The sequence below is a fragment of the Tunturiibacter gelidiferens genome (genome assembly GCF_014201335.1).
Lineage (GTDB): Bacteria > Acidobacteriota > Terriglobia > Terriglobales > Acidobacteriaceae > Edaphobacter > Edaphobacter lichenicola_E.
On the sequence record NZ_JACHEB010000006.1, the window covers coordinates 230,686 to 288,356 of the forward strand.

The following is a 57,671-nucleotide window of genomic DNA, read 5'->3' on the forward strand; positions in this document are numbered from 1 at the left end:
ATTCCTGCTGTCGTTTACTGAAAGTAACTCCGCAATCTGAAGCATCTTGCGTGCGTAGACTTGCGCCTGTTTCGACTGGCTGAGATTCAGGAAGCTTCTTCCCGAAAGCGTGAGCACCATGCGCTGGTAAGCGAGTAATAGCTCACGGCGTGTCTGAATGGAAGAAGGAAATCTCTGTATTAGCGCCTCGGTGAGATGGATCGCCTCTTCCACTTGACGTAAGGTCTCCTGTTGATCTCCGAGTTCATTCAGTGCCGCGGCCCTTCGCAGGTGGAGGTCTGCAACAAACCTGTCATGCGCTTCGTCACCACTCGGTTGATCTCCAAAAATCCCGGTAGCCTCGAGGTAGTTAGCCAATGCCTCATCGGGACGAAGCTTATTGAGCGCTACATCTCCCATTCCCGCGTAGATCATCGTCAACACCTCTGTGCGCATCGGATCGTGCGGGCTCTTCTGCCAGAATGGGCGAGCCAAGGCGAGCCCACTCTGGTACTCCTCGGTCGCTGACCGCGCATCTCCGAGGAAGGTATAAATGTCTCCGAGACGCTGGTGTGCCTTGATCACAGCCGCCGTACTCTCGGGGATATTTAGATGGGCCTTCGCCTCTATCGCGGTCCGCAGAGCGTTTTGATAGCTGGTCACCGCCGTCCCGGAGTTGCCAAGGTTTGCGACAAAGGGAGATCCCTCCAGATCGCCCACCCGGATATATGCCTTCGAGATCTCCAGCAGCAGCCGGGGATTATCTCCAGTCTTAGCGTTTAGTTGGTTTAGATAAAGCAGAGCTCGGTGAAACAAGGCGGCCTGTGCTTCGGTAGAGGTCGACGACTGCTGCAGCTTGTCAGTCATCTCCGAGATGGCGGAGTCGGCAAGGCCACGCACCTCGCTGACCCTTCGGTCTGCTACTCTAATCTGCCACGCATAACCGAAAAGGAAGACTGCGAGCATTACGACGCTCGCGCAGATCACCAACATCGCTATCCTATGGCGCCTCAGAAATTTGTCGAGCATGTAAAGAACAGAAGGTCTTCGGGCCGCTATCGGCCGTCCTCGCAGGAACCGATGCAGATCTTCCTCTAGATGCTGAACTGAAAGATATCGTCTGGATGGCTCTTGCTGCAGAGCCTTGAGGATTATTGTGTCCAGGTCACCCGACAATTCCTTGCGAATCTGAGCCGGAAGATCCTTAACTGAGCTCGGATTGGCGCGTTCCTCCTCCAGCACAACTCGCTCTGCTTCTCTGGGACTCAACCCGGCCAGCCTGTATGGTCGCGAGCCAGTGAGAAGCTCAAAGAGTAGAACTCCGAGGGAATAGACGTCAGTCGCCGTCGAGAGCTGTCTTCCAAGCAGTTGTTCAGGACTTGCATAGTCCGGGGTCATCAACCGTTGCCAGCTCTCTGTCGGAGACCGTTCATTGAGGAACGACTCCTTCACCAATGGTTTCGCGATTCCGAAGTCGATCAGCTTGACCACTCCCTCGGGAGTCACCAACACGTTGTCCGGCTTAATATCTCTATGGATAATCAGCTTTTGATGAGCGTGGTGAACAGCAGAACACACCGAGCGAAATAGATCGATCTTTTGTCTTACGCCGAGCTCTCTGGCCGCACTGGCTGCTGTGATGGGCTGCCCTTCGACGTACTCCATTACGATGAAGGGACGCCCATCTTCCGTCTCTCCTCCATCAAGGATCACTCCGATATTTGGGTGCGTCAGGGTCGCGAGCATCTGACGTTCATCACGAAATCGCTGAATGACCTCTGACGACGCGACGCCCCTACGAATCATTTTGATCGCGACGATCTGAAAGTATTGATTGTCCGATCGCACAGCCAGGTAGATGACACCCATTCCGCCGCTGTCAAGCTCCCGCACCAGCTGGTACGGCCCTACCTGGCCTCCGATCTCCGAAGCGCTCTCGATCGACTCTAGAGCGCTCAACTCACCAGCCAGCATGTTCTGAAGCTCTACTTCAGCTTCATGCTCGTAGTTGAGGAGCGAGTTGACCTCAGAAGCCAGCTCTTCGTCACCTCCACAAAGAGCCTGGACATCTTCACTCCGACGCTCTGGCGGACTTTCCAACACCCGTTGGAAGATCATCTCGATGAGCTCCCAGCGATCGATTTTCATGGCGCCCTCAACGCAGAGTTGTATGACATCTCTCGTCTGAGCCAAGCTTGTCCCAGACGAAGCTCGCGACCTACCGTGGCCACTGAGATGCCAACGCACAAGCCGATCTCTTCCGAGGTCATGCCGCCAAAAAATTTCAATTCAATCACCCGACACTTCCTCTTGTCGAACGTGGCCAGCTTAGTCAGAGCGTCGTCGAGCGAAAGTACATCGAGTCCTCTCTCATGACCAGGTACATTGAGGTCCGGATGAAACGTAGCCCTTATCCCCCCATTTCGCTTATGCGCCAGACGTCTTCGCGCATGCTCGATCAGAAGGCGCCTCATCGTGTTCGCGGCGATCGCGAAGAAGTGAATTCGGTTCTCCACCTGCATATGTGTCTGATTTGCCAACCGTAGATACACTTCGTGAACGAGAGCCGTAGGCTGTAAGGTTGGCGCCTTCGACTCGCCCCTCAATCGGATCTTGGCGACACGTACAAGATCGTCATACACCATCGCGGTGAGGCGATTGAGAGCCGATTCATCACCTTCTCGCCATCTGACTAGAAGCTGGGTGATATCACCCTGGTCAGGACTTGTTTTGTTCTCCTGGGTCAGTTCAAGCATTGTTCCCTTCCTATTCGATGTCCAAAGAGAGCAAATTGGTTCCATATCATCCAATTTGTCTCTGATTGGACCTAGAACGGGTCTAGGAAGTTACACTTCTCCCTCTGTTGCCCGCTCTATTTGTTAACGCGCAGTCAACGGCCGAAATCGATCATCGGGTAAATTGATACGCGAAGACTGAGCCGCACATGCGCCCACGTTCGATCGTGGGCACAGTCCTCTCGCCGATGCAGCCCGGGACAGACTGGAGAACCGGCATTTGAATTATGGCAGGAGAGACTAAAATCCCTCGACTACCGTACTGCGTGTATTCAGGGTATCCGAGAGATTTCCTGCATCGCCTCATCGACTACCGACGGAGGGAGTTTCACGTAGTGAAGCGCATTGACCGAGGTTTGTCCATCTTTGAGCATCCATTTCAGGAAATCGGCCATTGCCTTCGTCTTGGCTGGGTCCTTCATTTTCAGAGGAACTATCTGGGCAAAATCAGGATGTGGAGTGATCCTGAGATTGCTGATGCGAATCCGAACGTATCGCTCCCTGATGAAAAAATCATCGTTGTGCATCGCTCCGACGACTGCGACACGACTTATCTTTGGACGGAATTCCTCAGCCGAGTCAGCCCGGAGTGGAAGGCCGGTCCTGGGACGGGCCTGAGAGTGAGGTGGCCGGTGGGTTTTGGGGCCAAGGGCGACGACGGTGTGGAAGATCTCGTGATTGGCCCCACAGGTGATTACGGCACCAATGATTTAGTCAGCTGTATTTCTAAGTCAATTGGTTATGTGCAGCTTCACTATGCGGTCGAGAATCGTCTGCCGTACGGCGATGTTCAGAGCGACACTGGTGGGTTCGTGCGAGCTGCCGAGTCGAGCGTTATGGCTGCGGCTGCGAGTGCGATTCCGGATAACTATGAACCAGGTGAAAGAAGATATGGGATAGACCCCCTGTCCCGGTTCGCTCTCAATCGAGCCGCGGAAGATTCCCGCTAACGCTGCTGCGGTAAACTTCAACTCGGTATTGACGCCATTTACGTGATAAACCGGAACGACAGCTTCCAGAACAGCCGGAATCTGAAGCACATCGGGGCCAAGCTTCGTTTGCTGCTCCTGCGGCATTGGTGTGTCGGAGCCAGCAAAGTCCACTTTACCGGCTATTAGCTCTTCGACACCCATACCGGAGCCGGTTGGCCGATAGTGAATCCTAACTTCGGGATGAAGTTTCCTATAACTCTCAAACCACTTTGAATAGAGTGGATACGGTAGAGTGCTCCCTGCCCCTTGCAGGGTCTGGGTAAAGCCTGACGAGACAAAGAGAATCAGGAGTAAAAAGACCCGCGTAAAGACTGCACAGATTTTCATCGCATCCCTCGCTCTCGTTCCACAACTCCAAGCATCCCTCTTAGTAGTTGAACTGCAACTGCAACCGCAGCAGGCTACCCTTTTGACGGTTGCTTGGTTTTCCGCCGCCTTCGAAGGTGCGATCGCCGTACTGGTATTGAATGGTCGGTTCAAAGTATTTGCCAAGTTCGAATTCGATTCCGAGGTCTCCCTCGCGCACAAGGTACTTTCGCGCATCGAGTTCCTGCTTCTTTCCGCCGCTATAGTACTGGAAACGAGGATACGGATAGATGGCTACGTTGTGGGGAAACGTCTGCCTGTAGTTCAACAAAGCGTATCCTCCGTTGAGTCCTTTCTGATCGATATACTTCGTCGCGGGTTGTATTCTGGCCCCGTGCCCCAGTTGTACTTCACCTGAAGCCCCATAGGCTGCGGATAGATGATCAGACTTGTGGCGATGCGCCGGTCGTCATAGTTGAAGTCGGCGTGGCTCGGGATTGCGAGTGTACTGGAGCTCAGGTTGGAGACCTTGTACTTCCCTGTGTAGCCCTGAATGCTGGTCTCAATAAACTGTCCATTTCGCAGCTGAAACGGATAGGTATAGCGTGCCACATAGTGAAAATCGTTGTTGCCCTCAAGGGTGTTGACGATCTGACCATTGAAGAAGCCAGTGCCAAACTCTCCGAAGTCTCCCGATCCTTTCAACCCGGCTTACCAACTCGTTGAATCGGGCACGTATCGCAGGTCGAGCCCAGTAATAAAAGATACCGAGGTCGCGCTCATTTGCGAACGCGCTGTTGAGGGCGTCGGTACGGTCGAGATTCAAACGGTTTGAACTGGACGGCAGTTCCTCGAAGCCATAGGGAATCTTCGATTGGCCGACGCGGAATCTGTTCTGCTTCTCGCGGTCGATCGAGAGATCGAAGTAGGCGTCACGCAACTGGGCGAAGTTTAGACTGGTGCCGCTGGAGGCGGCAAAGTCGGGCTGAATGTAGACCGCAACGTGATCGCTGACATTGCCGGAGAGGACGAGGCGCAAGCGGCGAATAAAAAAAGTGTTGCCGGGTCCGATGGATTTGTCGCACTGCTCGCACTTGTAGTTGGGGTTGGCGAGATTATTCTCACGCACCTGCATGTATCCACGCAGCGAATACTTGTTGGACCAAAGCTTTGTGTCCTTAACGTACGGCTCTTGCTTCTGCTCCTGCCGCAAAGAAGGAGACGCTATGGCCTCCACGGGAGCCGCTACCGCCACGGTGGGTGGTGGAATAGGCGTCACGGCCACTTCGGGCGGCGCAGGGGTAACACCCGCTGCGGGAGCCGCGGGAGATGGGGGGGTGCATTGGGGTTCAGGAGTTTCATCAGAAGAGCTGTTTGCTCAGCGAAGCAGGACTGAAGCGCATTAGTCTGAACCTGTTGCGCAGCCAGCTGATCCGCCTGATCAGAAACCGTCTTCCTAAGACGGCGTACCTCATCGCTCTCCGATGTCTCTGAAGTTGGCGTCGTCTGAGTTTGCCCGGATATGGTCTGAACCGAAAAGGCGAAAAGCACAATCGCGGCTACAAAAGACTGTCTCATGGAGGAAACCTCCGGTTAAATACAACTAATCTCGAATTCCTCCTCAAAAAAATGAATGTTCGGGTAACTTCGTCACCCCGTTGAACAGATGGCAGCGAAAGTTTTGATCGTGAACGTTGAAAACGAACTAGTTGATTCAATCTTCAGATCGATTGTTATCGAATGCTTCTTGCGCTAGTTGAAATGCGATCAACATGTTGTTGACGTCAAGTTAGGAGATTTTGCCAGCTTTTCATAAAGAAGCATCGTGGTTGCGCGGTCAGATCGCGCGACCACACCGCCAAGAGGAAAACCGACTCAAACCACTGATCACCAATTTTCTTTAATAGCTGTTGGGGAGCGTTGTAAAGTCAAGCTGACAAACGAGAAGACTATTTATGGTCAATGCCTTTATAAGATTTGGCGACGGCAACACAATAATCTCCTCCGATGCGGGGAAGCTTTCTAGCGCATTTCTAGACCCCTCCGCACAGTTCTGGGTAGACTTCTGCGCTCCCACTGACCCTGAGCACGCACTCCTCAGAGACCTCTTTGGTTTTCATCCGCTTGCCGTAGAAGACGTCATCCATGAAGTTCAAAGGCCGAAACTCGAGAGTTACGCCATGGTCGGGGGCCGTCTAAAGACGGACTATTTCATCCTCGTCATTCATGGTCCCCATATCGATCCGGACCCGAACGCCTGTTCCAGACGACCGAACTCGATATCTTCTTTTCGCAGAGGTATCTGGTCACTTTTTACGAGCAGCCAATGTCGTCTGTCCAGGAGATGTTCAAGCGAGTTGAAGTTAATCCAGAAGTCAAGCAATGGGAGATAGATATATTGCTCTATGAGTTGCTTGATCGTTTGATGGACCAATACGCGCCCATCCTCGATGATTTTCAGGAATCACTCGACAAACTCGAGGAACTTGCTATCGATAACCCGCCACCGGAATTCCTTGTGACGATCTCTGATCGCAAAACGGAGCTGCTCAACCTTCGCCGTATTATGACGCAGCAGCGGGAAATTTCTAGGGAAACTGACGCGGGGAGAGGTGCAGTTCATGGGCCAGTTGTCACGGATTTATTTCCGGGACGTTCTTGATCATTTGAACCGCGACGTTGAGTCAATCGACATCTATCGGGATCTGTTGATGGGATGTCGCGACATCTATATGTCGAATATCAACAATCGCCTGAACAGGATCATGAAGACGCTGGCAATCATTAGCGTGGTCACTCTGCCCTTGACTGTGATTACAAGCTTTTGGGAATGAACTTCGCAGACACGATCTCGGGATTACGAAGCCATTCACATTCGCCGCCGCGATGCTGCTGATGATATGCCTTGGTTTATTTTTCTTTTCTTTTTCCGCAAGAACGGTTGGCTCTAGCGTTAAGACCTCAACGTTAAATTTGGGGCCAACCAAGCGCATGAGGCTTCATGACTAATTTGCGCATCTAAGCCTCTGAATACTGTGCGGCTGCGTCAATGAGATCCAGCGGCGCTTCGCCGCCTCTTCCGAGTATTCAATTGCATCGAGTGGCATCAGTCGCGTGAATTCACCATTTGGATACTCCAGCACAACGCCCTCTAACTCGTCGAAAATCTTGCAAATTTTGAATGGGTACCTGATGCGGTAAGCGGTGACGATATCGCCGACTTGCGGCCTTCGATGTGTGCGCATAGTTGAACCTCATCCGTCGAAACGACTGTAACGACATTATGAATATTCACCGGACCCGGTTGTAACACGTATTAGCGAGGAGCTGCGCACACGAACTGTGAAAGATTCACCAGAAGATCACTGCTTCCCTGCCCGCAAAGCGCCCCGACAATTCACATTGTCGAGACTTCAATCAGCGTCCATGGCCTCAGACAGACTTCTGAAATACCCCTATACTAAAGTCGTGATGCGCGGGGCAGACGTGACAGCATTGGTGAACGTCATACGAATTCCGTGCTTTGGCCGCAGAATCACCATTGGGCGAGCTTCGATCGTTTGACCGGGAGTCAGCTGGAAGTCGTATTTTCTGAGCAGATCGCTCAAGATCATGAGGATTTGCAGCATCGCATAATTTCCGCCGATACAACCTCTCGGACCGCCGCCGAAGGGAAGGTAGGTAAAAGGCGTTCGCAGCTTATCGTTCGCTTTAACGAAACGCTCGGTGTCGAAAACCTCAGGATCTTTCCAGTTGCGCGGAGCATGGTGCGCGCCGTACACATACACAATGACCATCGATCCGCGGGGTATCGCGACGTCACCTACGCGGTCGTCTGCAACAGCCATGCGGTCAATCATCCAGAACGGTGGATAGAGGCGGAGCGCTTCCTGAATGACCTGAGTCGCAAACTCGAACTTTGGGACGTGGCCATGGCTCAGAGGTTCATCGCCGAGAACGGAATCAAACTCCTGTCGCATCTTTTCGAGACAATCCGGACGCGAGCTCAAGAGATAAAGAAGCCACGATAACGCATTCGACGATGTTTCATGGCCAGCGACCAGAAGTTGCATGCTCTCGCTCAGGATGAGCTCGTCGGGCATACCTTCGCCATCGGTGTAACGCGCATCCATCAAAGTCTGCAGCAGATCGGGACGAGGCGGTTCCTTGCGGCGTCGCTTGATGTATTCCATCAGGACGGCGTCTGCGCGGGTACGCATCTCTTCGTGCCGGCGCAGTTCGCCCGAGGCGGCGAACCAGGGATTCAGATAGGGCTGAAGGGTCTGCCGAACGATGAATTCCTGAACAGTGCAGATGGTGTAGCTGACTAGATCGATGTCTTCGTGCTTCAAGGACGCGCCAAACAGTGATCTGGCGACCATCGCGAAGGTAATCTTCATTAGCTGGGGGTAGATGTCGACAGGGCCGTCGTGGATCTGTCTGTCGAAATCAAGGAGTGATTCAGCAAGGGAGTCCTGCATGATCGAGGACAGCGCATCGAGTTGCTTTCGATCGAAGCCCTTCTGGATGAGACGCCGCTGGGTGCGCCAGGCCTCTCCGTGGGTCGTGAGAAGACCTTTCCCAAGGAAGTGGCCCATCCGTTTTACTTGAATCTCAGATTTTTGATAGTTCTCCGCATTGGTCTTCAACACGTGCTGAATGATGGCGGGATCGATAGTAACGATCGCCTCCTTGAGACCACCCAAGTAAAACCGAAAGGTGTCGCCGAAAGTTTCGTTATATCTGGCCAAAACCGGCACAGGATTCCGAGCCATTGCTACAGAGTCAGCAAAGCTGCGAAATCGGGAAACGGCGGGGATAGGCGTAGATGTGGTCATACCGTGCCTTCCTGGTACCTGCATTGAATCGCGGGAAACTTCACGTCACTTGGAGGAAGGAATAGCGAGGCCATAGGTAAAAGATAAAACAGAATCAGTTTTCGTTCCCCAATTGCTTCAAAAGTATTAGATGGTGCCGGATTGCCTGGGTCATGGTCGTGTGCTGCCGATAGGGGACCCCGAACTCCTCGGCGGTCTCCTTGACGATTCTGGTCAGCGGAGCGTAGTGAGTATGGCACACGAAAGGACACAGGTGGTGGGCGATATGATGGTTCAGTCCGCCCGTGAGCCAAGCCACTAGCGGGTTTTCTGTCGCATAATCCGCAGTTGTCGCAAAGATGTGATACACGCCATTGTCAAACTCGCTACGGTCTGCGGGAAAGTAGGTGCTGTCGATGGTATGCGTCGTCTGGAATACGAGCGTTACGGATAATCCCACGATCAAATGGACTAGAAGGAACGCCCCGGCAACCAGTAGAGGCGATTTTCCCAGCACCATCACCGGCAAGACAAGCATATAAGTGAGGTAAAAGGCCTTGCCTGCAAAGAGAGTAGCGTATTCACGCAGCGGGTGCTTAGTACGTTTTAGATATCCGTGTGTCGGGAGGAAAAAGTGCTGGAAGTCTCTAACGAACACGTAGTCTAGAGAAAACATCGCGTACAGGAACAACGCGTAGATGTGCTGGAACCGGTGCCATGGCGCACGGGACTCGTAGGGTGTAAAGCGAAAGATGCCGCGCCCGGAGAGCGCATCATCTTCGCCATGCAGATTGATGCAGGAGTGATGGCCCCGATGATGGAGGATTCGCCACATATACGAGCTGATTCCGCACAGATCGAACACATAATTTAGGGTTTTGTTGACGAGTGGCCGGGACGAGATCGCGTTGTGATTGCTGTCGTGGGCTATGTTCAGCAAAAGAAAAGTCTGTGCGAGGCCCCCCAAAAGGTAGATAGCAACAAACCTCAAGGAGTTGGGCCTAAACGTATACAGAACAACCCACGTGCCCACGAGCACTGCCAGCCCCACGGCGATCTTGACCCACATTGCACGGTCCGCTTTGGGAGAAATCCTCGGATCAGCAAAAAAACTGTCCAGACGACGGCGTAAGACTTTCGGGAAGGATGACCCGCCAACTGGTTCGAAAATCGGCACTACTGGGGCTTCGGGTGGTACAAGATCCGCCGTTTCCGGCTCTTGAGCGATCATCGCTTCGGTTTCGAACGTCACCCGGCTCCTCCGCGATCATCGTAAATGGCCGGACGCCTACGTCGCGTCTGTGGCCTGACCCGCAGCGAAATCGTTGTCGCGCCGCCGACTGCCTCGCAGAATGATTCTAGTTTGAGCCCATAAGGACAATCAAGTGAATTCGGAACGGACAACGCGCCCGGGTGCCGTGCCACATACGTGGCAGCGATGACACATCGCATTGCCGCAATACTTTGCTAACATATATTCACCAATGATCTGTAACGAATGGGGCTCCTGCATGAGCCATAGAAGCTCGGCGGAGTTCCGCAAGTCCCCTTCGCGTCGTGTGCGGCCAAAAAGGAGAACATCCGCGCCCCAGCGAGCCGAGCGACGCTTATGCCGAGAAGAAATTACGCGTATATGCTCACAGTCGGCTCACAATGGAGCTCTGCATTTCAGACTCAATTGTGTTTCATCGCGCTCCCTGGGGAGGGATGTTTCGTTTACTGACTTGCGTTCTATTCAACCTTGGAGGATCGCTGATTGATGAAGGCGTCGATTTTAAGCCACCTGGACAGGCTGGCAGATGAGCACCCGGACAAACTCCTTTATTCGTATCTCGACGTAAACGGTGATCCGATCGAAAGCTACACCTACGCGTCATTTCTTCGCCGGGCTCAGGCGATTGCCGGGCATTTGCGGAAAGGAGGTCGTTTCGCGTCAGGCGACCGACTTCTGCTTGCCTACCCGCCCGGACTCGAAATGATCTGCGCATTCTTTGGCTGCGTGCGCGCTGGATTGATACCTGTTCCGGTTTATCCACCCAGTTCGCGTGGCTTCCAGAGCGCCCTATACAAGATGGTCCACATCGCGAAGGATTGCCAGGCAGCTGGGATCCTGACGAGCAGAGACTATCACGCATCCCTCAAGACGAATCTAGCCAGAAGCGGGGTTTCCGCGTCTGGCGTTGACGTAGACTACATCTCCGGTCTCCCATGGATCCCCACGGAAGATTTCGTAGAGACGATCGCTTTTGATCTAGTCATAGATTCTTCGAAGATCTTATTTCTCCAGTACACGTCGGGCTCCACGATGGAACCTAAAGGCGTGATCGTCACTCACGAAAACATCCTGAATACCTATTCGCTTGTGATCAACCATCCCTCCCCGGTCGTCGTTTCCTGGCTTCCGCAGTATCACGATATGGGGCTGATCGGGTGCTACCTCTATCCGGCGCTGAAAGGCGGCACGACGTACGGGTTCGCTCCCATGGATTTCATTCAGCGGCCGATCCTGTGGTTCGATGCGATCACCACCTACCGTGCCACCGCGACCGCTGCACCCAACTTCGCTTACGACTATTGCCTGCGCGCCGGGAGGCTTTCCAAAGATAGCCTCGAAGCGTGTGATCTCAGCTCGCTTCGCGTCTTAATGTGCGCTGCCGAACCTGTAAAGGCGGATACCTACACCCGGTTTCTGGAAGCGTTTCAGTCTTATGGACTCAAGTCCGAGAGTTTCTACGTCGCCTACGGGTTGGCTGAGAATACTCTGGCGGTCACCCTCGGCGGTCGCAACATCGTCTCGGTCAACAAGCGTGCCCTTGCTCTGGGGAAGGCCCGCATGACGACTGAGGTCTCTGAAATTGACGGGGCCACGCAAATTGTCAGCTGCGGAACTCCACTTCCCGGTCTCGACGTGAAGATCGTGGATCCGGAGGGACATTTCGTCCTTAAGCCGGACCGCATCGGCGAAATTTGGGTCGCCGGCAGCGGTAAGTGCCTGGGTTATTGGAATAATCCGGAATTGACTTTGAAGCAGTTTCGGGCGCGGCTTGTTGACGATACCCCCTACGACGACGGATACCTCCGTACTGGAGACATAGGATTCTTCCACGATGGCGAGCTCTACGTCTGCAGCCGCATCAAGGACATGATCATTCTCCGCGGGCAGAACTATTACCCGCATGACATTGAGAACGTCGTCGAGAAATCGTCCGGTCTGATCAGGCACAACTGCGTCGCCGCATTCCAGATTCAGGAAGACAGCGAGCCTGCGCTGGCAATCGTCGCCGAAGTTAAAAATCCCAGGTCCATTCCTGAAGCACGAAAGATTGCTGCCGCAGTCCGAAACTATCTCAACGTAGAAGTGGCCGTCATCTCCCTCATCGCGCCACGCGCGATCCCGAGAACGAGTTCGGGGAAGATCATGCGCCATAAGACCAAGCAGATGTGGCTGCAAGGTGAGTTCACCGTTCTCTCCGACTTTTCGCGGGAAAAGGACGCCGGCAACTGCGCCTCCGAAGCCCACGCCAATTCCTCTTTCGCCGAATTGAAGGCCCGCTACAACCTGACAGGTCAGGAGTCGTACAACCTCGTCGAAGCCGGCCTGGATTCTCTGGATCTTGTCGTCTTCATGCATGAGCTCAAGGAACTCCTGAAAGACAAAGGCGCCGAGGTGCTGGCGCGGCAAGTAGATATAGGTGTCATTCAGCGTGTCAGCGTAGCAGAGCTCTTCGGACTGGCAGAGATGCTGGAGAACGCTCCCGAAGAGGCAATCGTTCATTTACGTCATTCCCTTGCGGCCTTCCGCGAAGAGCAGAGCGCCGCCGAGAAGGAGATGATGACCAACGACCGTAAGCTCGTCTTCGAGCCTCCGGTGCCTGCGCCCGTGCCCGACACACCAATGCCGAGTCACGTGTTGCTCACGGGCGGGACCGGCTTCATTGGGCCATTCCTTATGAAGAGCCTGCTGGAACAGACACGGGCTAAGATCCATGTTCTTGTCAGGTCTTCCGACGAAAATCAGGGCCGGCAAAGACTGAGAGCCGCGATGGAGTCAATGGGCCCATGCGAGGCAGAGCTGATGGAGATGTTCGAGGACCGCGTGATCCCCGTCTGCGGCGATCTGGGGCAGCCAAATTTGGGCCTCACCCAGGACGTGTGGGATCTCCTCGCAAGTGAGATTGACACGGTGTTCCATAACGGTGCAACCGTGAACTACCTGTTCAACTACGACTTGATGCGCGACGCAAACGTGCTGGGAACCAATGAGGTCGTGAGATTGGCCTTCGAGGGACGACCCAAAGAGTTCAATTACGTCTCGACGACCTTCGTATTCGGCTGGGCGGTCAAATCCGTCCTGTATGAAACCGACCATAACGAAGACATGGAGCTGCTCGATTTCGGCTACAGCCAATCGAAATGGGTAGCGGAACAGGTGGTCTTCGACGCCCGCAGACGGGGACTTTCTGCGCGTGTCTTCCGGCCGGCTCTCGTCAGCCCCTCGGTGGCCGGAGGAGGCAACAACTTCGATATCGCTGTTCGGTTAGTCGCTTTTATGGTCAACCACGGCATTGGCGTCGATACGCTCAATCAGGTCAGCTTTGTTCCGGCCGACATCGTGGCAAACAACATCGTTGCAATCTCCACCACGCCGGGCACGGCCAACAAGACGTACCACATCGTGCGCGACGACTATTCCAACATGATGGATATCACTGGGCTGATTACCCAGGCGACAGGCCGGCAATTCGAAGCATACAGCCTTCCCGATTTCGTTCCCGAACTAATCCGGAGATGCCGCAAAGAAGATCTTCTCTTCCCGCTTCTGGATTTTCTGGTCGGTTCTGTCGACAACATCTCATCGATGGAGTTCAAACGCTATGACAACTCTTCTTATCAGATGGCCCGTGATGCCTCCGTGTGGGGCAAAGCGGACCCGTCACTGGAAGATACGGTCAATGGCATTCTGAAATTCATGTATCGCAAGGGGATTATTTCGATCACTCCTCGTGAAGCCGATGAGGTTCCAGCGGGCAATCCGATTCTGGACTGCTCCGAAGCGTTACCAGATGCATTATCCGCTACTGCTTCTTAAACAAGAGCTTCTCTGTTAGCCGCTGGCCCGTTTCCAACGAGCCAGCGGTGGATAATGTCATCTGTTGCCCGTCCGCGGAGATCACCCACCTGTCCTTTTGAGTGACTTGATTGTCCCGCCGATAGATCGCATCCACCGTGTGAGGATCGACAAGTTCAAGGGTCACTGTATCGTTGCGCGAGTTCTTCAGATCATATTGCTTTCCGTCAAAACGTGCGGTATAGCCGAAATCGCCCAGAAAACGGATCCCACCGCTTCCGTCCGGCTCGATTTTCAGCACCGAACCTTGCCGCAAACGGGTCTTGCTGAGATCTTGTGTCCACTCGCCTGCGAACAGGTTGTTGGCGACCTTCGCCCCTCCGATTCGCGTCCACACGGTGATCTGAACGGCTTTGCCCGCAGCCGTAGTCGTGGTCGTCAGCTCATTTCCATCATTCGAAAGTTTTTCCCGAATCGTCGCGACAGTAGTCCCATCTTTTATTTCTTTCACCTCCGCCTGCCTTTTATCAATCCTGCGCAGCCCGATTTGATTGAACCCGAGATTACCGGGTGCGGACGACTCGTGTCCGCTCCAATTCGCGGTGAAATCAAGGCGGCTTTCTCCTGACATGACTACATGCACACCGTCATGCAGAGGTGTGATGGAGAGCCGGTTCGGAGGATCCAGACTCGACTGCGCGGAAATGAGCGTCCAGGAGCCAACGCGAGGGTCCGCCACTCCAGGTTGGAAACCGGCAAGCAGTATAAGCAACATTAAGGTACGAATTGATCCTCCTAAGCTGGCGGGGAGAGTTTAGCAACCTAAGAAAGCTATCTTAGGTTAGTCCCTCGCAAGTGTATACAAACGATACCGGGAGCTTCAGTTACGACGATCTTGTATGACATGATCAATGCTATGCATGTGCGCCGTTTTTGGGTGTCGGGGACCGTGTTGGCAGCAGCCATTGCACTTCTTCCCTTCTCTTTTCACGCAGAGCGCCACCTGGAGACCGCAACCCGTGTCGAAGGGAGCCAGGCTGAAACGGTCCGGCAGGAGCTGGCCGATCGTTTTCGATCGCCGTTTGTGGACCGTGTAGTCCTGGTCGTCCAGGGACTTCCACCAGCGAACACTGAGCCAGGCGGCCAAGCCCTGGAAGCTATCGCGGCAGGACTGAAAGATCAACCCGGCGTTTCAGGAATAGTGTCCTACCTCGACCTGCGAGATCCGATCTTTCTGGGCCGGGGAGGGGGAACGTTTGTTCTGGTGGGCCTCACCTCGTCCGACGGCCCGGTGGAGTCGCTTGTCCCGAAACTTCACCAGCTGGCGAGCTCTCTAGAAAATCAACTGCGCGGCCGTTATCCGGCGGTGAAGCTCGAGCTTACAGGCGAAATTCCGCTGAATTTTGACATCCGCAAAGCCAGCGCCGCCGACGTGCAACGGGGCGAAAGGCTGGTGATCCCCGCGACGCTCGCACTTCTTCTATTGGCTTTTGGAAGCCTGATGGCCGCCTTCATTCCATTGGCGGTCGGCCAGCTTGCGATTGCGACCACACTGGCGATTACGGGTTTGCTGGCCCAGCGTTGGCACTTGTCCATTCTGGTTCAGAATTTAGCCACCATGCTTGGCCTGGGCCTGGGAATCGACTACGCGCTCCTCATGGTCAGCCGCTTTCGCGAAGCGATCTCCGCCGGGCACAGCGGACCCGAGGCATCGGTCATCGCGGCACGTCAGGCAGGTCACACGCTATTGATTTCAGCATCAACGGTAGCCATTGGATTTCTAGCCCTCCTGACGGTTCCGATCAGCGAAATCCGTTCCATCGGTATCGCGGGATTCCTGGTGGCAGGAATGAGTGTGTTGCTTACGAATACCCTCGTTCCGGCGGTCTTGGCCTTACTCGGTACCCGGATCAACCTTGGCCGATTACCCTTTACTCCAAAGCTGGATGCGGATCGGGCCGCGCGTACGGGAGACCGCTGGCGCCGCTGGGGGAAAGTGATCGTCGCGCATCCTTGGATTGCCCTCCTGGTGGCAGGAACTCCTTTGCTTTTGCTCGCCTGGCAGGCCAGACACCTGGATACCAGTCTCCCCAGAGGGGATTGGCTTCCGAAGACAGCGGAATCAGTCCATGCGCTCCACACCCTCGAACAGATGGATCGAGACGGCGTTGTTGAATCGCTGCGCGTCATCCTCGAACTTCCAACGGATTCCATCGCTCAAACCGACGCGGGGTGGAATGTGCTCGATCGTCTCACAAAGCGGCTCGCAAGCGACCCTCGCTGTGACCGGGTGATTTCTATCACTACGCTTGCGGAGGGCAACCAGTCTTCCCTTAATGGCCTCTCACGAGAGACGCGTCGAACGTTTCTGAGTAGTGACGGACGGGCGGCGCTGCTTGAGCTGATACCCAAGGGTTCGGTCTCCCTACGTGACCAGGTGACTTGGGTGCGGGAGCTTCGGAAGACCGGCGCGCCAGCTCTCACAGGCGTGCCTGGAGCGACCCTTCTCGTCGGGGGCATCCCGGCACTCAACGCCGATTATGAAACGATCATCAAAGACCGCTTTCCGTCGGTAACGGCGCTGGTAGTAGGGGGAACGCTCCTTGCATTGCTCTGTGGCTTTCGATCAATCTTCGCAGCCCTAAAGGCCATTGCACTCAACCTGCTGTCGGTCGCGGCCTCCTTCGGAGCATTAGTTTTCGTCTTCCAAGACGGACACGGAAGCAGGTTCCTGGGAGTTCCTGGGGGAACCGGTAGCGTGTTTCCACTTGTTCCGATCGTCGCCTTTGCCATCGTCTTCGGATTAAGCATGGACTATGAGGTATTTCTGGTCGCACGCGTTCTCGAAGCCAGAAGGAGCGGGCTCAGTGAAATGGATGCGATTCCAGAGGGCATGGCTAGAACCGCAGGCCTAATTACGAGCGCCGCCGCAATCATGATCGTGGTCTTTGCGGCCTTCACCATTGGAGATTTCCTGGTGGTCAAGATGATCGGATTTACGTTGGCGATTGCCGTGTTCATCGACGCGACACTTGTACGTATCGTGATAGGTCCCGCGCTCCTTCGTATCGCAGGCGATTGGAACTGGTGGCCAGGCGGCCTCGCCACGGCACGGAGAGAGCCCGTAACGACGAGTCGCGAATGATAGTTTCTAGGAAGCGGAGTGTCGTAGTTTCATTGCTAACCACGATGGAGGCGGCCCTAGCGGCCCGAAATCTCGAAGTCGCTCGTAGTCGTCCTTATTATCGATGTCGAGGAGAATCCCTACGTCGTTTACTTCTTCTTTGACTATCCTGTCCAAGTGATTCCCAAAGATCGCTCGGCAGCCGATATCTCCTCGAAGCGCCATAACCTCAAGGAAGACAGAACGATCCAAAAGAACAGGATTGCCGCGAAAACCCTGAAACATCGGGATCACGATCTGTGCATCGGATCGTCGATATTGATCGATAATTCGATCGAACGTTTTCGTCCGAACGAATGGCTGATCCGCCAGCACGATCAGCGCGGCTTTTATGTTCTTATCCAAGACGGCCAACCCAGCCCGTAGTGACGTTGCCATTCCCTGACCGTAGTCGGGATTCACGAGTATTCTCAGTTGTCTCGTGGACGACTCTGCAAGCCGTTCGCGGATCGTCTCCGCCGAGGAGCCGAGTACGAGAACAATCTCATCGACGTTGGAGCCAATAAGATTTCCAAGCGTTCGCTCAAGCACGGTACTGTCGGCCAATGGGAGAAGTTGCTTTGCTTCTCCCATGCGGCTGGAACTGCCGGCAGCCAGAACAATAGCACCCACGCGCGATTCAATTCTTGTCTTCGTCGACATGCCTATACCTGAATGCCCCATCCTTTCACGGGCATCCTTATATTGGAAAGTGCAACTATGTTTAGGGAATCGCGCTAACCAATTCACGGCCAGCATACCAACGGTGACTGGCAACAAGCGTTAGGGTTCATATCTCTAGGCTGGCAAGAGTGGACACTCGCGAAAACTAGTCTCCTGCCACTGCCATCTCGTAGGAATTCCCTGCCTGGGTTCGAAGTGATTGTTCTAAGGCCGCAAGTTGAGCTTCGATACCCACTTCAGCTGTGCGTCGCTTAACGATGTCCTCGCGATAGCGACGTAGGAAGTAGTCGATTGTCTCCACACGGATGCGGATAGAACCGGAGGGTTTGTTTTCATCCAAATCCTTGAACGAGAAGTAGGGCGTGCCCGATTGTTCGATGATTCCTTCTATGACCCCGTAGATTGGAGCATCGTGGCCGCACTTGAAGCTCGAGACCTCGAGAGCAACAAGATTCGGGTGGCGTGCTGTGAACTTCGCCGCCCATACTTTGTGATTGGTGCTGGTCGAATAACGATTCTTCCATACATCGCTGATGTCAAGTGGATGTGTGATTAGACCAGCTCGAACTTCGTCACCGAAGAGACGGTCCAACAAATCTTCGTCGAGAGGCAACGTGCTCTGTGAGAATACGGGGTAACCCAGTTTTTGAAACTCCTCCATGATCTCGTGATTCAGGCCGGGGTCGTGATGGTAGACACGGCCAAGCATGACAATACCGATGCGGTCTTCGCGTTCGAGTTGATCGAGGGTCTCTCGCGCCTGTCGGCGAATTTCGGCTTCGCACTCCTGCAAAGATTTGAAGCCGACGGCGATGGCCCTCTCATTTTCCTCGCGGGCGAGGCCCAGAATGGGGCCCCAGGTCTTGAACATCTGATCGGCACAGAGCCTTTCATCCTGGAGGTTCAGGATCGGATCGATGTAGAGTACGTTGTTCTCGGCAAAGATATCGCTCTCTTTCATAAATGCAGCCTTGACCGTCTCAGGCGTTGCAGTCACAGTCGGACAAGCGTTTGAACCAGTGAGGTTTACAAGGTGCGAATGCAGGACGTCGTACATTGGGAACCAGATCGCATTAAGAGGTTTCTTCGCATGCTTGACCGCAAGCAGGTTGTAGACGTGTGCAATACCGATCTTTGACGGATAGCAGGGATCAATGGCACCCCGGCTAGCGCCCGCGCGATATAGCTCCGGTGTCGTGTAGTCAGAGTAAATAATGTTTTCTGACTTCAGTCCGAGGCTGGCAAAGTATGCGTTGAAGAACGGAGCGTAGGTGTATGTGTTCAAGAGACGCGGAATCCCCACACGAAAGTCCTTGCGCTGCTCCATTCGTGATGCCCGTTCCTTCGTTGTCTTCGAGATGAAGAGTCCCTTGGTACTTGGCATGGCATCCGCGACGAGCTCGACATCACGCTGACGGAAGACATCATGAGCCGCAATATCGACGTAGTTGGGATTGACGGCTTTGATCTCGTCGATATCCGCTTTGATGTCCTTCATCTCATCGAGGTCTTCGACAGTTCCCTTTTCACAGGTCGCGATGATGAGGCGCTGTTCGCCTTTTCGAAGAGGAACCTTGGTCTTGCGGGGCTGGAATTCGATTGGCTTTGGCAGTTCGACAATCTTGTTTGATCCGGGCGTGAGTTGGATCTGAACGAGCGGCTCTATCTTTGCCTTGAACACAGATGCAGAGCTCTGACTTCCACTCGTGCTGCAAGATCCATGAGATTCGACGGGAGGAAGATTGGCTTGGATGTGTTCAAGTGGCGGCAACGTGTTGAGTACTTCTGCAACCTCTGCGGGAGTCGCGGCGCGATCCTCGGCAACTGCGTGAACGTGGTTGTGTTCAGAGTTTTGTTGCCCCGTCACATCGACATCGATGAAGGTGCGGAGACAATTGTTTTTGCAGAAGTAGCAGCGTGTGTCTTCGTTTCGTGTAGTGCGATAGCGAATATTAGCGACTGCTTCGAGACCAACAAATGTGGTCTGCCGACCATTGCGCCATAGACGCAAAGCTTCCTGGGCCGCGCCGATCGCGCCGGACTCACCGCAGTGTTCGTGAACGATAATCTCCGGCTCTTTGCCATTGGCGCGGAAGCTCGATTTGATGAAATCTACCTCGGCCTTGACCACAGCGAGATTATTCTGTGTGCCCCCCTGAAGCACAAAACGCGATCCGAGCGCCGCAAGATTGGGGATACTGGCGACATAGAGGAAGACATTCTTGGGTAGCACATCTGCGAGACCCGCCAGGATCTCCTCCGATCGCCAACCCTGACGCTGGAAGTTGACGATGTCGGACTGCATGAAGACCGCGCATCCGTATCCGAAGGATGGCATGGATTTAGCAGAGAAGGCGAGATCGGCGAACTCCTCCACCTTCAGGCCAAATCCTTCTACAGTCGACTGCAGGAAGTACCCATTTCCTGCCGAGCACTGTGTGTTCAATTTGAAGTCTTTTACACGGCCATCTTTCAGGACGATGAGTTTGATGTCTTGCCCACCAACATCGACGATGACGTGAGGGTCATCATAGAACTTCAGAGCGGACTCAGTGTGGGCCACGGTTTCGACGAGCGCCACGTCCGCATTCAGCACATCTTTGATGATGTCCTTTGCATAGCCCGTCGAGCCAACGCCTAGCACCTCGAGAGTTGCACCTTTACTCTCGATTTGCTCTCGCAGCTTCTCAAACATCTCGATCGTATCTTGAATCGGATTTCCGTTGGAGAGCTGGTAGGTTTTGCAAAGAATCTCTCCGTCTTTGCCCAAGACTACTGCCTTAGTTGAGGTGGACCCACCGTCGATGCCAACGAATCCGGAGACGACCTGGCCGGGAAAAAACTCAGCCGGAATAAACTTCTTCTTTTTGTACGCAGATTTGAAGGCAACAAGTTCTGCATCTTCCGCAACGAGTCCCTTGCCGCCAGAGATAGCCTTCTCCTCGGCTCGGCCGTAATCAATGTAGTAGAGAAGTTTTTCGACACCAAGATAGCGCCCCACTGCCGGCTCTTCCTCTTTGCCGAATTCCACCGATCCAAGCGCCGCAAAGTATTGAGCGTTATCAGGAACTTTAATCAGGTCTTCTGGGGCCATGCCCTCGGGGATCTCGACCTTGCGCTCTTTCCACATGCGTGGGATGTTGGTCTGCCACGCCTCGCGCATTCCACGAATAAAACCATTCGGGCCGCCGAGCAGTAAAACATGAGGACGTAGCGTGTGCCCGCGAGTGAGTACACTGAGATTTTGCAACACGATAGCTTCGAAGAGAGAGGCCATCAATTCGTCGGGCGGCGTGCCGGTTTTCTGCAGACCATTGATGTCGGTCTCGGCAAAAACCCCACACTTCCCTGCTACTTTGTGGAGCTTGATATCGTGATATCCCTGGTTCGCGAGTTCTACAGCAGGAATTTTTAGCTTGGCGTTGATCTTGTCGATGACCGCTCCGGTTCCGCCCGCACACTTGTCGTTCATCGATGGAATCTTCTTCTTGCGCCCAGTCTCTTCGTCGTCTTTGAAGACAATGATCTTCGCGTCCTGACCGCCTAATTCAATGACAGAGTACACCTCGGGGTGCAGCTTCTCTACGGCGAGCGAGACGGCGTGAACCTCCTGGACGAACTTTGCACCGATCATCTCAGCGATTGTTCCACCACCTGATCCCGTGATAAAGATGCGTGTATTTGCGGGAGAGATTCCTGTGTCGGCCTCCATGCGACGCAAGAACTCGAGAACCTTTTCTGGTTGGCGGGTCTCGTGACGTTGATAGTCCTGCCAGATGGTCTTGTCGGACGCGGCATCGACCACAATCGCCTTAACAGTTGTAGAACCTACATCCAGGCCAACCCAAAATTCCTGCATCCCGTTTCCTCCGCGACTTCTACGTGGTGGACAAAAGTTGCAGCCGCCGACTACGCGACTCGCTGTAACCGTGCGGAAACCCGAGTCGACCGACGATAAGCACCATCTTTGTCGATCAAATCGCTCACATGCCACGCGAACTGCGCAGCGGTTCCGGCAAGACCTTTCCGATGGGGCACCTTGTAAAGCGCTTGTTTGAGAGCCGGATGCTGATCGACGTAGTTTCGTAACTCTTCGAGAGACTTTCCGGTCTCCTGCAATACACCGTCGAACTCTGCACGCGCCTTAGCCTTAGCCTCTGCTAGCGCCATCTGAACCCGGCTATGCGCGTTCACTTCACCTTCACCGGAGGTCTCGACCGGCAGGAAGATCATGTCTTTGTATTTGTTCACGACTCGGGACTGAACTCCATCGGATTGCGTGGATGGCATGCAGCCAAACGGTTTGAGAGCGAGGACCATGTGGCATAGATGGTTCACGGTGTAATAGACGTTTTTACCGACTTCCATGTAACCCTCACCACCGCGGGCGAGTTGATGGTAGAAGGGATGCGCCAGACGGGAGAGCTCCTTCTGCGGAATTAGGTGGTGGGCTGTGTCCCCCATATGTTTGATCGTACGGTGATAGAAGAAATTCCACATGGCGCTACCTGCGCTCAGTCCTCCAGTCTTCTTGAAGACTTTAAAGTCGTTCGCGAGACGCTTCTTCAGCTCATACCACTTGGGATCGCGATAGGGAGCTTCCGCGTCGGCTCGAGCCTTCGCGCCTTCTTTGGCGACGTACATCATATAGGCGATCCAAGTGGCAATCGGCTCAACCAAGACTTGTGCACCTTCCTTCTCGAGGAAGGCAAACATGTTGAAGTTGCCGTCACCTTCCGTTGTCTGCGCCCAGAATTCACCAGTGATTTTGATGACCGGCTTCACACGCAGACGGTCCACTTCGATCGCATTGATGCTGTCGCGACAAGTATGAAGTGCATCCACATATTCCTTGCCGTATAGATTGTGGCCGATCTTCCCAAGGGTGCAGCTGATGCCTGCGAGCTTTCCACTCTTCTCAAGATAAGGTTTGGCCCACGTCGGTGCTGCATCCATAATGTGCCAGCGCTTGCGGTCGCGGAGCGTATCAGTCAACGTCTTCACGGAGTCCTGAATGACTCGGTCGGTCTCTCCTTTGTTCACCTCAAACGGACGCACCTGGTATACCAGTTCATTGATGACATCCCCGAGGTTGAGCGCATTTAACATTCCCATGCCGAAATCGACCGAGAACTTCAGACCGGGCTCCCCGCTCGCAGCCTTGATGCCGTCTGTTTGCTGGAACAACAAGACGCGGAAACCGTCGAAGCCTGCGTTATGAAGAGCAAATCGGTACTCTGCTTCATACATACCGAATCGGCATGGACCGCAGGAACCGGCCGTGAAGAAGACGTAGTTGTCGATAATTTGTTTACGAGTCTCGCCTTGCTGTTCGAGCATTTGAAGATGACGAACTAGATTGCCTACAGTAAAGTAGGTCGGATTGCATTGTCCGTTATTGCCGAACTCCTTTCCGGCTTGAAAATCGGCGACGACTGGAGTGGGAATGTTTTCGCACCGATAGCCGCTGCCGTGGAAAACGGCTTTGATCATCTCTTCGTGCTTCCATGTAAGGCCACCAAAGAGAATCGTGACATAGTCGCGCTCATTCGCAGTGAACGTTCGTTCAACCGGCTTCTTGAACTCGCGCATACGTGCCAAACCAGCTTCAGCACGAAGACGTGCTCGTTCGGCGTCGATACGAGCCTGAATCTCTACTTCGAAGTCTGTCTGAACGATCTCTTGGATCTCCGGCATTGGCATCTCCTTATGCTTACTGTGTCGTTTCTTTTATCGTGTCGATGATTGGGAATCGCTCGGCATTACATCTGACCCTTCGCTCCCTGGAAGCCGTTCGCAAGTTGCTTAAAGAAATACTTGATAACACGCTGGTCGTTGTAGCACCAACCCAAGATGTGGTTGAGCGTCGAGAAGCAGTGGGTCTGGCAGGTCTCTTTCTGATGGTCGAGTTGCTTGGTCTCGAATTTGTGATTGCCGACCACGCCCCAGTCATAGCTGGCCGTATACATTGGGAAGCATGGTGCTAAGGTTCCATCGACGCGAATAATCATTGAATTTTGCCCGGCGCGGCAGTTCCAGGGGAAGTGATTCCCTTTCATGAAATCGACCATCTGCCAAAGCCGCGCGTTCGAGTTCACCATCTTGTATCCGGAGTCCTGCTTTTCGGTCAGCCACTGAATCGTCTCTTCCACAGCCGGCCAATCGTCTTTCGTGATGTAGGTCACGTTGTTGGCGGCGTGTTTGAAGTGTTCGTCTTGCTCAAGAAGCGGAGATTCGTTGATGTGATAATCCGTGGCAATACCGTTATCGTGCGCTATTTCGGTTAGCTGCCGAACGTCATCGAGGTTGTTTCGACAGATGTTGATGTTGAGAAAGACCGAATAGCCGTAGCCGTATTGCTTTCGAACCAGGTAGTCGAACTGTTTGCGTATCGGGACGAGTGCCTTCGGTAGACCTTCTTTCAAATCAACCGCGTCGACAGCGATGTTGAAGGTGGAGATGCCTGCGTCAGCCAATTTATCGATGACGTCAGTACGCAAGAGGCGGGCGTTCGTTGGGAGATAGATCCAGAAGTTCTTTTTAGCCGCGTAGTAGGTAATGCGCTGAATCAAATCAGGCCTAAGGAGAGGTTCGCCTCCCATGTAGGCGAGCACCCGACAGCCTGTGCCGTGAAGCCAATCAATCGATCGCTTCGCCGTGTCCTCACTCATCCCCTTCACTTTATTGTCGAAAGCCCAGCAGTAGTGGCAGTCGAGATTGCACTTGAACTCCGTAAAGAGGTAGGAAATGAGCGGGTGAAAGTCGCCTTCTGTGACCCTTGAACGGATGTAAGGGAAAAGCCACCCCTGCATCGCGTGATAGATCTGTCCTGGGCCCCATTTGCGCTTTTCTGGGGGTGTCCAGGTATCGTTCCAATCGATTGGAGCCAGAAGTTCGGGGTGCTGCGGGAACACGGGATCGGGAAAAGTCTGCGGTGTTCCGATGGGTTGTAGCCCCGGCAGGCTTGGGGTGGGTTTGGTAAGTAGGTCGTGCAACGGAACATCGAGTCTGAAGCTCGGTGCCGGTTCGGTGTGTTCCTCCAAATGCATCCGGTTCCCCCTAAATAAATACGCTGGTTAGGATTGACAAGAGATGAGGCGTACAGTTGATTGACCCTAAGCAAGCGAAGTGCCAGAAACATCAATACCTCTTCCGTTGTAAATTATTGATGACGAAGGGAGTGCGGTTGAGATCTGAGTCGCGCAGTGCTGAAACACAGTTTTCAATGCCAGCTTATTGGCTGTATGCCAAACTATTGGCAGTCGTATGTGGTCAAGCCGACCCGACTGGGTGCCTTTCGTTGATGCTGTAAAGGGTTGCCACCTTATCGCCTGTAATTTCATCTATCAAAGATTGATGGAAGAAGGGAATTATGAGCCGGATATGAGGAGTTCACCTCTTCGCCGCGTTTCCTCTGTCGATACCGCCCCAGAGGTGGAACAGCTTGGGGATCTTTTGCGCTTCGCACGAAGTCTCGATGCGTATCGCGATCCCGAGCGACTTCTGTGTTCCCTGCCCGCAGAACTATCCTCCGTCACAGGTTCAAATACCATCGCTTTGATTCATGTAAATGGCGGCGATTCATCATGGTATGCGGTCGACGCTGACGGGCTCACAATCAATCTCCAACCCGAGTTGCCGCAATGGCGAGCTGAAATCGAGGAGTTTTTGTCTGGACACCCGCAGCCAGCGGTCGTCACGTCCCTAGATCAGGAAGCTAGATTTCCTGCCGTCTTTCGATTCTTCCGAGCACACGGAAACCAGTCGCTTTGCCTTCTTCCTCTCGATAGAACACCCTGTGGACTGGGAGCTATCTGCTTTGCTAAAAAGCAAGATGATGGCTTTTCTGAGAAGGAGGTTAGCCTTCTCTTTCTCCTGGCGGATTATGTCGGGTTAGCAATCGATGACAGGCTAAACCTCGCACACTCAGAGGCTGCTAGAGCTCAGCTGGCGAGCGAACAAACGAAGCTCAATCTTTTTCTCGATCTTAACAATAGCGTTGTGTCCAATCTGGACTTGGGGGAGATGCTCCGTTCAGTTTCGCCAAATATTCGCAAGACCATGCGGCTGGAAGGCGTGGCGGTGATCCTGCCTGATGCAACAGCTGAGCATCTTCTACTTTATGCGGTGGATTTTCCAGATGGGAAAGGCGAGTTGCTTCAGGATCTGTCGAAGCCACTCGAAGGGTCGCTCGCTGGGCAGGTCTTTCGCTCCGGAAAGCCTTGGATTGGAGATCTTGAAGAAGGGAGCCAATCGGGCTTTGGCAACATCGTCCGCCATGGAGAGGGCTCGATCAGTATCTGCTTGCTTCCGCTGCTTCGCTGCAGGAATGTGTTAGGTGTCCTTTGTTTAGTCAGGGCACAGAAGAGCGCGTTCCTGCGAGAGGATGTTGAGTTTCTCTCGCAAATCGCAGGTCAAGTAGCTATTGCTATCGACAATGCGTTTGCCTATCGACGCATTACCGAGCTTTCAGACAAGCTTACGCAGGAGAAGCTCTATCTGGAAGATGAGATTCGCAGCGAGCTCAACTTCGAGGAGATCATTGGGAACAGCGCTGTGCTTCGGCAGGTGCTGCGCCAAGTTGAAGCAGTTGCGCCGACCAATTCAACGGTTCTTATTCAGGGTGAGACAGGAAGCGGAAAGGAACTCATCGCTCGCGCTGTGCATAACCTCAGCCGCCGCCGTACCCATCCTTTTGTGAAGCTGAATTGCGCTGCGATTCCGACCGGCTTGCTGGAGAGTGAACTCTTTGGACATGAAAAAGGGGCATTTACTGGCGCAATCGCACAAAGAATGGGCCGATTCGAGTTGGCGTCGCAAGGGACCATATTTCTCGATGAAGTGAGTGAGATTCCACTGGAACTCCAGCCGAAGCTGCTTCGTGTCCTGCAGGAACGAGAGTTCGAACGGTTGGGAAACTCGCGCACCTTACGCACAGATGCGCGTTTGATCGCAGCGACAAACCGCAATCTCAACGCGATGGTGGAAGAACAGACTTTCCGGTCCGATTTGTTTTATCGACTAAATGTCTTCCCCATCCACGTCCCGCCCCTTAGAGAACGCAAGGAAGATATACCCTTTCTCGTGAGACACTTCGCACAACATTTTGCGCGCAACATGTCTAAAGAGATTGACACGATTTCAACGGAGACTATGAATGCAATGGTCAGCTATCCGTGGCCCGGAAATATTCGTGAGCTCCAAAATGTCATCGAGCGGGCGGTCATCCTGTCGAAGGGCCCAGAACTTCTGGTGCCGCTGGACGGCCTGAAGTTGAAAAACGCCGAAATGAGCGTCCAAACGAATGGAGCCACGACCCTGGAAGAGATCGAACGAAAGCATATCTTATCGATCCTGGAGCAAACCAACTGGGTTTTCGCAGGGCCGAATGGCGCTGCCGCACGACTCGGATTAAAGCGTCCCACCCTGCAGTTTCGCATGCAGAAATTGGGAATCTCGCGTCCCAGAAAATCCTGAAGAAATCCACCATATTTGTGCCAACGCTTTGGCATGCTGCCAACTTATCGGCATGCCTTCCGAGAGCATGGACGGTATGTATCGATGTAAATAGCTTCTGCCACCAAAGATAGTGACTCATACCATTTTAGGAATGCGGATTGCTAGCAGCAATGAATCTCAGGGACGAAGTTAGCGAGCTTGGGATGTATCCGGGGGAGCAAACTATGCCTCGGCCCTCGGTCCCTTGCAATTCAGACCGTAGAACCAGTCATGTAGTTCGCAACCGGAGGCCCCTCACCGACACAACGGTTTGTAAGGACGAGCAAGATGTTACGAATCACGATGACCGAGGATTCATCGGAGCAACGCTGGGTGCTTCAAGGTCGGATGACATCATCGTTTTTAGAGGAGCTGACCGAAAGTTGGCGAGTCGGTCAAGATCGTCGGCCAGCACAGAATCGTGTCGTCGATCTTGACGAGGTTACGTGTATCGATAAAGATGGCGAACAGGTACTCCTGATGATGATGAGGGATGGAGCGAGGTTTGTAGCAAGTGGTTTGTATACAAAACATCTCCTCGAATCTCTGTCAAAGATCGATGCGAACTCTCTGTCTGAAAGAGGCTGAGGAAACGGCGACTGCTTGCCTTCCTCGTTCAAGTTACGCGCCTTTGCTCCACCAAACAAAGAGATCAGCCAGAAATCTCGCTGAAGTATCGTCATTCTCACTAATATGAGTCGAGAACGTCTTATTTCTGGCGAGGTACCCGTTCGTGTCTCCATACCGAATCGTTTGCCGTCCTGTACGCAACGGTTCGATGCCTGCCTTTCTAACTCTGGTTTGTATCTTGCTCGGTCGCCAAGCCACCTGCGGCGCCCAGACTGGCCCCGGTCCAGGACTTGGCACATCGATTACGTCCTCGGGTGCGCCGGACTCGGTAATAGGGCGAGTGATCAATGCCGTCACGGACCAACCCGTGCGCAGAGCTCTGGTTCGGCTAAATAACCGAGCTATGTTGACCGATAGCGAGGGTAAGTTCAGGTTCGAGCAGAACACCGAGACTATCGCGAATATCCTCGCAAGCAAACCTGGGTTTTATGCCAGCCCTGAGTACGGTGATGCCGGTAATTTTTATCTACAATCCACCCAACTGGCGATGCCGCTTGAACTTCGCCTCTACCCGGAGGCGCTGCTCACCGGCGTGGTGCTGGCTCCCGACGGGACTCCACTCTCAGGCATTTCGGTGAGTGCGATGAGGAGTATTTACGACGATTCCGCGCGTCGCTGGATGCCGGTGGGCCAGGGTCAAACGGACTCGCATGGAAATTTTCGAATTCCTGTGCCAGCAGGCCAGTACCGCCTGCAAACCCGCTACGTTCTGCGGGATCGCACTATTGGCGAAGCTGTGCTTCCTGTTGCGGTTCCGAGTGTAAGCTCCGGTGATACATCACAATTAATCAGGATTCACAGCGGAGAGGAGGAAACCTTTGAGCTGCGGCCGGCCGTGAGCCCTACACACACCGTCGGAATATCGCACGCCGGGTCCGACCGAGGCTTCATGAGAATCTCTGCCCGCGCCAGCAATGGAGGCACCCTACAGGTGAACTCCACCGCGGGCAACGGCGACGAGACGAGGATTCAACTACCTCAGGGAACCTATACGTTGACGGCGAGGTTGATGGCAAGCGCGGATGCCGCCGAGATGGCCGAGACCACGATTACCGTTCCTGATCACGACATCTCCGGAGTGATCTTAAGATTTTCTCCTGTTCCATCAATTCCGCTGGAGTTGGTGGCCGATGGGTCTTCGAATGCGGATGGTACTCCACCGGCGCTGTCCCAGTTGGGACTTGTCCTGAACAGTGAACAGGCCGATTCAGACGGTGGGTACGTCGGGGTGGGGCCATCGTCGAAGAACAATCAGACTTTCTTCTTCCTGGCTGCGCCCGGCAACTATCGATTGGTGGGTCGCAACAGCGGCACGTGGTATATCAAGTCTGCCAGCTATGGTGACTCCGATTTGCTAACGCAAAATCTCGTTGTTGCACCTGGAGCCTCAGGTATTCCGATCCGCATTACTGTCAGCAGTGAGACCGGCAGTCTGCAAGGAACTGTAAAGCTCAACGGCAATCCCGCGGCAGCCTGGGTCTATCTGATTCCGAACGGGCCGAGCGCGCAAGCGAATTACACTACCCGCAGTAGCTCGACGGGGAGCTACAACTTTGCTCATCTTCCGCCGGGAAGCTATCAGGCGATCGCGTTCGAGCGGCAGCACGCGGTGGACTACCGCACTGCCGGGAGCCTGTCTCCATTCGACAATCACGCAAGTTCGGTGACGATTAACGTCGGCGACAAGCCCACACTAAACCTCGACGCCGTGCCGGCTGCCGAGGTGATTCCATGATGCGAAATCTGGTATGCCCTGCTCTTCTGGTCTTTGCTGCTGCGCTGTGTGGAGGCGTCGGGCACACCCAAACTCGAGCGCAGACGAAACCCGAGGCGAAGCATAACGTTGTCGCGCAGTACGGAATTACAGGTATCGTTGTCAGCAGTGTCGATGGGAGCCCGGTGCCGCATAGCAGGCTAACGCCGAGCCCGGAGATGTCTGGAGATTTTGGCAACCGCCGCCGCTCCCCTGCGTCGACCGAAACCTTCGAAGCCGATGACCATGGTCGTTTCTCGATAACGCTTCCTACGGCTGGAGCTTGGAATCTTAGAGCGAGCGCCCGGGGTTATGTCAGCCAGTCTTATGAAGAGCACGGTGCTTTTGCTTCCGCTGTTGTGCTGACTGCAGACTCGCCGACGATCGATATCCAATTCACAATTAGCCCTGAAGCAAGCATCAAAGGTTTCGTTCTAGATGAAGCTGGGGATGCCGTCAGAGACGCGCAAGTCGCACTTCACTTTGTGCCGCCGCCAAGTCCGGGAGGTCCGCAGGCTGCGGCAAGCACGCGAGCGTACGCCCAAACCGATGACCGGGGTGCGTATGAGTTAGCCAATCTGACCCCGGGAAGCTATCGTATTGCGGTGCAGGCGCACCCCTGGTACGCTCAGGTCGCGCAACAAGGCGGAGCTTCGGCAGCCGACCCTTCCCTCGACTTCGCATACCCCTTGACATGGTTTCCAGGCACCAACGATGCTGCGACATCTGTGACGGTTGTTCTGCATGCCGGCGACACGCGTGAGGCAGATTTTCATCTTGTTCCCATCCCTTCTATTCATCTGAAGATAGTTCCCCCGTCCGGCGCTGCGGAGGCAGTCGACGGCCGCCAGAGACCGGCATTTCCCATGGTCGAAGAAATTCCTCCGGGTTCAAACGGTCCACGTTCAATTTCGATTACGACCAGTCAGGACTCACAAGGGCAATTTGATGTTAGTGGTCTAACTCCCGGGCTGTATCAGGTGAGGCTGGCTACGCCGGGCCAGGAGCGGCACGCAACAATGGTCGAAGTGACAGCGAACTCCGTTCGAACACTTGATCTGGGTTCTCCGTCGAGCAACAGCGCCAGGATTACGATTCACATCGACGGATCTTCTGATGCAGCCGAGGAGTTCGGCGGCAGACGCGGTGGGGGCCTTAGCGTCAGCCTAGTCGATACCGATACCCAGCGAGGGACATTTTCTTCCATGAACGGCGAGGGTGGGTTTGCTGGCCGCACCGACTCGAGAAACCCGCTCGCAGATCGCATCATTGAGGTTCCTCCGGGACGTTACGAGGTCGTTTTGCAGGGCCGACCGACCATCTATCTCACTGGACTAAGCGCCAAGGGAGCCCAGGCGTCGGGACGGTACGTGACGGTATCGGCGGGTGAGACAACTTTGACAGTGCATGTTGCGAGTGGTCGGGCGCATCTCAGTGGCACCGCGACTCTTGAAGGAAAGACTGTAGTCGGCGCAATGGTTCTCTTGGTTCCTGTCACGATCGAAGAGCCCGACTCGATTGGCTTCTTGCGACAGGACCAGACCAATACAGACGGAAGTTTCGATATAGAAAATGTGATTCCGGGACGATACATCTTGGTGGCCATCGATCGTGGATGGCAGATCAACTGGGGAGATCGATCTACACTTCGTCGCTATTTAACGCATGGTGAACCGATCGAGCTAAAACCCTCCGCTACCATGAAGCAAAACATAGATGCTCAAACACCATAAGGATCAACGCAAGTGTGAGCCAATGACGAGCCTCAAATTGTGTTAGATTCAAAAGGGCTCACAATGCTGCGGAGAGATGGCCGAGTGGCTGAAGGCGCACGCTTGGAAAGCGTGTATACCGCAAGGTATCCAGGGTTCGAATCCCTGTCTCTCCGCCACTTTATCGGTTAAGCCTCCTAGAATTAACTAAATCCAGCAAAACAGGTGACTTGCTTGAGACGGCTTCTGTCTCGCTTGTCTCGAAAGTACCACCTTTTGGCCCCATTTACACCGAGAAACCGTACCATGAGCAGAAAACCGTACCACGATATTCTCCAGCAAAATGGGGATTATGTATTCTGCTTGCGCTACTTCCCTGCTCAGCCGCCCCCACGGTGCAGTTCTACTCGACCCACTCTTCGAACGGGGGTTCCAGCGCAGGAACGTAGGGACGCATCGGCGGTCGTCGACCCCCTGATTTCGGAGTTCGGAGCACCCTCAGACTGGGCGTGGATCATCGTCTGCGACGAGGCCAAGTGATAAGCGATGTGATAAAGTTCCGCTAGGTCCCAAGGTTGCTACGAACTGCCGAAGGGCTGCTTCAACGGTGTGAGCGACACTGGAACGCTAGGTTCAACTGAATGCGTGTCTCAAACTTTAGCAATCGAGATCGGCCCCTGGTTCCTGCCGGGGCCGATCTTCATTTGGTCAGCCGCGCCCGGTCGTAACCGGCATAGACCCATATGACACCGAAGGCCAGGAGCACAAGCGAGGCACGACGATGGTGGTCCATGAATAGGAAGATGACCCCTCCTATCAGAACAAGGAGGCAGAATGCTGAGGAGAACGCCAACAGCTTGGTGTAGCTTTCGTCCACGACTCTCTTGGATCCCTTGACCGGTATCCCGAGATGACCGAAGAGTCCGGCTCCCAAGTACGTGTCGAGGAACACTTCGGGATCGATGATCTTCACTCGATGTCTCCTCGCAGAAACAGCCTACACCCCGTGACCTGCTCTAGAATGGTAAATCAAGGGTGATCCGATGGAAGATCTGAAGAAAGAACTCCAATCCTTACGGGAATTGTTAGATCAGGGATTAGAGAGTCTCGAGATAACGATGGCTCAGGCCTTCGTGCGTCAGGAAGCTCAGGCTAAAGAGCATTTCGAAGAGCGGGTAGCCGAGATCGACGAGATGACGTCGGCAGCCACACAACGTCACGAGCGCATGATGAAGGCTATGGATGCTATCGAGGACCGGGCTTCTTCAGCGCCGCGTACTGTTCACTAATAAGGTCTAGCCAGACCCGCCGACAACCTATCACGCACTGTTCAACATCTCCGGACCATTGTTCCTCTCAGACGGTCTTAGCTATCGCGAATCCAAGAAGAACCGCGGATACCACGATCACCACGAGCATGCCATTCCTTACGGTTTCTGACATGTAAGGACGTGGAGCACCGGCCTTGCGTTTCTTCATTCCGATGAATCCATAGACCGCTGAGAACAAACCGAGAAGTATCCCCATCGGTAAAGCGAAATGATTGATATTTGCATTAAGCCAATTCATATATTTCTCCTCCTAGAAGTGGCAACCGGCAATAGCGTGAACTGTTCCCCAACCGACAATACCGACACCGCCCCGGGTGGCAATTCCTCCCCAGGCCGCGCCAATCAATATATCAGTGCCCTCTGTCATGATGGTAAGGGTCGCAAATGCCAGTCCGGCTGCAACTCTACTCTTTCTCCATCAACTCTTCGATGCGTTCCACAGCAGCCAGCCAACTTGCGTGTTGTTCATTGCTCAGCGTTTCCAGCACCCTCATGACAATCTTGGATGCGCCTTCGGTCTTCAGATACTTCGTCAGGACCGCAATGTCATCGTCCAGCCGCTGAAGATTCTCTCGTTGGACTGCTGCGATGCGTTCTGAGATGGCAACGGTATCACGCAAAGGCTTTAGAGCTTTAGTCACAGCCTCGTCGACGAACTTCAGAGTGCTTACATCCTGACGAAATCGAGTAAGGTAAGTTCCTGGTAGTTCGAGATCGACGGAGCTTTCAGAGCGGACGTTCATGATCTTCCATACGGAATCAGATCGCTCAGGGATTACTCTGTCTCCTATTTGGGGCATCCGTGGGGGACTGGGAGCGGCAAGCGGCAGGGTAGGATGCCCGTCTTTTCTGCGTGTTTTCTCCATTGTGGAGACAGCGTAGCAGATCCCTTGTGTTACGCCCCACTTCTTTACCAAGATCCTGTGATGTGGAAAGTCAGATCTCCAGATGGCGTTGAAATCTTGAGATCGTTGTTTGTTCTCGTCGCGTAGTATGAACCCAATCCCTTTACTGTGCAGGTAGTCTCAAAGGTATTCGGAAACGTTTGACCGTTTCTAACTACCGGAACAGTAACGCAATTCTTTGAATCAGGAGCCATCTTCTCAGGATGGAAGGACTCGATGTTGCCGCAGGTAATCGCCCCAGGAACCCAACCACAACTTGCCAGCGCGTGTGAACCATCAGGCAGGACTAGCTTCGCCTCATATCCAAAGTAAGCCTGTGCATGTTCACCTGAATCGGTCTGGGAGGAGAACGAGACAACCTCAACCACGAACTTCTTTGCTGCAAACGTTGGCGCAGCAGCACTCAATAGGCAGATCAAGAGACAGCAGGTTTTCAGCATGGCTGAATATATCAGTTTGTTCGCTGAACAAATGCTTTGTGACAATACTTGCACTCGGTTGCATCGTCGCGGTTTAGGCGACGGCACTGACTACACATCTTGGGAGAGGGCTCTAAATTATTCATGCCGATACATGTAGCCCGTTCCCGTATTTGAGTCAAGACTTATTCCTGAGCCTCAGCCCAGCCACGCTGCCAAGCCTGTGACTTCGTGTCGTCGTTCTGCCCACCCTCTTGCCCACACTCAAAGCCTTTGTCATAGTCGGCAATCTCTTCATTAGTTCGCTGTCGTAGCATGAATGGCTCTGTATCAGGATTGACGTCTACCGCGGCTTCTCCGCTAAGACCGCCTTCGCTGTAATCTTCTTTGCTGCTTTCTTGACCGATACTGTCATCAGGCACAGGATGAACCCCGGTCACGATAGGATCGCTTACTGTCACAGTGTTCGGTGGCATTGGATCTTGACTGTCATCAAGTGGGACTGTCATCGTTAGACCTCGTTACAAGAATCACAGTCCTCACCGTGCTCGACCAGGGCCATGTAGCAAGCTTGGATGTCATTCAGACGGTCTAAGGGTTCCTCGGTGCCGAGACGATTAACTCCCTCACCACAGCTGATCAGATATGCCTGGGCCAGCATCATGCCCTCAGCACATGTTGGGAAGTCGTCAGTGTTCCATAGGGCTAGCAGCTTGTTGTGGTCCATCAGCGTGTTCCATGCTTCGAAGAGAAGAATGCCATAGCCCTCGATATGATGCCGTCGCGCCGCCGCGCGTCTTCAGCCTCAAACTCTTTCATTCGCTTATTGAAGTTGCGCATCTCTTTCGCATGCTCCTTAGCCCTGAGATGTGCCTCAACTGATCCACGGTCGTCTCTATCTCCAAACCCCATTGGCTTGAATTGCTTCTTAAACTTGATCTTCTGCGCCATTCGACCTCACCTTTTCAACTTACCGTATTGTTCGTTATTCAGGTTGAGCCAGATACCTCCGCGACCGACTGCGATCGCATGTTCGATCGCAGCGATGTCATGAAGCTGCTTGGCTGCTCCCCCAGCCTTCGCCATCTCCAGGATCTTGTCCGGCGACTGGAACGTCAGCCTTCTAGGCAGTGACGTCTTCAGATCAGCTTCCAGGAATTGGCAATGCCATCCCGTTCGGACGAAGAAATACAGGTAGATCCTGTGGTGCGTCTGGCGCTGCGACGCACAGCGATCGCAATATCGTTCTCGTCCGGGGTAGGGAGGGCCGAGACGGTTTCGGCATCCGCAACAGATTTGACCCTGCTCCCGCATCCTCGTGGTCGACGATCGCTCACCACCCATAAGCGAAGAATAAGCGAAATCAGTGTGGATCGCGAGAGGAAATCATCCTTGACGCAAGCCTCGCAGAATGAGAGGATTACCCGCTATGTGGCTCCCCACGCTAATCCGAAGAGGTGGAAAAGTACTAGACGTCTGGAACTCTACATGGACCGGATTCGCTCTTTGGGTGGTGTCTTTTGGGTTCTGGGTTTACTGGCATCCGTACTCGAATCTTCCGACCCCAGGTAAAGCAATCGGCGCGCTCGCTGTGGTGGCGGGCATTATGAGCGTAAGGACCCTGGGGACACCGGCTAAGTGTGCGTGGGTACTTCTCCTGATCTTCCTACTAAAAACCGAGTTTAGGGCGATCGATAAGGATCACTACCTGAACGATCAGGCTCAAGAGAAGTTCTTCGACAGTCAGAGAACCGGTTTCCAGGATATCGCCACTCAGGCTAACGTTGGCTTTGCAGCAACCACTGGTAGTTTGACTTCCGCGATAGCGGGGATTCACTCAACTCTCACTACCGCAAACAAGACACTCAGACAGACGCAGCCTCATGCTGCCATTAAGTTTGACAGAGTCGAGTTCGCCCCGCCTGATCCTACTGAAATTAGGGCCAATACCGAGTATGCCTTCAACTGGCACTACGAGAACGTGGGTTCAGCGATCGCAACGAACGGGAAAACATTTGCAAGGATTTACATTGCCAACGCTGATGATAAGGATGCACAAACTGGCCTAGCGAAGGAATTCAACTCCGATTGGAATAAGTCCAAGGAGGTTTCGGGTCAATCTAACTTCATGGCACCCAACACTCCCCTCTGGGGGACCACGAGGCGAACCTTCACTGACGAAGAGTTTAGGAACTACAACCCCCGAAAAACGATCTATCTCCTGATGAGGTTCGAATACACCGACGAAACTGGAACATGGGGGACTGATTCCTGTGTTGGCTTTCAGAGGGATTCTGCGACACAGACCGATACGAAGATATGGCACGTCTGTTATACCTTTGAAAGATTTAGGTATCCAGTCGGGCAACAGAAGAAGCCCCTCCAATGAAGGAGGGGCTCTGTGTTGGTTAGTTGAAGCGACCACGTCTGATGAAATTGCCGAGCTGGGACAGCTGAGGTAGCGGAACACTTCCTCCCCCACCTGACGCACCGAACGAGTAGAACGATCCGAGGTTCTCTGTCCCTCCGACCGTCGTGGCGTTCAGAACGCCGTAGGTCTGAGTCACTCCCAGTCGCGTTTCCCTCACCCAATCGTTCCACTGATTGTTGCAGGCGCCTGACCCTTGAGTGATCGTGCATTGGGTTAGAGCCGTCCCGGTGAAGAACAGACTTGAGTCGGTGATATCGAACATCGTACCGTTAGGGCCGCCGCCGGGGTTGCCGAGGGCAGATATCCCATAGACTTCCGCGTAGGCTCCCCCGGTCAGGACCAGGTCGCTTCCGTTGTGTTCCGTTTTGTAGCCCAAGATCCACATCTTGCAGCCATTGCCTTGCAGCTTGGCACTTAGTGGCTGCTCTTGGTTCAGCTGACGAGCCCAGAAGCTCTGGCTCGATTGCAGAACGATAGGAGTACTGCCTCCCAAAATGCAGTTCTCACAGAACAGGTTGCCCGCACCAAGAGAGCTCGTATAGCCCGACGTCTTGTCGTTCAAGATGACGACTGTACAGCTGCCGGTGTGGATGATCCCGTTCTGTCCCTCCGGACAGCCCTCGATGATAAGAGGAACGACGGAGCTACCTGCGACCGTCAAGGTCATCGTGTAGGTCTGGTCAGGAGGCGGGCGGCATACATGCAGTGGACGTGGTTGACCGTGTCTGGAATCGGGACCGCAATCGTACTCGGAGGCACGATGCTGCGTCCATACTGACGGCGCATAGACCGTAGTTGGCTGCGTACCCGTTGATGGTCCCGTTCCAAGTGGTCAAATCATTACCAAGCTGGCAGCAAATAGAGGCTGGTGCATCCTTAGCAACTGGTCTCTTGAACCTGGAGCTTCAGGGTGTTGGGTGTGGAAGTAGTGTCAAAGAGGAATTGTGGCGTCCCGATAAGATGCAGAGCGATAAGCCAGGAGCGCCCGTTATGCAAACTCCCGTCGCGCCCTAATGGAGTTACCGATTAGTAAACGGATAGTGTCAGATAAAGCTATCGCGCTATCTAGAAACTTATAACTGGTGCCTACTATCTCTAGCTGACCCACACTCAAATAGATGAGAAACACACTATGGCGATGAAATCGAAGGTATGCTTGAACGGACGCGAGCAGACCCGAACGCCATCATTTTGGGACAGTTCTTCAGTTACAAGGAAAACTGACACAAATCCGAGTGACGTCGGCAATCGTGCTGGTACGGTCGGTGACCTGGCTGTGACCAACTGTGTGCATCCGGTTATACCGGAAAAGAAAGAGCACGAATCAAGACTCGACTACTTCGGTAAGGGCGTGTACGCGCTCCCGCTCGGAGAAAATCTTTACCGGCGGGCATGACTGTCGATCTGGCGCAAAACATCGGACGGACCAGATCAGGTGCGGGGATAACGGCCTCCGGAACTTCACCGATTCGGCCCTTTGTGAAGGTCGTCAATCACCTTGGCCCGATACCCATTTCCTGTGTTCATTACGTCCATACATATTCGGCCCGCATCAAGAGCAGAGGAGACATTTTTGTAATCTATGTGCGAATTCAGCGACGGGTCGCGAGAGAGAACCTTTGTGCGCCAAACAATCAGCTCCGGCTCCACGGCTTTTTCGAATTCTATGGAACGCTCAGTATCGAAAGTGTTCTTCAGGGTGATCGGGCTCGAATAGACAGATGCCTGCGTCTGAGTCCCCACCCCAGCCGTTTTATTGTATTCGGATTGCCAGTCCTGCTGAAATTTAAGACACTCCTGCCGTAACGATTTGAGGCTCGCCAAGAGCACGGGATTGGGTTTGGCTACGATATCGGGATCGTTATACTGGTCGTAGATATAGGTCAGTCCTCCTACAATTTCGCTGTAATCGGCCATGCGTTTTACTGCTGAAATTTGTAACAGGCGCACGGACCGATATTGGGTAGCCTCCTTTTGAGGCAACTCGGCTAAAACTTGGCTGGCGGCCCGCTGAATCTTGGTTGCAATCGTCTTGTTGTATTCATCGGCTTTTTTTCTGTCTACTTGAATGATAATTTCATTCCAATCAATCGGTGCGGAAGGCTGACCCCTCTGAAGGGGCTGAAGGGCAGAGAGCGCAGCTTGCTGGCTCTTTGTGAAATCAATGTTCCAATTCTGGACGAAGTTCGAGCAAGACAGTGCGAGGCGTTGTGAATCATTAATCAGCGCCATTTGACTGGGTGAGGCTTTTGCTAGCGGGTTTAAGGTATCGCCGATGCTTACCAGGCTGCTCTGAATCTGATCGAGCTGCTTGTAAACCTCTTTCGGGTCGATCTGTTTGCTAAGGATTCTGTTCATCAAACGCACCATATCTTCAGCACGTTCCTTTGACATGGCAGAACAGTTGATCGTCAAAGTCGTTATAGTTCCAGTGTTTGCCGCGCTGCACGTAGCTTTGGTGCTTGCATCGCCGGTCGGCGACTGAGACAGAGATATGCCGGTCAGCATCGCGAGCAAAACTATTAGATATTTCATTTTCGTTTGGGCGTCGTTTTCTTTGTCGGCCCGACGTCATCACCGTCACCAGTGATATTCACGGAACCTATGGTGCCTGTGTTAGCAACGCTGCGGGGCGCATTAGTGGTCGCGGCGCCCTCAACCTTCGATGGAATAGTGATAACTTGCGGCTGCTTTTTATGCTGCGTTATAAGCCAGATTTGAACGCCGATGCTCGCTACGCAAAGCCCAACAACAATTCCAGCGGTGTGAACTTTCCTAAAACGCAAATCCTTATGAATTGCAAATGTATAGCAGACTCCGGCCAAAAAGACGGCCCACAGCGTGATCTCCGGTTGCTTCGTACCAACGACTCCGGCCACTCCAAGGAGTAGGGTCGCAACCGAGGTGACGGCGATCTGCGGCAGCCGCTGATCTGGTGGAAGCTTGTTCATGGGCAACATCTTACAGCAACTTTATGACCTAAAAACGATAAGACCACTCAAGCAACCGTTATTCACGGTGAGAACAATTCCCATTTCCTAACCGAACATTACTGAGCGTTTACGTAGGCGGGGCAAGGATTCGAGCTCGTCCACTGGAGTTCGGCGATCGTAGCGTCGAAACGGCGGCAACTTCCCTGGTGCAGACCCGCCCAAGCACCGTCCACCGGCGGGCGATCCCTCTAAACGCTTCGTCCTCGATCCCCCGGACCTTCCCGCCGGAAGGGAATGAGCCGGCCAGCGAAGAATCGTCATTCGGGTGGCTGCCTGTTCGAGGACCCACTTGCTCTGCTCCTGTCCTATGGATGGGGCAGATAAGCTCCGAGGCCTCAGACTTCCTCGTGTCGATCGGCCACAAGGACGAAGACAACGACTGGATGAGCTACGCGGGTAATCTGGACATCTCAGAACACATAGTTGTAATGGCCCCAAATAGCGCTCAAATATCTACATCACACTGCGATCCAAACTCTACTCGATACCCCACTAACCCTAATCGGGCGGTAACCTCCCCTTCGGCTCCTCCGGCACAGTAGCCATCGCTCCGCGCTCGCACTGATGGGCTTCCTCCGGCGTCTTGGGCTTACTCTCATCCGAACAAGGATTCGCTGCGCGGTATGCCGCTGCCGCCTGCGCTGCCGCCTCCGGAGATTCCAACGCGTCCACCTTCTTCCTAGCTGCTTTCTCCGTGTCCTTGGAAATCTTTCCGTCCTTGTTACTCATTTCTAATTGGATGTGGTATCCGCCGGAGGCCGCCTGTTCCACCCCATTCGACCAGCCTAGGTACGCCTTTGCATCCTGCGCATACGGTTCGGCCAGCGCCGGCTGCGCCGTCAGCGCGCAAGCTGCATAGGTGTGCGTCTGTCGATAGTCCCTCTTCTGCGCATATGCATATGCCAGCAGGTAGCAGGTAATGCCATCCTTCTGGTTGGGGGACCCCTTCTGGAGCGCGCTGATCGCATCATCCCACTTCCCGGCCTGTACCGCCGCAAGCCCCTCTTTGTATCCGCCGTCGGAAACACCGGAAGCGGCAGAACGCATCGACATCATTAAAGTAATTGCTACCAGTGCCCAGCAAGCAACTCGCATAGTTCACTCCTTCTTCGACAAAAGCAGCTATTTGACGGGAAGAGGTGCCGTCGGTGGCACCTGCCCGGGAAGATGTCCCGTCGGTGGCAACTGCCCTGGAAGCTGTTGCATCGCCGGCTGAACCGCCGGTCGGGTGTCGAGGTCCACCGACTTCTTTACCCACACTGAGTACCCGATTAGCCCGATACCCAGCAGCACAAACAGAAGTCCCGGCGACACGCTCGCCAGGTCTGCCTTCGCGCCATTAAAACTTGTACTGAACTTGAACTCACCCAGCGCCCCCGTCTTGATCAGCATCGCGCCCATTCGAATCGTCAGAAAACCAAGGATTAATGCGGTGATCTTGATCACAAACAGTAGAAACAGGCCGTAGGCAAACAACCATTCGCCAGAACTCAAGGTGACCTCCCTTAGAAAATTCGGAATTGGTGGACTGGGGCCGTGGGTATGGCACAAAGCATACCATCGGCTACAGCACCACGGCCTAACAGGGTAACGGCATGGTTTAGCGCTCTAAGGGTGGTACGCGACCTTAACAAATCCGAACGTTAGGCGGCTAATTTTGCAACAGTCGACAGAAGACTCGTTGCACTATCTAAAAAACGGGTCGCGTTCGTTATTACGGTGTTAATATGGTCGATGTCCCTAAGTGTCCCTTGAATATCGTCATCAACACCTTTCAACTGGGTTGTGGCGTCTTGAAATGATGCGGTGTTCTCATCGAAGACCTGCCGGCTCAAGCTCAACTGACGCTGATCTAAAAGCGTTCTTATGTCTAGGAGGGCGCGATGATTTGGGTCATTCGGCATCAGACTGCCTATTGCTACGTCTAACTCTGTAAGCACATCTCCAATCGTTTCGACAGCCTCAAGCTTTGTCATGTCTCTCTCCCTAAGATTTCACTTCCCTTCAATCTGCTTCACTGCATCACCGACTCTTTTCGCAGTCGCGGCAAATGATTCCATTGAGTCCACAAAAGAACTGAAATCGGTAACAGATGGTTTTGGATGTTTAGCGAATGTAACCATGGCAGTGTTGGCCTTTTGCATAGCTTCTAACCCGTCAACCGGGCGAGCAGTCTGGAAGGCCTCCCACCGATCTTCGGTCTCGGATATGACATTGGCGTAGGCGTTGAGCTTGGATCTGTCAGCCGAGCGCCCTTTTGCGAATTCTGTGTTGTAAGCGTCGACGGCTACAGTGCGCAGACTAGATAGGCTACTGCGTTTCCTTTGATAGGCAAGACTCGTATCACTTTCGATTGCCGCGATAAGCTTGTTAACCGGTCCATCACCTGCCGCAATTGCCTTTCGTAAACCATCTTCAATCTTGGAGTTGACAACCATTTGCAGAACTTCACCGAATAACGCGAAAGCCCCGGTAGCGGCATCTTTGAATCTGTCGTTCTGCTCACCGGTAAGCTTTGTGACTTCTCCGGACAAATTGGTAATTGCCTCCCCTAAATCCTTAGCATTGGTTTGGGCAGTAGTTCCCGCGTCGGACGTGGCTAGTTTGTACAGTAAATCTGTGTAATTAGTTAGCTCGTCCAAGGCGCGAATGCGGGTACCGATTTCTTCCGGAGAGAAGACCTGAACGCTATCGATCTCACTGAGCTTGATCTGTGCGGGTTCTGCTTCTTTCGAAGAGATGTAATGGTCACGTTCCGTTTTATTCAGTGCTGTCAAATAAACCTTAGTACTCTCGATAACAACCGAGCTGGAGTCACGAAAGGTTGTAACAGGCGCCTTGAAGGAAGAAGGTCCCTTACATCCTATGCTTGAGAAGATTAGAGACAGAACGCCTAGCAAGGCATACCGTCTCACTTTGTATTGATACATAGGATTCACTCCTTCAATGATCGGAGAATAGCGACAGAACGCAACTCTACGGAACGCCTAATTAGGGTTTGGAGGGGGCCCTTATCGCGCAGTCGGGAAGCTGGGACTCTGATAGCGACGAGCGAAAATATACAAGTGAATACGGAAAGAGTCAACATTCACATGTGGTGAATGCTCACGCTGATCAAATTGCCTCCTGTGTAGAGGCGAAAGTCAAAAGCCGCTGGCTATGATCCTGACGATATGCCGCGTCAGTGCGTCCACGGGTCGGGATCCGCACCACTTCACTGCCTAAACCCCGCGAATACCGTTACATGGTTTTATTGTCATATCACAAAGAGTCGAGAAACTGAATGGGATCCTGATGCGGTTCTCTTTAGTGCAACAGTGAGACGGACACGGTTCAGGCGTTCTTGCAAAGTGCGTTGGCGATTTTGCGGGAGTTCGTAATCATTCCAGACATCGGCGTTCTAGATTACCTATCCGGGGGATCCTGTACTACAAACTCATCCTCAGCATTATTCATGCCACTCCCTGCGAAACGAGCACGGTAATACCCCTTGAAGTTTGGGGCTTCGAAGGTAACGGTGATTACTTCGGCGCTGGCACCGTTGTAGTTCATGCTAACGGGGTTTCCGAAGGCGGTCTCGCCAATCTCTGTGCCATCTTCGCTGAGTTGTAATCGGTAGACGGTGAGGGTACCTACTATGGAGCCGGGTGCGTCGGGGAATACCAATGAGGCGTGGATCGGATCGGTGGGCAGGGCGACCTTAGGAGAAAGCGATAGCTGCACAGTTATCGCGGCAGAAAGGCGGAGCGGCACCTCGAGAAGCTCGATGAGGATATTGCGAAGAGCGCCACTGCGGAAGAGCTTCGAATGTTCTCCAGGAACGGGCATCGATTGAATGCCGTTGGGTTGCCCGCTCCAGATCGGAACGGTGCCGTCGCCAGATTTGTCGAGGGTGTAGGGCCGCACCTGATCTTTCAGCGTAAGACTCAGCGTGAGATAGGAGGGCGTTGGATGGTCCGTGCCATAGAACGAGAAGTAGCGGACCAAAGCGGGCTTACGTTGGAAATCGAGCCCTTGGCGAAATGTTTGCGCGGCCCGCAGATTGTTCGCGTTGAGATTGAGGCCGCCTGGATCAGTAGCGATCCTCGGTGAGTAGATGTCTTGTGGATCGAATTTGTCTTTGGCATCCCAAAGGAACGGTTCGCCGAGCGGAGGTAAGAGTTCGTAGACTGCGGGAAAGCGCGAGTCGCCGGCGAGTTGCAGCACTTGCGATGCACTAAGGAAGAGACGTTTTTCCATTCCGAGGCTTGCGGTCAAAGCGAGCGGAGCTCCGCGGTGCGGAGTTCCCATGGTGAACAGGTTTGTAACCCGGGCGAAGCCCGGCCGCTTATCAAAGTTAAGCGATTCGAGGTAGAACCGCGCGACCAGACCACCCATGCTGTGTGCGAGGAGCGTAATGACTACATTGCCGTTGTGTTGAGCTACCACTTTGTCAACGAGATCGGCGAGCTGCTGTGCGGCATCAAGGTTACTCTTGCGCCAGTCATACGGGAATGGATAGAGCGCATCGCCCTCTTTGAAACCCCAACTATCCAAATCAGTAAGGATGGAGTCGTACACATGAAATGGGCCCAACTGTCTCCACACATCAGTTGCTACCAGCTCCGGGCGCATCAAGTCAGCCATCCGGTTGTAAGGCAGCAACACGCTGGTGACGGAGCCGGGCCAAATGACGTTGTTTCCACGCTTCAGTACCGAACCCATGATGCCAGGCAGGAAAATAACGGCTCGTTTCACAGCACTTGCTCGCGAGGCTTTTTTTCACGTGATGATTTTTTGGCCCGATGTGGCTTAGCTGGCCGCGTGCCTGGCGGTTTATACGTGGCAAGGGCGTGAACGAGAGATTGGGCCGTTTCGCGGTTTTCTTCTTTTATATCCTTGAGGCAGCAAACCTCGATCAACGGTTTTTTCAATCCCACTACGATCTTGCTGCGGTCGTAGTTGTAGTCGAAGAGGCACCCGGCGCTTCGGTCGTGGATGTCAACTTTGTGATTCATCGCCGCAAGGAGACCGCCAACTGCAACATATGCAGCCGCCATTTCAAATGGACGCTTAGCAACCCTGGCATACTCACGCAGTCCCTCCGTTGAAACCAGGCAGACATGTTTGTCATACGAGAAGAAGAAATCGGTGTGAAAAGTGTGGCCTGCTTTGTCCTCTATCTCGCCTGCAATGGCGGCGCCCGTTAGTGCAATGAGGTAGTCGACACCGAGCGTCTTACGGACTTTGTGAGCGTTGGGAAAGAAATCGATATCCACGACCGCGTCGCGTATTTCTTTCAACTCAGCGGGCTTGAGTTTACGGCGGAGGAGCTTATTGGCGCGAAATGCGACTCGCTCCGCGCTTTGCACCAGTCCAGATGGAATCGCCGCCTGCACTTCGAAGAAGGTCAGGGCCGACTGAGCCCGATTTAGATGCTCGATGATGTGAGGCAACCCCCCCACCCAAGCGCGAAGGCCCCAAATGCCGATCGCTTTACTCTTCCCTGAATGATTTAGATCCTCCGTAACTAGGGAGAGGTCGGACGCGCTTAGGATACCTCTATTGAGCGAAGATGCCAGCGCATTCTGCAGCCCACTATTGAAAGAACCTAAGTCCCGAATTCGTTTATGGTATTCCTTTTGAGACAAACTCAGTTCCCCGAACTTGCGCGGAGAGACTTTGCTTCGACTCGCTTGCACGAGTGTGAACGGAGGTAATTTCATATGCCTATCTGTTGGTACATCTGACTGGAACCGTGAATGCGATAAAGGGTGGGTATGCCCCATTCAGGGCTATCCCGGAGATCGGTCGCGAGTTGCAGGCGGCCAGCGGTAACTGCCATATCGATGTTGCCGCTGAGCAACAGTTCATCATAAAGAGCACCGACAAAGGCTGCGACGGTCTGATCTTGCACCGGAGCCTGATTTGCGACGACGGTCGGAATCCCTTCAAGAATGAGGTCCTCTGCAATGTTGTTGAAGTTAATATCTGAGGTTGATGCGGAAGTATCGCAGGCGCTCAGGACAATAAGGCGAATATCGTGTCCGGCCATCTGCTGGGCCAACTCTTTTCCGGTCATGAAATCCAGCTTTCGCTTGTTTTTGTCGAAGAGGATCAGGCGTCCTTCAGGAGTGCCTTTGTTATCGATAACTTCGCCGTGACAAGAGAACTGCACGACATCGAACTTGCCGCGGCGCAGTGCAGTGCCCAACGAATCACGGCTAGTGCATTCGACCATTTCAATTCCCACGGAATTTGGAAAGCGAGCTTTGTAGGTACGAAGCAAAGCGTCGCGCACATCGCTCCAGCTGACCCGGGTTAGTCCCTGCGGGTCGGCGTATACGAAGAGGACGCGTGTGAGGTGGTTTATGGGTAAGGGCGGAAGAGCCGAAACGCCGACTGTCGGGATTATGCGTACTACACTACGACCTCTTCTTGGAGAAATCCGATTAGGCTCCTGCAAGTACTCCCATGGCAACTGTCGCAAAGCTGGTTGATTCACGAGTATCTTGAGACTGACCTGGGTATTTGGCAGACGAGAATAAAGCTTGCCGATGTCGTCGCGCACGAGAAAGTCAAAGAGATCTCGACCAAACTGGATCAATTGCTGCCCCGTGGGTCGTGTACCTTTGCCACGTCCGCGCAAGACGTCCAGCAGATCTGCTCTGAATTTTTCAATTTGAACGAGATCCGGACCAAGGGGAATCTTCGCTATTGCGACGTCGCTCCCGTGACGTGCCAAAGCTATAGCGTGTGTCGGCGCGTACGAATCGAGCAAAGTGATTTCGAGAATATCCACAAAGGTTTACAGGTGCTGGCGTAAGAATATGGGAAAAGTTCATCAGCCACAATGAGTATCTTTTGACCGTCCGGGGACCGATTGGTCGCATTTTGAAAGGTCTAAGCCCGTCCGAAAAGTCGGCAGTGTCCGTAGATTCACCCACCTACGCTTGATCCCCTATTGATGAAACAGTCAGTGGAGTAACCGGCACCGATGCGCGGACCGTGGGTTGGGCTGTGATCGTCCGAAGGACGCATAGTACAGAGCTACAAGCGGAAGGGAGACGGTTCACGAAGGAGAAGTTACGATTTTTCAGGTTTGGATGTCCATGCTGAGACGATCCGTGGATGTCGCGGAGCCGAGAGGTGAAGTGCGGAGCCTAGGAACGCTTCCGAAGCGCGCTGATCTATGCCTGAGTTGAGCAAGAAGCTTGGTCCTTCAGACAAGTTGAGTGCATGTCACGGAGCCGGATCGATCGCCAGCCTCGACGAGTACTGGTGTGGGTGCCACAACGCCCACTTGAAGCCCGGCTCCGCCAGCTGCCAGTACGAGTGAAGACGGATCGGCGGGACATAGAGAAGTTGGCACGTTGTTTCGATCAGGACATCTGACTGCGGTGTGGGATCCGGATGAGGGATCCGAAGCGTTGCGCGATCTTGTGCGTGCCCGCCAAGCAGCTTAGCAGGATCAGACAGGAGCGAGGCGTCCCTTGAACAAATTCCTTTTGCGCTCCGGTCAGCGTCCCACGCCGGAGTCAGATCATGGACGCGCCGTTACCTGATTTGGGTCGAGCAGCTACGTTTCACGCAGACAGCTCAGGAGTCCTCGCGCCAAGACAACCTTCACGAGTTCGAGCACATGCGCGAACGAGTGGCACGTCTGTAGCAAGCCATCACCGAGGCCATAAAAATGGCCACGCCCGAACTCTAACAAGGCATCAGCGATTTAGTCTCGCTGCGTGATATTTCAGACATCTGAGCGGTGACCATTGCGGCCCGAGTTGGACCAGGTGTCTCCCTTTGAGAGAGAACCCCAGCTTATGGGTTTACTGTGGCGTTGTGCTGAGCAAGGATTCCAGTGGTAAGCGAACAAACACGGAGGCATCACGAAAACCGGCAACGCGCACGTGCGACGCATCGTTGTCGAAGCTGCATGGAACTATCGTCGTCCACCAGGCATCTGGTACGGCCTGCGCACGGGCAACGCTAGAGGCTTTGAACTTGAGATTGAAGGCCGCCAGCGCCGCGTCGGCAGAGGCTATAGCGGTCGATGCGGTACCCTCCTTCCTTAAAAATGGGCAGTAGCGTCTCCGCAAGACACGTCCGGGTTCCAGAGTGCGGAATGGCGTTTCCACCTTCTGCCAACTCCGCATGAAGCTTATCTGGCCTGCCACGAACGTTCCATTATCTCTGCTGATTGGCAATAGTAGACTCAAGCATTACAGATGACGGCGGGAAATTGACAGGGCGTTCCAGTACAACTCATTTTGGAATTCGACGCAGCTTCAGATGAGGATAGTCCAAAATGAGGGGAAGTGATGGGGACGGACCCTAAGACGACCTAACGGAACCAAGAAAAACCGGCTCAAACACCATTCGAGGTAAAAACTTAGGTCTAATCAACTCTCGCCTTATCAAGGATTGATAGATGGCAAATCAGGAATACGCTCCACTTACGAGAGCGTTTACGCTCGACCTTCATAGGGTTCAGACCAAAGAGGCCGCACGGGTCACCCGAGCGAGGATTTCCGAGTGTTTCAGGTACGGGATTCGGAGCCTCAAGTGCGTGTTCGGATCTCCAGATTCTTTCCACGGGAGCATTGCGGAAAAGATCTTGGATATTGCATTCACTGACGAAAGAGTCGTTTCGAATACATTAAGTGAATGGGTTTTTTCAGATGATATCGACGTCTCGAGGATGCCGATTTTTCTAGTTCTGCCTCTCAGGCTTAATCCCGATGCGACGCCGGTTACGGCCGATTCGGCTTTCAGCGGATTCGCCGCTTCATTTGAGTCGGCAGCGTCCCTTCGCCTCCTTTGTAAAATGCCATTTCAACCTTTGCGCGAATATTACGACTGGCAATACGCTGCGAGGGCGATCGGCAATGGCTGCAAGGAGAGGTTGTTGAGAGAGTATTCTGCTGCGGCAGGCTTGAACTCCCGCGATCAAGGGCTCTCGCTTTCGGACCTTATGCAATGCGCCGATGGTTATGGTAGATGGTGTGCGGGGCAAACGAAGGCTGAGGCGATGTTTACCGCCCCGGCTGCTCCACCCGTGCGAGCACAACTCAAGGCTCCGGTGTTCTACACCCACTCTCAACCCCGAACCATAGAGGCACTATTCCTTCAGGCTGACCGGCACTTGTCTAATGACGAACTCGAGGCGTGTCATGAGACGGTTTCCATTACTTTCAGTCTCATCGAAAACGATGCACATAAAATGCAGCATGAACTTCTGCTCGGGCGAGCCCTCTCGCGCGAAAATGCTGCCGAATGTGAGGGGCATCTACTCCAAGCGGATAAGCTCTGTGTCGGAGTACACGGAGAATCTTCGTCTCGCAGAATCCCTATTCTACGTGAACTCGCGTCCTGGTACGGCCGCACTGGAGACGTGTCTCAGCTTCTCGCGCTCAATGAGATTGGAGCCGTGTTGGAAGTATCCGATTCCACGCCGCTCCCCGTAAAGAAAAGGTTCGTCAGTGATTTCGGCTACGCGCGATTGCTACGTCAGGGCGGCCTCTATCAAGAGTCGGTGTATGTTCTTCGGCTGTTTATATGGCAGGTGCTGATGGGGCAAACAAGAGAGATGCCTAAAGCATTTGAAACGCCGCTTGACGCGCTTTTGAAGGGCAAGATCTCTAGAGTGCAGGTGGCCAGTCTGCACTTGCTCTATACGATGAATTGTACGGATGACGAAAACGGAGATTTCAGTCTAGCAACACACATGCTGGACTTATGCCACTTCGTTCTCGGAGATGTCGCTGGCCAAGAATTGCTTAGGGCTGAAATAGAGCAAGAGAGAGGGCGTATAGCTAGGAAGAGGGGGGAATTCGATAGGGCTATCCGGCACTACGAGGTCGCAGGCCGCTTGATCAAAGACGCGAGGGAGGAGGACCCGTATCGTCTCTACAAGCTTCACCTCAACATAGGCGTAGTAAAGGCGCAGATAGGCGACCTCAAAAGTGCCTCCGCAGACTATGAGAAGGCTTGGGCGCTGGCTGAAAAACTGAACCTGACCGAGCAGATATTTGTTTATGAGCTGCTCCAGAGTCGGGCCTCACTCGCCTTACGGAAAAGGGACTTCACTGCCTGCGAACGCTTAGCGTCTGAAGCTGCGGACTTGATTACACTGAAGGCTAGTCAGCGACACAAGGACATCGGTTTGGCGAGATTCAGGCAGGGGGTTGCGCTTTGTCATCTTGAGTACTTTGATAAAGCCTTCTATGCTCTTAGCGAAGCGCAACGAGAGTTTGAAGCAGCGGGAACCTTCGGCGAGCATCGACCGCAGCTTGAGATGTATCTGAAGGTCGCGAGTAACAAACTCAGCGAAGCCAAGCCAATCTGAATCCGAGGCGGAAGCCAATGCGCAAACAGTGAATCCGCCCCTTACGGATCAGCCTCGCTTACGTTGCCATCCATGAATGGCCTGTGCTTGAATCCAAATTGTGTTTTGGCCGTGGAGTGTTTTTCATTCTGAACCCGGAACACTAAGAAAGAAGGGGGTAGGTACGCGAAAAACGGAAAGCCTAATCGTGGCTGGCCACTAGGTGGTTAGCAAGAGAGATGCAACTAGGATTCCATACGAATCGAGCCCACCCGGTATAAAACCGGGAGCACACTTGTGCTTACTGACGCCCTGATTCAATCACGAAAGACAACCAAAAACATAATCGTTGTTCACGCCTACGGCATGGAAAGCCGACACATCTCGTAGTGCTGATGTCTTCGCTAGATCTGCTTTCAAATCTCGCTTCTCGAACTAACAAACTGGCTCACATCCTTTGAAGCTTTGGATATTCCCACAGCTTCAAGGTGCCATCCGCACACAAACCGTCAAAGTGTTCTTTGAGTCTGTGAAGGATCTGGTCACCGGTAAAGAGAGAGCCAAGTTCAAAGTTGCGATTGAAGGCGTCATCCGTGAGATTAGCGCTGGAGAGAACTGCCTGATCGTCAATGACTGCCACTTTCGCATGCAGCTTACCGGGTTTGCCATGAGCGTTCCGTTCTCTTTTGTCCAGAGGCCAGTAATATACCTGCGCGCCCTGGCGGATGATCTTAGGAAAGGCATTCAGCGCGTCCATCGAAAGCTGCCCCTGTGATGCTTCCTCAAACTCGAGAATGAGTCGAACGCGAACTCCTCTGCCAATTGCTTTTGCCAGGCCGTCTGAAAGTCGGGTAATTTTATGGGCGGCAAACGTAACCAGTAATATCTCTCGTTTCGCGAAATCTATTAGGTCATAGAGGACTTGGTCAATTCGTCGGGCAGGGATTTCACTCGAGGGGGAGGGTCCGGTCCACAGTAGTTCGACAAATTGCTCTTGCTGCTGCTGCGCAAGAACCGAAACAGATACCTCGATCAACACACTTAGCGAGTTCCAGGACATGTGGTTTTCAGCTAGGCGAATAACGCTTGCCAGGCAATGGGCTGCGTCTCCATTGTTGGTAGCAGGCAAAGTTGCTATCAGAGTTCCTGCACCTATCGAACCGGGGGCCTTAGAGATCGTTAAGCAAACGATCTGAAGCCACGGTTTGTGAGCTCTGCGGATCAGATCGACGATGCTTTCTGTCAGGCTTGAGGGAATCATTCTTCTTTAGTCAAAGAAACAGGTGCTGCCGCCGGAGAAAGTCTTTACGAGGACTGACCGATCCAAATAGCGGTTGCCGCGTTCACAGGACGTTTCTGGTGCAAATTGACATGCATGACAGCATGCGCCATGGATACCTCGACCTGTAGTATCCGGGCGATGCTCCGCACATAGAGGATCGGAAGCACACAGACGCAGACTCTCCAACGCCTGTTGGAGGTGACGTCCCAGAGTCAGCGGATCGCCAAGCTCCACCAAACCGCCAAGAGTCCCTTCACTATCCGGTGCGGCGGTGTAGAGCAAAATACCAGCCATGGAGCCGCCTGCCTCACCCGGTTGACGGGAGTATAGACGCTCTCTCACGCTGGCTGCTGTATAGCCGCAGTCCAGGACAATTTGGCGCATCAAGGCATGGGCCAGGGAATGAAGTAGAACAAAACGAATTCCTGGAAAGTTCTCGTCAAAGGGCTCAAGCTTGCGCAACTTACGCCACGCTTTGTGAGAATCTAAAAACTCCTTCTGGAGACGAAGCAGCTCTGGCTTGCCTGCCCAATCGGTGAGTTCTTTCTCGCGTATCCGTAGAAATATTCCCTCCCCACGGACCTCGGATGCTGGCAGCCATGTTGGGCTCTCCCGACGTAACGGAGTCAATCGTCCGTCCTTGAGCATCGTTGCTTCCTCAAAGTCGGCATTGGATTCAATGCGTGTGAAACCCAGGAGAGCCCGTACCTCACGAATGCGTTCTACCAGAACGGTATCCTCGAATAGTCTCTCAAAGCCTTTGGGTGGTGCCACTCGTCGCAACTTGAAGTCTCTGCTCTCCGCAGCTGAATCCGGCGCCGAGAACATCTGCCATTCAGGTAACTTCAAGTCTTCGGCCGGTGTCTCTTGTTTTCCGTTTCCCTTACGCTTTGCTTGAATCGCGTCCCAGATGTCCGTTTCCTTGAACTCACTAAAAAGTGGGATCAAAGACTGGAACTTCTTAAGCTTCTTGCTGATGAGATGTACCTCATCGATGGTATCCAGGTCTTCGAGCTCGCCCCATTGTTCTTCCACGAGTTTACCGAGCTTGTCAGCCGCCCTCGGAATGGACAAAGCAGAAAGGGCTGTTGGGAACCAGCTATTGGAAGAACCAAGTAGGATCGCTTTGGCACGCTCACTGCACCCTTGAGGCTCAATCAGTCGCAAGTGCGGGTGGTGACCTGGACAGATGAACCATGTATTTGGGTCGGAATCGAAAGCGTCTGCCATGCGCCGCTCGGCATCGCAGGAGTGACACTTGACGACAATGTCGGAAGCATCGCCCGATGCTCCGTACTCGCGAAGGGTTAGTGTTGCGGGCTTGCAAGGAACATTCCCCTTGTGCACGAATTTCAACCACGGGAAATCTGTCAGGTGACCCTCTCTACAAGCGAGGAGAAAACGAACAGACATTACGGCCGGCGGCTTTCCGCCTTTGCTCTTTAGGCATCCCCCATGTACGTATTCCGTCCTGTCCGGACGGTAAGAGTCCTGCACTAGCTTGAAGACCCCCGATTGCACAGTGGCGAGGGTGTCGCACAGTGAACAACGCATCCATCGCGGAAATGGCGCCACGGGAACGCCGATGGCGGGTGCGGCTGGATCATTGTCCGCGCCATCGAGCTTGGTGGGCGGCAAGTAAAGCCGGGACATCTGAGAGCCAAGGCGTTTCTGTATCGCAGAAATTAGACGGTCTTCTTGGATGTCGCTGCAATAACGTGTATCCCAGTCATCTAGGCCCATTACTAAGGCTGACATATTGGGCAGGTCGATCAGCGAGCCAACACCGAACGTGTAGATCAGCTGACTGGGACGGATTTCTCCAAGTTCGTTCATCTTGTCATCCTTTATTCTGCGTACAAACCCGTGGACCGCTGATCGAGGACGAGATCTACGGTGCCTTCGACATCCCTCAGGGAATCCAGACATGTGAACATCTCCCACCCCCTGGGGGCGGCATGTTCGAGTAGGCCTACCGTAGAACCACCTTCTGGCTGATAGCCTAGTCGGTGATCTTCCTGATTATGAACCCGGTTCAGCCACTCATCGCGGCGTCGGTCGAGCATATTGTGCATACGCTGGGCTACAGTCCCATCGTGCGTCGCATTTTCAGCCCGTTGCTCCAATTGAGCGAAGACCGAGGACATGAGCGAGTCATTGTCCCGTAGCTCGCCCGCTTTCAGATTCCCATTGAGCCTCTCTTCAGAAAGACGCATTAGCGCGACCATTACGCCAGTAAGACCGCGGTCGAGAGCTCGAGCTGAGAACGGCGTCACGGAGAGAGCCTCGACATGCTTGTAAAAGGTCTCGTGGTAATGCTCGAAACGTTCGTAATGAGACAAATCCCGCGGCCTCGCCCAGTTAAACACAGTGCTGACCAGTCCGGGGCCAGCAGCGGAGCGTCCGACTCGGCTGGTAGCCTGAATGTATTCCGACGTGTTTTTTGGCTGTCCCGCAACTAGCATCAGCCCAAGTCGCTCAATATCAACCCCTACCGAAATCATATTTGTCGCAAGGACAACGTCATAAGGAACTGGCGAGCTCGGCCGCTTCCCTTCTTTTCGCTCCGCCACGCGCTGGGCTTCCAGCGCTGTGTCAAAGACTGACTCCAGTCGCTCTAGAATCTTTGGAATATCCGTGCCCGATTTGCGAGAGGTCAGCTCCTCCAGAGCGCGAATCCTCCGCTTAGCTAGACCTCGCTGGTCGGCATCGCGTAAGCGGGCCTTAATATCGTCGTCCACTAGTCGCCGAGTGCCTGCCAATTCCCTAATCGAGTTGAAATACCCGGCCAGGGTCATCCATGGATCCGCCAGCTGGTCATACTTCTCAAAGAGAACCTGAGCGGCGGCCATATGGGCCACATAGCTCCGGATCATCGCTACTGGGTAGCGTCGGCCAAACGCACAGATACCAAGGTAACGCCGCCCCGGATACTCCGGCCCAACCGTGCGCTGCAAGGCGAAGAAACTATCTCGAATACTAGTTCCCTGCGGTGGGAACACGTCCAGCTTTCTTACAAACAGCTTTTGCACTTGGTCGGGAGCGCGACGGATGGTCGCTGTAGAAGCCACAACCTTGGGACGCACCCTCTTGCCGTTCACTTCCCACGAGCACAATTCGTCTACGGCAGACTCATAGAGCGCAACCATCGATCCAAGCGGCCCGCTGATAAGGTGCAATTCATCCTGAATAATCAAATCGGGTGGCCGCAACAGACCGTGTTGTAGGTTTCTAACAGAGGGTAGACCATTTCGAGCCGGATGCGATTTTCCATCCTCGATCTGCGGAGAAAGGAACCCGTGCCGCGGGCAGACCTCATTGACCTTGCCGAAGAGCATCTGAATCTCTCCCTTCCAAGGCATCTGGGCAAACTTGTCCACTGTGGCAATCAGGAGTGACGGTGGCCGACGATAGATCTCTTCATCTACCACCATCACCGGCAATCCCTCTTTGGGAGCTTTTGCTTCGGAAAACTTGCAGTTCCCCAGATCATCACCGCAGTAGGTGACACAACGGCCAATGTCGCTTGGCGCTTCGTAAACCCGAAGATGCTGTTCCTTGATTTCACAGCCACACCAAGGGCAGGACGTAATTTGATGAGGTGTCCCGCCCATCGAAGGTCTGCCACCCACCCGGCCCTGGCGCAACGAATTGGCGGCACCTTCCAAGGTATTTGGTGAGGTCTTGTTACCTACCCACAGCCCGAGCCGGAACGGAGTCTCTCCCCATTTCCCTACATCGGCCCTACGGATAGTTTCGCAAGCGCACATGAGTGCTGTAGCGCGCTGAAACTGCTGTAGGGTCAAAAGACGCAAGGTGTATCGCATCAAGACAGCTATTCCATGGTCACCACTTCGGCCAGCCACCGTCCCTTGCAGGCGACGCAATGCCAAAGTATAGGCGGTCAAGCCGAGATAAGCTTCTGTCTTTCCACCGCCAGTCGCGAACCACAACAGATCCGCAACCGCGTCAGTCTCATGGCTGCGATCTGGATGGTGCAGATCAGTCAGGCTCGGCAGATTTAGCAGAATGAAGGCCAACTGGAACAAGCGCCAGCTACGGTTCTTCGCCACATCTAGCGATTCCACTCCTTCCTCACTCTTTATTTCCTTCTTCCTCACCTTTCGAGAGAATGTGGAATGGATTCGCTGCTGCCACATCGCTTGATTGGCGAAGCGAAAGGCCTCCTCTGCCTGGGGGCTGGCTTCAATCAAGTCAATCCCCGCCCTGATCCGATGAAGGGCTCGGGTACAAGCGCTCACAGCTCTCTGAGCGGCCTCCTCGTGGCCAGCCAGCTTCTCGCTTGGCAGCGACAGCTTGTTCTGTTCCAACTTGATCCAGATACGGTAGGCGGTCTCGATACGGAGCAGGGATGTGATCAGTTCAGACTTTGGTAGCCCTGCCAACTTCTTCATGTCCATGGTCAGACCGATGAGGTTCTCATCATCCGCCTCTGAGCGCGCAGTCTGCTGGGCTACCTCAAACTGAGGAATCCACTCGGTCTCGACCTGAACTGCCCTTTCGGCCGCTGGTTCTGGTAGGGTGGCGTGCACTGAGATGCCATGTCCTACCGCAAACTCACGCTGGTGACGATAAAGCATCTCCAGTGTCTCGGTCTCTTCACGAGTCAGCGGGTCCATCTTGGAAAGGTCGGCCGTGACGCCTTTGCGCTGGACAAAGATCGGTTGGTTATCGATGCCCCGCACCCGCAGCTTGGGTTGGAATACCCAGACTTCATCTTTGGGCTCGCCACGACGTGTACGTTCTGGCTGCTGATTGACGAGGAACAGGGTCACAACCCAGCCATCAGGTGTCAACCGCATCCGACCTTGCAACAGAACCAGTGGATGATCAGGATGCATAACCTGCGGCGCGATGACTTTGTCCGTGAGAGGCAGAGGTACGGGCGTAACGATCACCGGTTTCCGTTTCCAGACATTGGCCGGGTTACCGTCCTTCTTCTGCTGGCTGGCGCTCTTGACTCGCAGATACTGTCCCCATTGTCCCTCTACAACGATTTCCTTCGTCTCTGCCGCCACGACAAAACTCATGCCCATCGAAGACGGGAAATATGTGCTGCCCGCCGGCACTCCGGCCTCTGCATTGCCTTCTTCACCCTCGTCAGCCTCGCCCACTGCCAGCTCATCCAGCTCTCCGCCTGGGATCTCGCTATCCTTTGGCGCCAACATGCCTACCAAATAGCGACCGTAGACATGGTCCTCAAATGCATTCAGTTCTTCTTCTACGCCGCCAGCTGGTCCAAGGAGGTCGCGGACGACCATATCGGTTAATTCATCACGAATCGCTGACGGTGTCGGAACATCTAGTGCGCTCTGAGTATCAACTCGCTCGGATACAGATGGATCAATTACAGGTGGAGTCGTCATGCAAAGGCCTCTTCCTTCATATCTGGGACCAGACTATCTTCACAGCCTCAAAGAAGAGACGTTGGCGCTGTTCAACCTTGTCTCGTGGAAAGGCACCTGTTTTATGTGCCTCAACTGCCGCGTCCTTCAACGATTCAGGAAGCACGTTGAGGTCAACCGAGGCTATATGGCCAGCGAGAAGCTGGTTCCAAATCACATCGCTCGTCTCATAATCACTTAGCTTGTCCCGGTAGACATCATTACCACTGCTGAGGTTTTGCAAGTCCTTCAACAGTAAAACCATTCCCATCAGGTTCCTTGTCTGCTCAAATAGGGACTCGTCGAACAAACCCGTGCCGCTATCTTTGAACAGCGTTTTGTTCTCCTCGTTGAAGGCGTAGATGTGTTCCAGATGCATCCCGAACCGCTTCCGGTTTGATCTGTTGAAGCGTTCTTCAATATCTGAAAATGTGCCTTGGCAATAGCTGGGTTTATCCAATGATTGGCTTAGCCAACGATCGATACGCATGAGGAGGTACTTGCTGAAGTTCGTTTGACTATTCCGAGCCCCTCTCATGCGTTCGTATGTGAAGATGTCCGACACGCTACCTGCGAAGTCTTCTTCTAGTCGTTGTTCTTCTTTAAGCAAGTTCACGATTAAGTCGTCAAATACCTGGCGGCACTGAGCGTCACCTTTGTTCCGAAGATCTCGATTGAGCCCGTAAATTACTGTTTGGAACTTGTTGCTCTCATATAGTCCGAGGATCCGAAGAATAACGTGGAGCTGGTCGAACTTCGAGGAGATCGTTCGAATCTTTAGTTCCCTCTCGGGGTCGTTGAGCCGGATTGCCGACACGATCAGAAGGTATTGCTGATTTTGCTCTATCAGTTTGTTGTAGAAAAGATGTTCCCGATCCGGGCTATAGTCCGCCCTTAATTCTTGATAGAGCCTTGCAAAGTGCTGGATTTCATTTGTGATTAGCGCGTAAAGAGTTGCCTGATTTCTGAAGTCGCCAAAGTGATCACGAAGCTCTTGGCGACGGTAGATCTCATAGTGGTAATCACTCTCAAAGGCTTTGTAATCGTCAACGCTATTGGCGAATTTGGCTCGGAAGTAGACGCGAAAGAAATCATCGAGATCAATGCTAACTTCACCTGCATTCTTGAGTTCAGTGCGATAGTAGAGATCCTGTAGATTGACCCAAATCCGATTGGCGTCCTCCTTTTCCGTTAGTGGCAGA

The 57,671-nt window shown here is 53.6% G+C and carries 48 protein-coding genes, 1 tRNA gene and 1 pseudogene (2 of these 50 only partly in view); 13 read left to right on the forward strand and 37 right to left on the reverse strand.

The window, feature by feature from the left end; all coding sequences use genetic code 11:
- From HDF14_RS14205 to HDF14_RS14240, 8 genes are all read right to left on the reverse strand, one after another.
- On the reverse strand, positions 1–2,127 hold the 5' portion of the coding sequence (locus HDF14_RS14205; RefSeq protein ID WP_183977793.1) for a serine/threonine-protein kinase. Its footprint begins 669 nt before the window's first position; 2,127 of the gene's 2,796 nt are visible here — the first part of the coding sequence; it begins with the start codon at positions 2,125–2,127; its stop codon lies off the left edge, out of view.
- Positions 2,124–2,735, reverse strand: coding sequence for an ECF-type sigma factor (locus tag HDF14_RS14210; RefSeq protein WP_183977795.1), 612 nt, complete (start codon positions 2,733–2,735; stop codon positions 2,124–2,126). Before HDF14_RS14210 ends, HDF14_RS14205 begins: the two co-directional genes overlap by 4 nt.
- Before the next feature lie 311 nt (positions 2,736–3,046).
- Entirely contained in the window at positions 3,047–3,196 is a 150-nt protein-coding gene (locus HDF14_RS14215; RefSeq protein ID WP_183978085.1) for a hypothetical protein, read from the reverse strand.
- Positions 3,197–3,505: 309 nt separating this feature from the next.
- Positions 3,506–4,093 (reverse strand): substrate-binding domain-containing protein, encoded by a 588-nt coding sequence (locus HDF14_RS14220; RefSeq protein ID WP_183977797.1) that lies wholly within the window; start codon positions 4,091–4,093, stop codon positions 3,506–3,508.
- A gap of 40 nt (positions 4,094–4,133) precedes the next feature.
- Positions 4,134–4,400 carry a hypothetical protein gene (locus tag HDF14_RS14225; protein WP_183977799.1) on the reverse strand — a complete coding sequence of 89 codons (267 nt, stop codon included), beginning with the start codon at positions 4,398–4,400 and terminating at the stop codon, positions 4,134–4,136.
- Positions 4,397–4,684 carry a hypothetical protein gene (locus HDF14_RS14230; RefSeq protein WP_183977801.1) on the reverse strand — a complete coding sequence of 96 codons (288 nt, stop codon included), beginning with the start codon at positions 4,682–4,684 and terminating at the stop codon, positions 4,397–4,399. Before HDF14_RS14230 ends, HDF14_RS14225 begins: the two co-directional genes overlap by 4 nt.
- Before the next feature lie 22 nt (positions 4,685–4,706).
- Positions 4,707–5,351: a porin gene (locus tag HDF14_RS14235; RefSeq protein WP_183977803.1), complete on the reverse strand. Its 645-nt coding sequence runs from the start codon at positions 5,349–5,351 to the stop codon at positions 4,707–4,709.
- Positions 5,348–5,650, reverse strand: coding sequence for a hypothetical protein (locus HDF14_RS14240; RefSeq protein ID WP_183977805.1), 303 nt, complete (start codon positions 5,648–5,650; stop codon positions 5,348–5,350). Before HDF14_RS14240 ends, HDF14_RS14235 begins: the two co-directional genes overlap by 4 nt.
- A 679-nt stretch (positions 5,651–6,329) precedes the next feature.
- Here HDF14_RS14240 and HDF14_RS14245 point away from each other — a divergent pair.
- On the forward strand, positions 6,330–6,734 hold the full coding sequence (locus HDF14_RS14245) for a CorA family divalent cation transporter (protein ID WP_183978060.1): 405 nt from the start codon (positions 6,330–6,332) through the stop codon (positions 6,732–6,734).
- Positions 6,694–6,906 (forward strand): CorA family divalent cation transporter, encoded by a 213-nt coding sequence (locus HDF14_RS27585; RefSeq protein WP_183977807.1) that lies wholly within the window; start codon positions 6,694–6,696, stop codon positions 6,904–6,906. The genes HDF14_RS14245 and HDF14_RS27585 overlap by 41 nt, the downstream gene beginning before the upstream one ends.
- A gap of 621 nt (positions 6,907–7,527) precedes the next feature.
- Here HDF14_RS27585 and HDF14_RS14255 read toward each other — a convergent pair.
- Together HDF14_RS14255 and HDF14_RS14260 are read right to left on the reverse strand one after the other, a co-directional pair.
- Entirely contained in the window at positions 7,528–8,910 is a 1,383-nt protein-coding gene (locus HDF14_RS14255; protein WP_183977814.1) for a cytochrome P450, read from the reverse strand.
- Between the two features lie 94 nt (positions 8,911–9,004).
- Positions 9,005–10,120: a fatty acid desaturase family protein gene (locus HDF14_RS14260; RefSeq protein ID WP_183977816.1), complete on the reverse strand. Its 1,116-nt coding sequence runs from the start codon at positions 10,118–10,120 to the stop codon at positions 9,005–9,007.
- 528 nt (positions 10,121–10,648) lie between these two features.
- On the opposite strand from HDF14_RS14260, the gene HDF14_RS14265 reads away from it, so the two are divergent.
- Positions 10,649–13,978: a fatty acyl-AMP ligase gene (locus HDF14_RS14265; RefSeq protein ID WP_183977824.1), complete on the forward strand. Its 3,330-nt coding sequence runs from the start codon at positions 10,649–10,651 to the stop codon at positions 13,976–13,978.
- Here the strand turns inward: HDF14_RS14265 and HDF14_RS14270 are convergent.
- The gene (locus HDF14_RS14270) at positions 13,965–14,732 is read right to left on the reverse strand and encodes a hypothetical protein (protein WP_183977826.1); all 768 of its coding nucleotides are present in this window, start codon (positions 14,730–14,732) and stop codon (positions 13,965–13,967) included. The genes HDF14_RS14265 and HDF14_RS14270 overlap by 14 nt on opposite strands.
- Positions 14,733–14,909: 177 nt before the next feature.
- On the opposite strand from HDF14_RS14270, the gene HDF14_RS14275 reads away from it, so the two are divergent.
- Positions 14,910–17,102, forward strand: coding sequence for an MMPL family transporter (locus HDF14_RS14275; protein WP_183977828.1), 2,193 nt, complete (start codon positions 14,910–14,912; stop codon positions 17,100–17,102).
- A gap of 6 nt (positions 17,103–17,108) precedes the next feature.
- On the opposite strand, the gene HDF14_RS14280 is transcribed toward HDF14_RS14275, so the two are convergent.
- The 4 genes from HDF14_RS14280 to HDF14_RS14300 all read right to left on the reverse strand — a co-directional run bounded on the left by HDF14_RS14280 (position 17,109) and on the right by HDF14_RS14300 (position 24,853).
- A complete protein-coding gene (locus HDF14_RS14280; protein ID WP_183977830.1) occupies positions 17,109–17,783 on the reverse strand; it encodes a nucleotidyltransferase family protein in 675 nt (224 codons plus the stop codon).
- 166 nt (positions 17,784–17,949) lie between these two features.
- Positions 17,950–21,663 (reverse strand): BadF/BadG/BcrA/BcrD ATPase family protein, encoded by a 3,714-nt coding sequence (locus HDF14_RS26065; RefSeq protein WP_221304694.1) that lies wholly within the window; start codon positions 21,661–21,663, stop codon positions 17,950–17,952.
- A gap of 50 nt (positions 21,664–21,713) precedes the next feature.
- A complete protein-coding gene (locus HDF14_RS14295; protein ID WP_183977832.1) occupies positions 21,714–23,501 on the reverse strand; it encodes an activator of (R)-2-hydroxyglutaryl-CoA dehydratase in 1,788 nt (595 codons plus the stop codon).
- Positions 23,502–23,566: 65 nt separating this feature from the next.
- Complete coding sequence (locus HDF14_RS14300; protein WP_183977834.1) at positions 23,567–24,853, reverse strand: radical SAM protein; 1,287 nt, start codon at positions 24,851–24,853, stop codon at positions 23,567–23,569.
- A 334-nt stretch (positions 24,854–25,187) separates the two neighbouring features.
- On the opposite strand from HDF14_RS14300, the gene HDF14_RS14305 reads away from it, so the two are divergent.
- Positions 25,188–27,281, forward strand: a complete 2,094-nt coding sequence (locus HDF14_RS14305) for a sigma 54-interacting transcriptional regulator (RefSeq protein ID WP_260698281.1) — start codon at positions 25,188–25,190, stop codon at positions 27,279–27,281.
- A gap of 384 nt (positions 27,282–27,665) precedes the next feature.
- Here the strand turns inward: HDF14_RS14305 and HDF14_RS14310 are convergent, their stop codons facing one another.
- Positions 27,666–27,836 carry a hypothetical protein gene (locus tag HDF14_RS14310; protein WP_183977836.1) on the reverse strand — a complete coding sequence of 57 codons (171 nt, stop codon included), beginning with the start codon at positions 27,834–27,836 and terminating at the stop codon, positions 27,666–27,668.
- A 439-nt stretch (positions 27,837–28,275) separates the two neighbouring features.
- Here HDF14_RS14310 and HDF14_RS14315 point away from each other — a divergent pair, with 439 nt between their 5' ends.
- From HDF14_RS14315 to HDF14_RS14325, 3 genes are all read left to right on the forward strand, one after another.
- Positions 28,276–29,667, forward strand: a complete 1,392-nt coding sequence (locus tag HDF14_RS14315; RefSeq protein WP_183977838.1) for a carboxypeptidase-like regulatory domain-containing protein — start codon at positions 28,276–28,278, stop codon at positions 29,665–29,667.
- The gene (locus HDF14_RS14320; protein WP_183977840.1) at positions 29,664–31,418 is read left to right on the forward strand and encodes a carboxypeptidase-like regulatory domain-containing protein; all 1,755 of its coding nucleotides are present in this window, start codon (positions 29,664–29,666) and stop codon (positions 31,416–31,418) included. The genes HDF14_RS14315 and HDF14_RS14320 overlap by 4 nt, the downstream gene beginning before the upstream one ends.
- Positions 31,419–31,488: 70 nt before the next feature.
- Positions 31,489–31,576 (forward strand) — tRNA-Ser (locus tag HDF14_RS14325).
- A gap of 521 nt (positions 31,577–32,097) precedes the next feature.
- Here the strand turns inward: HDF14_RS14325 and HDF14_RS14330 are convergent.
- The gene (locus HDF14_RS14330; protein WP_183977842.1) at positions 32,098–32,370 is read right to left on the reverse strand and encodes a hypothetical protein; all 273 of its coding nucleotides are present in this window, start codon (positions 32,368–32,370) and stop codon (positions 32,098–32,100) included.
- Between the two features lie 70 nt (positions 32,371–32,440).
- On the opposite strand from HDF14_RS14330, the gene HDF14_RS14335 reads away from it, so the two are divergent.
- Positions 32,441–32,686, forward strand: a complete 246-nt coding sequence (locus HDF14_RS14335; RefSeq protein ID WP_183977844.1) for a hypothetical protein — start codon at positions 32,441–32,443, stop codon at positions 32,684–32,686.
- Between the two features lie 67 nt (positions 32,687–32,753).
- On the opposite strand, the gene HDF14_RS14340 is transcribed toward HDF14_RS14335, so the two are convergent.
- The 6 genes from HDF14_RS14340 to HDF14_RS26655 form a co-directional block, all read right to left on the reverse strand.
- Positions 32,754–32,966 (reverse strand): hypothetical protein, encoded by a 213-nt coding sequence (locus HDF14_RS14340; RefSeq protein WP_183977846.1) that lies wholly within the window; start codon positions 32,964–32,966, stop codon positions 32,754–32,756.
- Positions 32,967–33,132: 166 nt separating this feature from the next.
- On the reverse strand, positions 33,133–33,471 hold the full coding sequence (locus tag HDF14_RS14345; RefSeq protein WP_183977848.1) for a hypothetical protein: 339 nt from the start codon (positions 33,469–33,471) through the stop codon (positions 33,133–33,135).
- A 167-nt stretch (positions 33,472–33,638) separates the two neighbouring features.
- Entirely contained in the window at positions 33,639–34,040 is a 402-nt protein-coding gene (locus tag HDF14_RS14350) for a hypothetical protein (RefSeq protein ID WP_183977850.1), read from the reverse strand.
- A gap of 197 nt (positions 34,041–34,237) precedes the next feature.
- Positions 34,238–34,561 (reverse strand): hypothetical protein, encoded by a 324-nt coding sequence (locus HDF14_RS14355; protein ID WP_183977852.1) that lies wholly within the window; start codon positions 34,559–34,561, stop codon positions 34,238–34,240.
- A gap of 217 nt (positions 34,562–34,778) precedes the next feature.
- Positions 34,779–35,003: a hypothetical protein gene (locus tag HDF14_RS14360; protein ID WP_183977854.1), complete on the reverse strand. Its 225-nt coding sequence runs from the start codon at positions 35,001–35,003 to the stop codon at positions 34,779–34,781.
- Positions 35,004–35,009: 6 nt separating this feature from the next.
- Complete coding sequence (locus HDF14_RS26655; RefSeq protein ID WP_260698282.1) at positions 35,010–35,138, reverse strand: hypothetical protein; 129 nt, start codon at positions 35,136–35,138, stop codon at positions 35,010–35,012.
- Between the two features lie 343 nt (positions 35,139–35,481).
- On the opposite strand from HDF14_RS26655, the gene HDF14_RS14370 reads away from it, so the two are divergent.
- The gene (locus tag HDF14_RS14370) at positions 35,482–36,441 is read left to right on the forward strand and encodes a hypothetical protein (RefSeq protein WP_183977856.1); all 960 of its coding nucleotides are present in this window, start codon (positions 35,482–35,484) and stop codon (positions 36,439–36,441) included.
- Positions 36,442–36,460: 19 nt separating this feature from the next.
- Here the strand turns inward: HDF14_RS14370 and HDF14_RS14375 are convergent, their stop codons facing one another.
- From HDF14_RS14375 to HDF14_RS14420, 10 genes are all read right to left on the reverse strand, one after another.
- Positions 36,461–37,150, reverse strand: coding sequence for a hypothetical protein (locus tag HDF14_RS14375; protein ID WP_183977858.1), 690 nt, complete (start codon positions 37,148–37,150; stop codon positions 36,461–36,463).
- Between the two features lie 794 nt (positions 37,151–37,944).
- Positions 37,945–39,018: a hypothetical protein gene (locus tag HDF14_RS14380; protein WP_183977860.1), complete on the reverse strand. Its 1,074-nt coding sequence runs from the start codon at positions 39,016–39,018 to the stop codon at positions 37,945–37,947.
- Positions 39,015–39,434: a hypothetical protein gene (locus tag HDF14_RS14385; RefSeq protein ID WP_183977862.1), complete on the reverse strand. Its 420-nt coding sequence runs from the start codon at positions 39,432–39,434 to the stop codon at positions 39,015–39,017. Before HDF14_RS14385 ends, HDF14_RS14380 begins: the two co-directional genes overlap by 4 nt.
- Before the next feature lie 540 nt (positions 39,435–39,974).
- Positions 39,975–40,571 carry a hypothetical protein gene (locus tag HDF14_RS14390; protein ID WP_183977864.1) on the reverse strand — a complete coding sequence of 199 codons (597 nt, stop codon included), beginning with the start codon at positions 40,569–40,571 and terminating at the stop codon, positions 39,975–39,977.
- Positions 40,572–40,598: 27 nt separating this feature from the next.
- Positions 40,599–40,970: a hypothetical protein gene (locus HDF14_RS14395; RefSeq protein WP_183977866.1), complete on the reverse strand. Its 372-nt coding sequence runs from the start codon at positions 40,968–40,970 to the stop codon at positions 40,599–40,601.
- Positions 40,971–41,119: 149 nt separating this feature from the next.
- Positions 41,120–41,452, reverse strand: a complete 333-nt coding sequence (locus tag HDF14_RS14400) for a hypothetical protein (protein ID WP_183977867.1) — start codon at positions 41,450–41,452, stop codon at positions 41,120–41,122.
- 18 nt (positions 41,453–41,470) lie between these two features.
- The gene (locus HDF14_RS14405) at positions 41,471–42,406 is read right to left on the reverse strand and encodes a hypothetical protein (protein ID WP_183977869.1); all 936 of its coding nucleotides are present in this window, start codon (positions 42,404–42,406) and stop codon (positions 41,471–41,473) included.
- A gap of 475 nt (positions 42,407–42,881) precedes the next feature.
- Positions 42,882–44,213: an alpha/beta fold hydrolase gene (locus HDF14_RS14410; RefSeq protein WP_183977871.1), complete on the reverse strand. Its 1,332-nt coding sequence runs from the start codon at positions 44,211–44,213 to the stop codon at positions 42,882–42,884.
- Positions 44,210–45,244 (reverse strand): hypothetical protein, encoded by a 1,035-nt coding sequence (locus tag HDF14_RS14415; RefSeq protein ID WP_183977872.1) that lies wholly within the window; start codon positions 45,242–45,244, stop codon positions 44,210–44,212. Before HDF14_RS14415 ends, HDF14_RS14410 begins: the two co-directional genes overlap by 4 nt.
- A complete protein-coding gene (locus tag HDF14_RS14420; RefSeq protein ID WP_183977875.1) occupies positions 45,178–46,257 on the reverse strand; it encodes a CHAT domain-containing protein in 1,080 nt (359 codons plus the stop codon). The genes HDF14_RS14415 and HDF14_RS14420 overlap by 67 nt, the downstream gene beginning before the upstream one ends.
- 390 nt (positions 46,258–46,647) lie before the next feature.
- On the opposite strand from HDF14_RS14420, the gene HDF14_RS14425 reads away from it, so the two are divergent.
- The 3 genes and pseudogenes from HDF14_RS14425 to HDF14_RS14430 all read left to right on the forward strand — a co-directional run bounded on the left by HDF14_RS14425 (position 46,648) and on the right by HDF14_RS14430 (position 49,803).
- Positions 46,648–46,794 carry a hypothetical protein gene (locus HDF14_RS14425; RefSeq protein WP_183977877.1) on the forward strand — a complete coding sequence of 49 codons (147 nt, stop codon included), beginning with the start codon at positions 46,648–46,650 and terminating at the stop codon, positions 46,792–46,794.
- Positions 46,788–46,918: pseudogene (locus tag HDF14_RS27590) on the forward strand (IS110 family transposase); the annotation flags it as partial. The gene HDF14_RS14425 and the pseudogene HDF14_RS27590, both read left to right, overlap by 7 nt.
- A 968-nt stretch (positions 46,919–47,886) precedes the next feature.
- The gene (locus HDF14_RS14430; protein ID WP_183977879.1) at positions 47,887–49,803 is read left to right on the forward strand and encodes a hypothetical protein; all 1,917 of its coding nucleotides are present in this window, start codon (positions 47,887–47,889) and stop codon (positions 49,801–49,803) included.
- Between the two features lie 427 nt (positions 49,804–50,230).
- Here HDF14_RS14430 and drmC read toward each other — a convergent pair whose 3' ends face one another.
- The 4 genes in view from drmC to HDF14_RS14450 are tightly spaced (at most 16 nt apart) and all read right to left on the reverse strand, a layout consistent with a single transcriptional unit that may run on beyond the window.
- Entirely contained in the window at positions 50,231–51,043 is an 813-nt protein-coding gene (drmC, locus tag HDF14_RS14435) for a DISARM system phospholipase D-like protein DrmC (RefSeq protein WP_221304695.1), read from the reverse strand.
- 6 nt (positions 51,044–51,049) lie between these two features.
- Entirely contained in the window at positions 51,050–52,900 is a 1,851-nt protein-coding gene (gene drmB / locus HDF14_RS14440; RefSeq protein WP_183977881.1) for a DUF1998 domain-containing protein, read from the reverse strand.
- An 11-nt stretch (positions 52,901–52,911) separates the two neighbouring features.
- Positions 52,912–56,451, reverse strand: coding sequence for a DISARM system helicase DrmA (gene drmA / locus HDF14_RS14445; protein ID WP_221304696.1), 3,540 nt, complete (start codon positions 56,449–56,451; stop codon positions 52,912–52,914).
- Between the two features lie 16 nt (positions 56,452–56,467).
- Positions 56,468–57,671: the 3' portion of a DUF262 domain-containing protein gene (locus HDF14_RS14450; protein WP_183977883.1), read on the reverse strand. It continues 794 nt past the right edge of the window; only the last 1,204 of its 1,998 coding nucleotides appear in the window; its start codon lies off the right edge, out of view; its stop codon occupies positions 56,468–56,470.

Coding starts and splice junctions, on each gene's coding strand:
- HDF14_RS14210 (WP_183977795.1), bottom strand. CDS start 2,735: ATGCTTGAACTGACCCAGGAGAACAAAACAAGTCCTGACCAGGGTGAT.
- HDF14_RS14215 (WP_183978085.1), bottom strand. CDS start 3,196: ATGAAGGACCCAGCCAAGACGAAGGCAATGGCCGATTTCCTGAAATGG.
- HDF14_RS14220 (WP_183977797.1), bottom strand. CDS start 4,093: ATGAAAATCTGTGCAGTCTTTACGCGGGTCTTTTTACTCCTGATTCTC.
- HDF14_RS14240 (WP_183977805.1), bottom strand. CDS start 5,650: ATGAGACAGTCTTTTGTAGCCGCGATTGTGCTTTTCGCCTTTTCGGTT.
- HDF14_RS27585 (WP_183977807.1), top strand. CDS start 6,694: ATGGGCCAGTTGTCACGGATTTATTTCCGGGACGTTCTTGATCATTTG.
- HDF14_RS14255 (WP_183977814.1), bottom strand. CDS start 8,910: ATGACCACATCTACGCCTATCCCCGCCGTTTCCCGATTTCGCAGCTTT.
- HDF14_RS14260 (WP_183977816.1), bottom strand. CDS start 10,120: ATGATCGCTCAAGAGCCGGAAACGGCGGATCTTGTACCACCCGAAGCC.
- HDF14_RS14265 (WP_183977824.1), top strand. CDS start 10,649: ATGAAGGCGTCGATTTTAAGCCACCTGGACAGGCTGGCAGATGAGCAC.
- HDF14_RS14270 (WP_183977826.1), bottom strand. CDS start 14,732: ATGTTGCTTATACTGCTTGCCGGTTTCCAACCTGGAGTGGCGGACCCT.
- HDF14_RS14280 (WP_183977830.1), bottom strand. CDS start 17,783: ATGTCGACGAAGACAAGAATTGAATCGCGCGTGGGTGCTATTGTTCTG.
- HDF14_RS26065 (WP_221304694.1), bottom strand. CDS start 21,663: ATGCAGGAATTTTGGGTTGGCCTGGATGTAGGTTCTACAACTGTTAAG.
- HDF14_RS14295 (WP_183977832.1), bottom strand. CDS start 23,501: ATGCCGGAGATCCAAGAGATCGTTCAGACAGACTTCGAAGTAGAGATT.
- HDF14_RS14300 (WP_183977834.1), bottom strand. CDS start 24,853: ATGCATTTGGAGGAACACACCGAACCGGCACCGAGCTTCAGACTCGAT.
- HDF14_RS14305 (WP_260698281.1), top strand. CDS start 25,188: ATGAGGAGTTCACCTCTTCGCCGCGTTTCCTCTGTCGATACCGCCCCA.
- HDF14_RS14310 (WP_183977836.1), bottom strand. CDS start 27,836: ATGTTTTGTATACAAACCACTTGCTACAAACCTCGCTCCATCCCTCAT.
- HDF14_RS14315 (WP_183977838.1), top strand. CDS start 28,276: ATGTTGACCGATAGCGAGGGTAAGTTCAGGTTCGAGCAGAACACCGAG.
- HDF14_RS14320 (WP_183977840.1), top strand. CDS start 29,664: ATGATGCGAAATCTGGTATGCCCTGCTCTTCTGGTCTTTGCTGCTGCG.
- HDF14_RS14335 (WP_183977844.1), top strand. CDS start 32,441: ATGGAAGATCTGAAGAAAGAACTCCAATCCTTACGGGAATTGTTAGAT.
- HDF14_RS14340 (WP_183977846.1), bottom strand. CDS start 32,966: ATGAATTGGCTTAATGCAAATATCAATCATTTCGCTTTACCGATGGGG.
- HDF14_RS14345 (WP_183977848.1), bottom strand. CDS start 33,471: ATGAACGTCCGCTCTGAAAGCTCCGTCGATCTCGAACTACCAGGAACT.
- HDF14_RS14355 (WP_183977852.1), bottom strand. CDS start 34,561: ATGACAGTCCCACTTGATGACAGTCAAGATCCAATGCCACCGAACACT.
- HDF14_RS14360 (WP_183977854.1), bottom strand. CDS start 35,003: ATGGCGCAGAAGATCAAGTTTAAGAAGCAATTCAAGCCAATGGGGTTT.
- HDF14_RS26655 (WP_260698282.1), bottom strand. CDS start 35,138: ATGGCGAAGGCTGGGGGAGCAGCCAAGCAGCTTCATGACATCGCTGCG.
- HDF14_RS14370 (WP_183977856.1), top strand. CDS start 35,482: ATGTGGCTCCCCACGCTAATCCGAAGAGGTGGAAAAGTACTAGACGTC.
- HDF14_RS14375 (WP_183977858.1), bottom strand. CDS start 37,150: ATGACCTTGACGGTCGCAGGTAGCTCCGTCGTTCCTCTTATCATCGAG.
- HDF14_RS14380 (WP_183977860.1), bottom strand. CDS start 39,018: ATGAAATATCTAATAGTTTTGCTCGCGATGCTGACCGGCATATCTCTG.
- HDF14_RS14385 (WP_183977862.1), bottom strand. CDS start 39,434: ATGAACAAGCTTCCACCAGATCAGCGGCTGCCGCAGATCGCCGTCACC.
- HDF14_RS14390 (WP_183977864.1), bottom strand. CDS start 40,571: ATGCGAGTTGCTTGCTGGGCACTGGTAGCAATTACTTTAATGATGTCG.
- HDF14_RS14400 (WP_183977867.1), bottom strand. CDS start 41,452: ATGACAAAGCTTGAGGCTGTCGAAACGATTGGAGATGTGCTTACAGAG.
- HDF14_RS14405 (WP_183977869.1), bottom strand. CDS start 42,406: ATGTATCAATACAAAGTGAGACGGTATGCCTTGCTAGGCGTTCTGTCT.
- HDF14_RS14415 (WP_183977872.1), bottom strand. CDS start 45,244: ATGGGGCATACCCACCCTTTATCGCATTCACGGTTCCAGTCAGATGTA.
- HDF14_RS14425 (WP_183977877.1), top strand. CDS start 46,648: ATGCCTGAGTTGAGCAAGAAGCTTGGTCCTTCAGACAAGTTGAGTGCA.
- HDF14_RS14430 (WP_183977879.1), top strand. CDS start 47,887: ATGGCAAATCAGGAATACGCTCCACTTACGAGAGCGTTTACGCTCGAC.
- drmC (WP_221304695.1), bottom strand. CDS start 51,043: ATGATTCCCTCAAGCCTGACAGAAAGCATCGTCGATCTGATCCGCAGA.
- drmB (WP_183977881.1), bottom strand. CDS start 52,900: ATGAACGAACTTGGAGAAATCCGTCCCAGTCAGCTGATCTACACGTTC.
- drmA (WP_221304696.1), bottom strand. CDS start 56,451: ATGACGACTCCACCTGTAATTGATCCATCTGTATCCGAGCGAGTTGAT.